The 56,752-nt window shown below is 64.0% G+C and carries 48 protein-coding genes and 3 pseudogenes (1 of these 51 cut by a window edge); 26 read left to right on the forward strand and 25 right to left on the reverse strand.

Annotation, left to right across the window (positions count from 1 at the left end; translation table 11 throughout):
* The coding region (locus NTD82_RS27315; protein ID WP_262130971.1) for a retention module-containing protein at nt 1-3,893 on the reverse strand (3,893 nt) is incomplete at its 3' end.
* 346 nt (nt 3,894-4,239) lie between these two features.
* Here NTD82_RS27315 and NTD82_RS27320 point away from each other — a divergent pair.
* Genes NTD82_RS27320 through NTD82_RS27330 form a run of 3 tightly spaced genes read left to right on the forward strand, consistent with a single transcriptional unit; the run spans nt 4,240 to nt 9,143 of the window.
* Nucleotides 4,240-5,592: a TolC family outer membrane protein gene (locus NTD82_RS27320; RefSeq protein WP_262130972.1), complete on the forward strand. Its 1,353-nt coding sequence runs from the start codon at nt 4,240-4,242 to the stop codon at nt 5,590-5,592.
* Nucleotides 5,593-5,626: 34 nt separating this feature from the next.
* Complete coding sequence (locus tag NTD82_RS27325) at nt 5,627-7,780, forward strand: type I secretion system permease/ATPase (RefSeq protein ID WP_095159859.1); 2,154 nt, start codon at nt 5,627-5,629, stop codon at nt 7,778-7,780.
* Nucleotides 7,770-9,143, forward strand: coding sequence for an HlyD family type I secretion periplasmic adaptor subunit (locus NTD82_RS27330; RefSeq protein WP_095159860.1), 1,374 nt, complete (start codon nt 7,770-7,772; stop codon nt 9,141-9,143). The genes NTD82_RS27325 and NTD82_RS27330 overlap by 11 nt, the downstream gene beginning before the upstream one ends.
* A gap of 86 nt (nt 9,144-9,229) precedes the next feature.
* Here the strand turns inward: NTD82_RS27330 and xpt are convergent, their stop codons facing one another.
* Both xpt and rep read right to left on the reverse strand, forming a co-directional pair.
* Nucleotides 9,230-9,799, reverse strand: a complete 570-nt coding sequence (gene xpt / locus NTD82_RS27335) for a xanthine phosphoribosyltransferase (protein WP_095159861.1) — start codon at nt 9,797-9,799, stop codon at nt 9,230-9,232.
* A 66-nt stretch (nt 9,800-9,865) separates the two neighbouring features.
* Nucleotides 9,866-11,875, reverse strand: a complete 2,010-nt coding sequence (rep, locus tag NTD82_RS27340; protein WP_095159862.1) for a DNA helicase Rep — start codon at nt 11,873-11,875, stop codon at nt 9,866-9,868.
* A 266-nt stretch (nt 11,876-12,141) separates the two neighbouring features.
* On the opposite strand from rep, the gene NTD82_RS27345 reads away from it, so the two are divergent.
* Nucleotides 12,142-13,806, forward strand: a complete 1,665-nt coding sequence (locus NTD82_RS27345) for a putative bifunctional diguanylate cyclase/phosphodiesterase (RefSeq protein WP_262130973.1) — start codon at nt 12,142-12,144, stop codon at nt 13,804-13,806.
* A gap of 387 nt (nt 13,807-14,193) precedes the next feature.
* Here NTD82_RS27345 and NTD82_RS27350 read toward each other — a convergent pair whose 3' ends face one another.
* Complete coding sequence (locus NTD82_RS27350) at nt 14,194-15,576, reverse strand: NorM family multidrug efflux MATE transporter (RefSeq protein ID WP_262130975.1); 1,383 nt, start codon at nt 15,574-15,576, stop codon at nt 14,194-14,196.
* A 131-nt stretch (nt 15,577-15,707) separates the two neighbouring features.
* On the opposite strand from NTD82_RS27350, the gene NTD82_RS27355 reads away from it, so the two are divergent.
* From NTD82_RS27355 to NTD82_RS29525, 3 genes and pseudogenes are all read left to right on the forward strand, one after another.
* Nucleotides 15,708-16,652 carry a LysR substrate-binding domain-containing protein gene (locus tag NTD82_RS27355; protein WP_262130976.1) on the forward strand — a complete coding sequence of 315 codons (945 nt, stop codon included), beginning with the start codon at nt 15,708-15,710 and terminating at the stop codon, nt 16,650-16,652.
* 149 nt (nt 16,653-16,801) lie between these two features.
* Nucleotides 16,802-17,914: pseudogene (locus tag NTD82_RS29520) on the forward strand (Cache 3/Cache 2 fusion domain-containing protein); the annotation flags it as partial.
* A 135-nt stretch (nt 17,915-18,049) separates the two neighbouring features.
* Entirely contained in the window at nt 18,050-18,781 is a 732-nt protein-coding gene (locus NTD82_RS29525) for a methyl-accepting chemotaxis protein (RefSeq protein WP_410017093.1), read from the forward strand.
* 108 nt (nt 18,782-18,889) lie between these two features.
* On the opposite strand, the gene NTD82_RS27365 is transcribed toward NTD82_RS29525, so the two are convergent.
* Both NTD82_RS27365 and NTD82_RS27370 read right to left on the reverse strand, forming a co-directional pair.
* Nucleotides 18,890-20,272 carry a VOC family protein gene (locus tag NTD82_RS27365; protein ID WP_262130978.1) on the reverse strand — a complete coding sequence of 461 codons (1,383 nt, stop codon included), beginning with the start codon at nt 20,270-20,272 and terminating at the stop codon, nt 18,890-18,892.
* 98 nt (nt 20,273-20,370) lie between these two features.
* A complete protein-coding gene (locus NTD82_RS27370) occupies nt 20,371-21,270 on the reverse strand; it encodes a LysR family transcriptional regulator (RefSeq protein WP_262130979.1) in 900 nt (299 codons plus the stop codon).
* Nucleotides 21,271-21,408: 138 nt separating this feature from the next.
* On the opposite strand from NTD82_RS27370, the gene NTD82_RS27375 reads away from it, so the two are divergent.
* Nucleotides 21,409-22,899 carry an aldehyde dehydrogenase family protein gene (locus NTD82_RS27375; protein WP_110970676.1) on the forward strand — a complete coding sequence of 497 codons (1,491 nt, stop codon included), beginning with the start codon at nt 21,409-21,411 and terminating at the stop codon, nt 22,897-22,899.
* Nucleotides 22,900-23,000: 101 nt separating this feature from the next.
* Entirely contained in the window at nt 23,001-24,287 is a 1,287-nt protein-coding gene (locus NTD82_RS27380) for an NAD(P)/FAD-dependent oxidoreductase (protein ID WP_262130980.1), read from the forward strand.
* Here the strand turns inward: NTD82_RS27380 and NTD82_RS27385 are convergent.
* The gene (locus NTD82_RS27385) at nt 24,284-25,714 is read right to left on the reverse strand and encodes a mechanosensitive ion channel family protein (protein ID WP_262130981.1); all 1,431 of its coding nucleotides are present in this window, start codon (nt 25,712-25,714) and stop codon (nt 24,284-24,286) included. The two genes, NTD82_RS27380 and NTD82_RS27385, sit on opposite strands and share 4 nt — an antisense overlap.
* A gap of 383 nt (nt 25,715-26,097) precedes the next feature.
* Here NTD82_RS27385 and NTD82_RS27390 point away from each other — a divergent pair, with 383 nt between their 5' ends.
* Complete coding sequence (locus NTD82_RS27390; RefSeq protein WP_262130982.1) at nt 26,098-26,415, forward strand: DUF3077 domain-containing protein; 318 nt, start codon at nt 26,098-26,100, stop codon at nt 26,413-26,415.
* Here the strand turns inward: NTD82_RS27390 and NTD82_RS27395 are convergent.
* The 7 genes from NTD82_RS27395 to NTD82_RS27425 form a co-directional block, all read right to left on the reverse strand.
* Nucleotides 26,384-26,692, reverse strand: coding sequence for a Txe/YoeB family addiction module toxin (locus NTD82_RS27395; protein ID WP_095159873.1), 309 nt, complete (start codon nt 26,690-26,692; stop codon nt 26,384-26,386). The genes NTD82_RS27390 and NTD82_RS27395 overlap by 32 nt on opposite strands.
* Complete coding sequence (locus NTD82_RS27400) at nt 26,673-26,942, reverse strand: type II toxin-antitoxin system Phd/YefM family antitoxin (protein WP_095159874.1); 270 nt, start codon at nt 26,940-26,942, stop codon at nt 26,673-26,675. Before NTD82_RS27400 ends, NTD82_RS27395 begins: the two co-directional genes overlap by 20 nt.
* A 108-nt stretch (nt 26,943-27,050) precedes the next feature.
* A complete protein-coding gene (locus tag NTD82_RS27405) occupies nt 27,051-28,547 on the reverse strand; it encodes a YifB family Mg chelatase-like AAA ATPase (protein WP_262130983.1) in 1,497 nt (498 codons plus the stop codon).
* 158 nt (nt 28,548-28,705) lie between these two features.
* Complete coding sequence (locus NTD82_RS27410) at nt 28,706-29,536, reverse strand: hypothetical protein (RefSeq protein ID WP_262130984.1); 831 nt, start codon at nt 29,534-29,536, stop codon at nt 28,706-28,708.
* Nucleotides 29,537-31,222: a PXPV repeat protein gene (locus NTD82_RS27415; protein ID WP_095156485.1), complete on the reverse strand. Its 1,686-nt coding sequence runs from the start codon at nt 31,220-31,222 to the stop codon at nt 29,537-29,539.
* A gap of 15 nt (nt 31,223-31,237) precedes the next feature.
* Nucleotides 31,238-32,911 (reverse strand): OmpA family protein, encoded by a 1,674-nt coding sequence (locus NTD82_RS27420; protein WP_262130985.1) that lies wholly within the window; start codon nt 32,909-32,911, stop codon nt 31,238-31,240.
* Between the two features lie 226 nt (nt 32,912-33,137).
* Nucleotides 33,138-33,401, reverse strand: coding sequence for an accessory factor UbiK family protein (locus NTD82_RS27425; RefSeq protein WP_095156484.1), 264 nt, complete (start codon nt 33,399-33,401; stop codon nt 33,138-33,140).
* Between the two features lie 409 nt (nt 33,402-33,810).
* On the opposite strand from NTD82_RS27425, the gene glnK reads away from it, so the two are divergent.
* The 3 genes from glnK (at nt 33,811) to sutA (ending at nt 36,328) form a co-directional block, all read left to right on the forward strand.
* Entirely contained in the window at nt 33,811-34,149 is a 339-nt protein-coding gene (gene glnK / locus NTD82_RS27430; protein WP_002555808.1) for a P-II family nitrogen regulator, read from the forward strand.
* 40 nt (nt 34,150-34,189) lie between these two features.
* Nucleotides 34,190-35,527 carry an ammonium transporter gene (locus tag NTD82_RS27435; protein WP_095156483.1) on the forward strand — a complete coding sequence of 446 codons (1,338 nt, stop codon included), beginning with the start codon at nt 34,190-34,192 and terminating at the stop codon, nt 35,525-35,527.
* A gap of 477 nt (nt 35,528-36,004) precedes the next feature.
* The gene (gene sutA, locus NTD82_RS27440; protein WP_095156482.1) at nt 36,005-36,328 is read left to right on the forward strand and encodes a transcriptional regulator SutA; all 324 of its coding nucleotides are present in this window, start codon (nt 36,005-36,007) and stop codon (nt 36,326-36,328) included.
* Nucleotides 36,329-36,382: 54 nt separating this feature from the next.
* Here the strand turns inward: sutA and NTD82_RS27445 are convergent, their stop codons facing one another.
* The 6 genes and pseudogenes from NTD82_RS27445 to lptM all read right to left on the reverse strand — a co-directional run.
* A complete protein-coding gene (locus NTD82_RS27445; protein ID WP_262130986.1) occupies nt 36,383-37,078 on the reverse strand; it encodes an HAD family hydrolase in 696 nt (231 codons plus the stop codon).
* Nucleotides 37,075-37,974, reverse strand: coding sequence for a tyrosine recombinase XerC (xerC, locus tag NTD82_RS27450; protein WP_095156480.1), 900 nt, complete (start codon nt 37,972-37,974; stop codon nt 37,075-37,077). The genes NTD82_RS27445 and xerC overlap by 4 nt, the downstream gene beginning before the upstream one ends.
* Nucleotides 37,974-38,708, reverse strand: coding sequence for a DUF484 family protein (locus NTD82_RS27455; RefSeq protein WP_262130988.1), 735 nt, complete (start codon nt 38,706-38,708; stop codon nt 37,974-37,976). The genes xerC and NTD82_RS27455 overlap by 1 nt, the downstream gene beginning before the upstream one ends.
* Nucleotides 38,709-38,721: 13 nt before the next feature.
* Nucleotides 38,722-39,552 (reverse strand): diaminopimelate epimerase, encoded by an 831-nt coding sequence (gene dapF / locus NTD82_RS27460; RefSeq protein ID WP_095156478.1) that lies wholly within the window; start codon nt 39,550-39,552, stop codon nt 38,722-38,724.
* Nucleotides 39,553-39,556: 4 nt separating this feature from the next.
* On the reverse strand, nt 39,557-40,804 hold the full coding sequence (gene lysA, locus NTD82_RS27465; protein WP_262130989.1) for a diaminopimelate decarboxylase: 1,248 nt from the start codon (nt 40,802-40,804) through the stop codon (nt 39,557-39,559).
* A gap of 12 nt (nt 40,805-40,816) precedes the next feature.
* Nucleotides 40,817-40,951, reverse strand: a pseudogene (lptM, locus tag NTD82_RS27470) (LPS translocon maturation chaperone LptM); the annotation flags it as partial.
* 184 nt (nt 40,952-41,135) lie between these two features.
* On the opposite strand from lptM, the gene cyaY reads away from it, so the two are divergent.
* The 3 genes from cyaY to rnk all read left to right on the forward strand — a co-directional run bounded on the left by cyaY (nt 41,136) and on the right by rnk (nt 42,316).
* Nucleotides 41,136-41,468 (forward strand): iron donor protein CyaY, encoded by a 333-nt coding sequence (gene cyaY, locus NTD82_RS27475; RefSeq protein ID WP_095156475.1) that lies wholly within the window; start codon nt 41,136-41,138, stop codon nt 41,466-41,468.
* Between the two features lies 1 nt (nt 41,469).
* Nucleotides 41,470-41,688: a DUF1289 domain-containing protein gene (locus NTD82_RS27480; protein WP_095156474.1), complete on the forward strand. Its 219-nt coding sequence runs from the start codon at nt 41,470-41,472 to the stop codon at nt 41,686-41,688.
* 217 nt (nt 41,689-41,905) lie between these two features.
* Nucleotides 41,906-42,316, forward strand: coding sequence for a nucleoside diphosphate kinase regulator (gene rnk, locus NTD82_RS27485; protein ID WP_095156473.1), 411 nt, complete (start codon nt 41,906-41,908; stop codon nt 42,314-42,316).
* Here rnk and NTD82_RS27490 read toward each other — a convergent pair whose 3' ends face one another.
* The 3 genes from NTD82_RS27490 to NTD82_RS27500 all read right to left on the reverse strand — a co-directional run bounded on the left by NTD82_RS27490 (nt 42,317) and on the right by NTD82_RS27500 (nt 45,962).
* Nucleotides 42,317-45,172, reverse strand: coding sequence for a class I adenylate cyclase (locus NTD82_RS27490; RefSeq protein WP_262130990.1), 2,856 nt, complete (start codon nt 45,170-45,172; stop codon nt 42,317-42,319).
* Between the two features lie 173 nt (nt 45,173-45,345).
* Nucleotides 45,346-45,591, reverse strand: coding sequence for a TIGR02647 family protein (locus tag NTD82_RS27495; protein WP_095156471.1), 246 nt, complete (start codon nt 45,589-45,591; stop codon nt 45,346-45,348).
* Between the two features lie 86 nt (nt 45,592-45,677).
* On the reverse strand, nt 45,678-45,962 hold the full coding sequence (locus tag NTD82_RS27500) for a hypothetical protein (protein WP_095156470.1): 285 nt from the start codon (nt 45,960-45,962) through the stop codon (nt 45,678-45,680).
* Between the two features lie 146 nt (nt 45,963-46,108).
* On the opposite strand from NTD82_RS27500, the gene NTD82_RS27505 reads away from it, so the two are divergent.
* Nucleotides 46,109-46,774 carry a glutathione S-transferase family protein gene (locus NTD82_RS27505; protein ID WP_095156469.1) on the forward strand — a complete coding sequence of 222 codons (666 nt, stop codon included), beginning with the start codon at nt 46,109-46,111 and terminating at the stop codon, nt 46,772-46,774.
* Nucleotides 46,775-46,821: 47 nt separating this feature from the next.
* On the opposite strand, the gene argH is transcribed toward NTD82_RS27505, so the two are convergent.
* Nucleotides 46,822-48,216, reverse strand: coding sequence for an argininosuccinate lyase (gene argH / locus NTD82_RS27510; RefSeq protein WP_175652589.1), 1,395 nt, complete (start codon nt 48,214-48,216; stop codon nt 46,822-46,824).
* 199 nt (nt 48,217-48,415) lie between these two features.
* Here argH and NTD82_RS27515 point away from each other — a divergent pair.
* From NTD82_RS27515 to rsd, 8 genes and pseudogenes are all read left to right on the forward strand, one after another.
* Nucleotides 48,416-48,523: pseudogene (locus tag NTD82_RS27515) on the forward strand (sensor histidine kinase); the annotation flags it as partial.
* Nucleotides 48,520-49,266 (forward strand): LytR/AlgR family response regulator transcription factor, encoded by a 747-nt coding sequence (locus NTD82_RS27520; protein WP_095156467.1) that lies wholly within the window; start codon nt 48,520-48,522, stop codon nt 49,264-49,266. The pseudogene NTD82_RS27515 and the gene NTD82_RS27520, both read left to right, overlap by 4 nt.
* A gap of 116 nt (nt 49,267-49,382) precedes the next feature.
* Entirely contained in the window at nt 49,383-50,324 is a 942-nt protein-coding gene (hemC, locus tag NTD82_RS27525) for a hydroxymethylbilane synthase (RefSeq protein ID WP_262130991.1), read from the forward strand.
* Complete coding sequence (locus NTD82_RS27530; protein ID WP_262130992.1) at nt 50,321-51,088, forward strand: uroporphyrinogen-III synthase; 768 nt, start codon at nt 50,321-50,323, stop codon at nt 51,086-51,088. Before hemC ends, NTD82_RS27530 begins: the two co-directional genes overlap by 4 nt.
* A 44-nt stretch (nt 51,089-51,132) precedes the next feature.
* Nucleotides 51,133-52,266, forward strand: a complete 1,134-nt coding sequence (locus NTD82_RS27535) for a uroporphyrinogen-III C-methyltransferase (RefSeq protein WP_095156464.1) — start codon at nt 51,133-51,135, stop codon at nt 52,264-52,266.
* Nucleotides 52,263-53,501, forward strand: a complete 1,239-nt coding sequence (locus NTD82_RS27540; RefSeq protein ID WP_095156463.1) for a heme biosynthesis protein HemY — start codon at nt 52,263-52,265, stop codon at nt 53,499-53,501. Before NTD82_RS27535 ends, NTD82_RS27540 begins: the two co-directional genes overlap by 4 nt.
* 198 nt (nt 53,502-53,699) lie before the next feature.
* A complete protein-coding gene (locus NTD82_RS27545) occupies nt 53,700-54,221 on the forward strand; it encodes a disulfide bond formation protein B (protein ID WP_262130993.1) in 522 nt (173 codons plus the stop codon).
* 229 nt (nt 54,222-54,450) lie between these two features.
* Entirely contained in the window at nt 54,451-54,921 is a 471-nt protein-coding gene (gene rsd, locus NTD82_RS27550; RefSeq protein WP_095156461.1) for a sigma D regulator, read from the forward strand.
* A gap of 27 nt (nt 54,922-54,948) precedes the next feature.
* Here the strand turns inward: rsd and NTD82_RS27555 are convergent, their stop codons facing one another.
* Complete coding sequence (locus NTD82_RS27555) at nt 54,949-55,614, reverse strand: FKBP-type peptidyl-prolyl cis-trans isomerase (RefSeq protein WP_262130994.1); 666 nt, start codon at nt 55,612-55,614, stop codon at nt 54,949-54,951.
* A 241-nt stretch (nt 55,615-55,855) separates the two neighbouring features.
* Between NTD82_RS27555 and NTD82_RS27560 the strand changes: the two genes are divergently transcribed.
* On the forward strand, nt 55,856-56,752 hold the 5' portion of the coding sequence (locus tag NTD82_RS27560; RefSeq protein ID WP_262130995.1) for an AlgP family protein. The gene runs 228 nt beyond the window's last position; 897 of the gene's 1,125 nt are visible here — the first part of the coding sequence; its start codon is at nt 55,856-55,858; its stop codon lies beyond the right edge, outside the window.

The raw sequence follows: 56,752 nt of genomic DNA on the forward strand, positions 1-56,752 counted from the left end.
TTGCCGCCTTCCTGAACGGTGCCGGTGGCGGACAAGGTCAAACCGGTGGTGTCCAGACGAGCCGGGTCATCGGTCACGACGGTGGTCGGCGTGCCTGCGGTTTCCAAGTGCTCGTAGTTGCCGCCGGTGACGCCAGTGATGCTGTTGGTCAGCGGGGTGTTGGTGTTCAGCACGTTGTTCGGTGCGATGAAATCGACCGAGCCGCTCGAGGCGTTAACCGGAATAGTGATCGACTGGCCGTTGGCCAGAGTGATCACCAACGGAGCGCCGGTCACTGGCGCAGTAACCGAAGCGGTGTAAGTGACCACACCACCTTCAACAGCACTGGCAGTCGCCGTCAGAGTGACGGTCGACGTATCAATCGAATCCGTAACAGCAGTAACCGCTGCGGTCGGGCTGACTTCCAGGTGCTCGAAGTCACCGCCAGTGGTGCCGGTCACGGTCACGCTGACGTTTCCGCCATCCACGTACACGGTGTCTTTCGGCGCTGCGAAGGTCACGCTGCCTTCAGTCGCATCCTTGGCAATGGTGATGGTCTCACCGTTGCTCAAGGTGATCTTCATCTCGGTGCCAGCCGGATTGGTCAGCTTGGCGGTGTAAACGATGCTGCCGCCTTCCTGGACGGAACCGGTCGCGGACAAGGTCAGGCCAGTGGTGTCGAGGCGAGCCGGATCATCGGTGACCGTGGTGGTGGTCGTGCCGGTGCCTGCAACGAGGTTTTCGTAGTTGCCACCGCTCACGCCGGTGATGCTGTTGGTCAGCGCCGGGTTGGTGACGGTGACGTTGTTCGGTGCAGTGAAGTCAACCGAGGCCGAGCTCTGTCCGACCGGAATAACGATGGTCTGGCCGTTGGCGAGGGTGACGGTGACCGGGGTGCCGGTAACCGGCGCAGTCACGGACGCGGTGTAGGTCACCACGCCGCCTTCGGTCACGCTCGGGGTGGCGGTGAGGGCGACGGTGCTGGTGTCGAATGTGTCGGTCACGCTGGTGACGGCAGGCGTACCACTGACCGCCAGGTTCTCGAAGTTGCCGCCATCGACTTTGTCGACGGTGACACTGATGGTCCCCGCGCTTTTGTAAACGTCGTCCGCCGGAGCGGCGAACGCCACGCTGTTGGTGGTCTGGCCGGCGGCGATGACGATGATCGCGCCGTTGGACAGGGTGACGGTGGTCGCGGTGCCGGCCGGGTTGGTCAGGGTGGCGGTGTAGATGATCTGGCCGCCTTCGGCGACGGTAACGGTGGCGCTGATGCTCAGGCCGGTGGTGTCGGTGCTTTCGGTGACGGTGGTCACCGCCGGGGCAGTATTCGGCACCAGACTTTCGAAGTCGCCGCCGCTCACACCGGTGATGGTGGTGCTGATCGGCGTCTCGCCCTTGTAGACGTCATTTGGCGCAGTGAACTGTGCGGTGCCGCTGCTGCTGCCGACCGGGATGGTGATCGACAGTCCGTTGGACAGGGTCACAACCACCGGTGCGCCGGTCACCGGCGAGGTGACGCTGGCGGTGTAAGTGATCACGCCGTTTTCCGCCACGCTCGGGCTGGCGCCGAGGCTGACGGTGGTGGTGTCGGTCGAGTCGGTAACGGTGGTCACGGCCGGCGCCGGGTTCGGCACCAGGCTTTCGAAGTTGCCACCGGTCACGCCGGTGATGGTGGTGCTGATCGGTGCGGCGCCATTGTAGACGTCGTTTGGTGCGGTGAACTGTACGGTGCCGCTGGTGCTGCCGACCGGGATGGTGATGGTCTGACCGGTGGACAGGGTGACGATCACGGGTGCGCCGGTCACCGGCGAGGTGACGCTGGCGGTGTAGGTGATCACGCCGTTTTCGGCAACGCTCGGGTTGGCGCCGAGGGTGACGGTGGTGGTGTCCACGCTGTCGGTGACGGTGGTTACGGCTGGTGCCGGGTTCGGTACCAGGCTTTCGAAGTTGCCGCCGGTTACGCCGGTGATGGTGGTGCTGATCGGCGTAGCGCCGTTGTAGACATCGTTCGGTGCGGTGAATTCAACGCTGCCGCTGCTGCTGCCAACCGGAATGGTGATGGTCTGGCCGTTGGACAAGGTGACGACCACCGGTGCGCCGGTTACCGGCGAGGTGACGCTGGCGGTGTAAGTGATCACGCCGTTTTCCGCCACGCTCGGGCTGGCGCCGAGGCTGACGGTGGTGGTGTCGGTCGAGTCGGTAACGGTGGTGACCGCCGGCGCCGGGTTCGGCACCAGGCTTTCGAAGTTGCCACCGGTCACGCCGGTGATGGTGGTGCTGATCGGCGCGGCGCCGTTGTAGACGTCGTTCGGTGCGGTGAACTGCACGGTGCCGCTGGTGCTGCCGACCGGGATGGTGATGGTCTGACCGGTGGACAGGGTGACGATCACCGGGGCGCCGGTCACCGGCGCGGTGACGCTGGCGGTGTAGGTGATCACGCCGTTTTCGGCAACGCTCGGGTTGGCGCCGAGGGTGACGGTGGTGGTGTCCACGCTGTCGGTGACGGTGGTGACGGCCGGGGTGGTGCTCGGCACCAGGCTTTCGTAGTTACCGCCGGTCACACCGGTGATGGTGGTGCTGATCGGCGTGGCGCCGTTGTAGACGTCGTTCGGTGCGGTGAATTCAACGCTGCCGCTGCTGCTGCCAACCGGAATGGTGATGGTCTGGCCGTTGGACAATGTGACGACCACCGGCGCGCCGGTCACCGGTGCGGTGACGCTGGCGGTGTAGGTGATCACGCCGTTTTCGGCAACGCTGGCGCTGGCGCCCAGGTTGACGGTAGTGGTGTCGATGGAGTCGGTGATGGTGGTGACGGCAGGCGTCGTGCTCGGCTCCAGGTTCTCGAAGTTGCCCCCCGACGCGCCGGTGATGGTCACGCTGACGGTGCTGCCGTTGGCGTACACGTCATTGGCCGGGGTCGGCACTTGCACGGTGCCGGTCACTTCGCCGGCCGCGATGGTGATCACTGCGCCGTTGGACAGGGTGACGGTCACCGGCGTTTGCGCCGGATTGGTCAGGCTGGCGGTGTAGGTGATCACGCCGCCTTCGGTGACGCTGCCGCCCGCGGTCAGATTGAGCGTGGTGGTGTCGAGGGTGTCGACGATCTGGGTGACCGCCGGGGTGGTATTCGGGGTGAGGGTCAGGCCGTCGCCACCGGTGGTGCCGGTGATGGTGGTGGAGATCTGGCGGTCATCCAGGTAGACGTTGTCGCTGGACGGAATCACCACGGTGACATTGCCGGTCAGCTGGCCAGCGGAAATGACGATGACCTGGCCGTTGGACAGGGTCACGCGCAGATCAGAGGTCGGCGCCTGGGTCAGGGTCGCGGTGTAGACGATCGCGCCGCCGGCCTCGGAAACGTTTGGCGTGGCGCTCAGCGTCAGGCTGCTTTCCAGGGGCGTGGCAGTGGCGGCGAGGGTCTGATTGGTCGTGTCAGGCGCGCCGGTGAAGTCTTCATTGAGCGTGGCGGCAAAGTTCAGGCCTTCGGTCTCGTAACCGATAACCGGCGCCACGGAACCGGCGGTGGCGTCGAGCATCACCACACTATGGCCACCACCGGCGGCACCGCCGCCCTGGGACATCGGGCCAGCCGCAGTCGCTTCGAGGTCTTGCGTCGGGTCAGCACCGGCGGCGATGGCCTGCTGCAGCTCCTCGACCGAAGGCGCGGCCTGAGCGGCGATCTCCTCGATGTTGGTGGTGCTGTCCGGAGAGTCAGCGCTCCACTGCGTATCACGACCCAGGTCGATGGTGCGCCCGTCGGTCAACTCCAGGGTGATGGCGCCGGAGAGGCCCGTCAAAACCTGGTCGCCGGCAAACAGGCGGTCGCCTTCTACCAGTACACGTTGAACACCTTCAGGGGATACAGCCATTACCTGGCCAATAACACGTTGGACGATGGCGACAACACTGCTCATGACACTCTCCGAACTAACCGTTCTAATGTGGCTTCCATACGCATTGGGCTGTTGTTGCCGCTATCTGCTTGGAATGTTTCGCAAGACGTTCTGACTTACCGTCAAACTTATGGCGCCGAGTTCTTTTTAATTCTTTTGAGTCAAACTATTGACCCGGTGGTCGCCATCCTAAACAATCGGCTTACTAATGTCACATTGATATTTCAACCGGTGAAGCCCTGTTGATCTGTGATGTGGTTCTCATTAGGAAATTTCCGACACGCGGTTTCTTTTTATAGCCATTTTCTGGCGAGATGCCATGTTTTGCGCTGATTTGGGACAAAAAGGTCCCTGGGGAAAATACGAAATGCGTTTGCCCGTCCTGACTGCCGCAGCACTGTTTTTTGGCGCCAATTTTTGTTCCGCACAGACCCTGCCCCAAGCCATGCAACAAGCCCTCGAAACGCACCCGGAAATCCAGGCTGGAGTGAACGGTAGACTCGCGGCCGACAAACAGGTTCGCGTTGCCCAGGGCGGCTACCTGCCCAAGGTCGATGTGCTGGCCGGCTACGGCCGCGAAAGTACCGACAGCACCACCACCCGTGCCGCTGGCGGTAGCGACCACTGGGAAACCCTGAATCGCGGCGAGTCCAGCGTCCGTCTGCGGCAGATGGTGTTCGACGGCTTCGCCACCTCCAACGAAGTGGGTCGCCAGCAGGCCACCGCCAACTCCCGCGCCTATGCGCTGCTGGATTCCTCCGAGCGCACCGGCCTGGCCGTGTCCCGGGTCTACCTCGATGTGCTGATGCGCCGCGACATGGTGCGTCTGTCCGAGGACAACCTGCGCAGCCACGAACGCATTTACGATCAGATCCGCCTGCGCACCTCTCGCGGTGTAGGACGCCAGGCTGACATGGACCAGGCCGAAGCGCGCCTGGCCTCGGCAAAAAACAACCTGCTGACGGAACAAACCAACCTGGCCGATGCACAAACCAATTACCTGAGTGTCGTTGGTCAACTGCCCGATGAACTGAGCCCGCCCCCGCCGTTCATCGACCTGCTGCCAGCGACCCTCGATGAAGCCCGCCATCAAATGGTCGAAAGCAACCCGGCCCTGCGCTCGGCGGAATCGGACATCGCCGCCGCCGACAAGCAATACGAAACTGCCAAATCACGGTTCTACCCGCGCTTCGACGCCGAACTGGGCCGCAGCGCGAACAACAACGTCGACGGCGTGAGCGGACACAACAACGAGTGGCAGGCCATGGTGCGGATGAGCTTCAACCTGTACGACGGCGGTAGCGACAAGGCGGACCTGGAATCCAAGTCCTACATGGCGAGCCAGGCGCTGGATATTCGCAACAATGCCTTGCGTCAGCTCAATGAGGAGTTAGGCTTGGCGTGGAATGCTAAGCAGAACGCCGATGCGCAGGTGCCGATCGCTGAGCAATATGTCCAGCACAGCAGCAACGTGCGGACCGCCTACCAGAGCCAGTTTGGCCTCGGTGAGCGCACACTGCTCGACCTGCTCGACAGCGAGAACGAATTGTTCAGTGCCCAGCGCCGTCTGGCGGAAGTCAAAACCGTTCAACTGTTTACTCAGTACCGGATCAAAGCGACCATTGGTCAGTTACTCAGGAGCCAGGGCGTCGTGGCACCGATGGCAACCGTCGTACAGAACGACATCAAGCCCAGAGTAAACTTGCCCGGGCTCAACTGATTAACGGCCCCCCCTAGCCAGCAAGGAAGTCCGCGTGGATTCATCTGTCAGCAGAAACCTCACCCATGACCCGCGAAGCCTGCACGACGATCCGCTGCTGGACAGCCTGCTGTCGCTCTGCGTGTTGCACCAGAAGCCCGCCAGCCGCGCCATGCTCACCACGGGCCTGCCGCTGCCGGCGCAGCGCCTGAGTCCCGAGCTGCTCTCGCGAGCGGCGGCCCGGGCCGGGCTGCAAGGGCGCCTGTTGCAGCGCAAGCTGGAGCACATCCCGAGCATCGCCATGCCGACCATGCTGCTGCTCAAAGATGGGCGCAGCACCGTCCTGCTCGGCTGGGAGAATGAAAACACCGCGCGACTGCTGCTCAGTGAGAGCGACGGCGGCGAGGTGCATGTCAGCCGCGAGGCACTGGAAGCGGACTACGCAGGCCGGGTGTTCTTCGCTCAGCCGCAGCACAAGTTCGATGTGAACCACGGCAACCTGATCCCCCGGGCCCGTTCCTGGTTCCGCGACACCCTCAAGCGCTCGCGCTGGCTCTACGCCGACGCCATCGCCGCCAGCCTGATCATCAACATCATCGCCATGGCCGCGCCGCTGTTCGTGATGAACGTCTACGATCGCGTGGTACCGAACCAGGCCACCTCGACCCTGTGGGTGCTGACGATCGGCATCGCCGGTGCGTATGTCTTCGACCTTATCCTCAAGGGCTTGCGCAGCCTCTGCCTCGATCTGGCCGGGAAAAAGACTGACCTGATCATTTCCGCCACGCTGTTCGAGCGCATCGTCGGCATGTCGATGAAATACCGCCCGGCGCGGGTCGGCAGCTTTGCGCAGAACATCCACGAGTTTCAGGGGCTGCGCGACTTCCTCGCCTCCTTGACCCTGGCCAGCCTGATCGACCTGCCGTTCACCCTGCTGATTCTGATGGTGATCGGCATTATCGGCGGCCATCTGGTGTGGGTTCCGATCGTCGCCTTCCCGTTGGCCCTCGGCATCGGCTATGCCTTGCAGAGGCCGCTGACGGCGACGCTGGAGCGGACCATGGCCCTGGCCTCCGAGCGCCAGTCGAGCCTGATCGAAACCCTCGCCGGTCTGGATGCGGTCAAGGTCAACAACGCCGAAAGCGAACGCCAGTACATGTGGGAACAGACCATCGGCACCCTCAGCCGCCTTGAACTGCGGGTGAAAGTGCTGTCGGGCCTGGCGATGAACATCACCTTGCTGATCCAGCAACTGGCCGGGGTCGCGATGATCTGCTTCGGTGTCTACCAGATCATGGCCGGCAACCTCAGCATGGGCGGCCTGATCGCCTGCTACATGCTCAGCGGCCGGGCCCTCGGCCCGCTGGGCCAACTGGCCGGCCTGCTGACCCGCTACCAGCAGGCCAAGGTGACCATGGTGTCCACCGACCAGATGATGGAGCTGCCGCAGGAGCGCAATTTCGAAGAGCGCCCGCTGAGCCGTCAGGTCCTGCAGGGTGCCCTGGAATTCCGTGGTGTCGACTTCACCTACCCGAACCAGCAGAACCCCGCGCTGAAGAACATCAGCATGGCCATCCGTCCGGGCGAGAAGGTCGGCATCATCGGCCGCAGCGGCTCGGGCAAAAGCTCGCTGGCCAAGCTGGTGGTGGGCCTCTACGAGGCCGACGCCGGCTCGCTGCTGGTGGACGGCGTGGACATTCGCCAGATCGACGTCAGCGAACTGCGCCACAACCTCGGCTATGTGCCGCAGGACATTCAACTGCTGGCCGGCACCCTGCGTGACAACCTGGTCAGCGGGGCGCGCTACGTCGAAGACGAGATGGTCTTGCAGGCCGCCGAGCTGGCCGGCGTGCACGAGTTCGCCCGGCTTCACCCGCAGGGCTATGAATTGCAGGTCGGCGAACGCGGCCAGAACCTTTCCGGTGGTCAGCGGCAGAACGTGGCCCTGGCCCGCGCGCTGCTGCTCAATCCGCAGATCCTGTTGCTCGACGAACCTACCGCGGCCATGGACAACACCGGTGAAGAGCGCCTCAAGCAGCGCCTGCAAGCGGTTATCGAACACAAAACGGTGGTGCTGGTGACACACCGCGCCTCGTTGCTGTCGCTGGTGGACCGGTTGATCGTCATCGACCGCGGGCAGATCGTCGCCGACGGCCCGAAAGCCGCCGTCATGGATGCGCTCAAGAAGGGGCAGATCAGTGTTGCTTAAGTCAGGAGTTGGGCGGTTCAAGGATGTCTTGCGCGGCTATTTCAAGGGTTCACAATCGTTCGGCGGCGAGCCGCTGCCGGAGGTCAACAAGGCGCTGGTGGAAGATGCGCCGCGCATCGTCCGGCTGACCATCTGGGGCATCATCGCCTTCTTCCTGTTCCTGGTGCTGTGGGCCAACTTCGCCGTGCTGGATGAAGTCACTCGTGGTGACGGCAAGGCCATCCCGTCCTCGAAACTGCAAAAAATCCAGAACCTGGAAGGCGGTATCGTCGCGCAGATTTACGTCCATGAAGGCCAGGTGGTTGAGTCCGGGGCGCCGTTGCTGCGCCTGGACGACACCCGCTTCGTCTCCAACGTCGGCGAGACCGAGGCGGACCGCGTGGGCCTGTCCTTGCGGGTCGAGCGCCTGAGCGCCGAGGCCGAGGACCGGCCGCTGAACATCGACGCCGAGCTGCGCAAAGCCGCGCCGAGCCAGGCGTCCAGCGAAGAATCCCTGTACCAGAGCCGGCGCCAGCAATTGCAGGACGAAGTCGGCGGCCTGCAGGAGCAATTGGTGCAGCGTCAGCAGGAACTGCGCGAGTTCTCCTCCAAGCAGGCGCAATACCGCAACAGCCTGCAACTGCTGCGCCAGGAGATCGGCATGTCCGAGCCGCTGGTGGCGCAGGGCGCGGTGTCTCCGGTGGAAGTGCTGCGGCTCAAGCGCGCCGAAGTGGAAAACCGTGGCCAGCTCGATGCGACGTCCCTGGCGATCCCGCGGGCCGAGTCGGCGATCAAGGAAGTCGAGCGCAAGATCGACGAAACCCGTGGCAAGTTCCGCAGTGACGCGCTCACCCAGCTCAACGAGGCGCGCACCGATCTGAACAAAACCCAGGCCACCGGCAAGGCGCTGGAAGACCGGGTCAGCCGCACGCTGGTCACCTCGCCGGTGCGGGGCATCGTCAAGCAGGTGCTGGTCAACACCATCGGCGGCGTGATCCAGCCGGGCAGCGACCTGGTGGAGATCGTGCCGCTGGACGACACCTTGCTGGTGGAAGCACGGATCCGTCCGCAGGACATCGCCTTCCTGCACCCGGGCCAGGAAGCCATGGTCAAGTTCACCGCCTATGACTTCACCATCTACGGCGGCCTCAAGGCCAAGCTGGAGCAGATCGGCGCTGACACCATCACCGACGAAGAGGGCAACACCTTCTACCTGATCAAGCTGCGCACCGACCGCAGCCACCTGGGGACGGACGAGAAGCCGCTGCTGATCATCCCAGGCATGGTGGCTTCGGTGGATATCATCACGGGCAAGAAGAGTGTGCTGAGCTACCTGCTCAAGCCGATTATCCGGGCGCGGGCGGAGGCTCTTCGGGAGCGGTGATCAAGGTTTAACGTCCCAGCCATGAAAAAGCCCGCCGCCACATCACTGTGGCGGCGGGCTTTTTACATCCGGGCCGAGGGGCTCGGTCAGAGGAAGGTGACCTGGCCGCCTTCCAATGATTTGACCCGGGCCAGCGATTCAACGCGGTAACCCTGGCTGTCCAGCTCGGCGCGGCCGCCCTGGAACGACTTCTCGATGACGATGCCCAGGCCGGCAACGGTCGCGCCCGCCTGCTTGATGATCGAGATCAGCGCTTGCGACGCCTTGCCGTTGGCCAGGAAGTCGTCGATGACCAGTACGCGGTCGCTGCTGTTGAGGTGACGCGGCGAGATGGCCACGGTGTTCTCGGTCTGCTTGGTGAAGGAATACACCGAGGCGGTCAGCAGGTTTTCAGTCAGGGTCAGGGACTGATGCTTGCGCGCGAACAGCACCGGCACGCCGAGCTTCAGGCCGGTCATCACCGCCGGGGCGATGCCGGAGGCTTCGATGGTGACGATCTTGGTCACGCCGGAGTCGGCGAACAGACGGGCGAACTCATCACCGATCAGTTGCATCAGCGCAGGGTCGATCTGATGGTTGAGAAACGCATCGACTTTCAGTACCTGGTCGGAAAGCACGATGCCTTCTTCGCGAATCTTCTGGTGCAGTGCTTCCACTGGTGTTTCCTCGGATGTAAGCAAAAGGCCCCGGCAATGAGCCAGGGCGATTAAAGGGGTGATTATCTACCGTTTGAGCATGGCACGGATATCGGCCAATGCCGTATTGCCTCGCGCTGCCTTGACCTCGGTGGGTGCGTCGTCCAGGCCTTCCCAGGCCAGATCGTCGGCCGGCAGCTCATCCAGGAAGCGGCTCGGCGAACAATCGATGATCTCGCCGTACTGCTTGCGCTTGGCGGCGAAGGTGAAGGCCAGGGTCTGGCGAGCCCGGGTAATGCCGACATACGCCAGGCGGCGTTCTTCCTCGATGGTGTCGGCTTCGATACTGGAGCGGTGCGGAAGAATCTCCTCCTCCATGCCCATGATGAACACGTAGGGAAATTCCAGGCCCTTGGATGCGTGCAACGTCATCATCTGCACGCCCTCGGCGCCGTCCTCTTCTTCCTGCTGGCGCTCCAGCATGTCGCGCAGCACCAGCTTGCCGATGGCGTCCTCGATGGTCATGTCGCCGTCTTCGTCCTTTTCCAGCGTGCTTTTCAGCGCGTCGATCAGGAACCAGACGTTGCCCATGCGGAAGTCCGCGGCCTTGTCGCTGGAACTGTTGGTGCGAATCCAGTTTTCGTAATCGATGTCCATCACCATGCTGCGCAGCGCGGCGATCGGATCTTCCAGCGCCACCTGCTCGCGGACCTTGTCCATCCAGGTCTTGAAGCGGTGCAGGCGATCGGTGAAACGGGTGTCGAGATGCTCGCGCAGGCCCAGTTCTTCGCTGGCGGCGTACATCGAAATCTTGCGCTCGGTGGCGTAGTTGCCGAGCTTTTCCAGGGTGGTCGAGCCGATTTCCCGGCGCGGCACGTTGATCACCCGCAGGTAGGCGTTGTCGTCGTCCGGGTTCACCAGCAGGCGGAAGTAGGCCATCAGGTCCTTCACTTCCTGGCGCCCGAAGAAGCTGTTGCCGCCCGACAGGCGGTACGGCACCTGATGGTGCTGCAGTTTCAGCTCGATCAGCTTGGCCTGGTAGTTGCCGCGATAGAGGATGGCGAAATCGCTGTACGGACGGTCGGTGCGCAGGTGCAGGCTGAGGATTTCCATGGCCACCCGCTCGGCCTCGGCTTCCTCGTTCTTGCAGCGGATCACGCGGATTTCGTCACCGTGGCCCATCTCGCTCCACAACTGCTTCTCGAACGCGTGCGGGTTGTTGGCGATCAGCACGTTGGCGCAGCGCAGGATGCGGCTGGTGGAGCGGTAGTTCTGCTCCAGCATGACCACTTTGAGCGACGGGTAGTCGTCCTTGAGCAGCATCAGGTTTTCCGGCCGCGCGCCGCGCCAGGCGTAGATCGACTGGTCGTCGTCGCCCACCACGGTGAACTGGTTGCGCGTGCCGATCAGCATCTTCACCAGCAGGTACTGGCTGGCGTTGGTGTCCTGGTATTCGTCCACCAGCAGATAACGCACCCGGTTCTGCCACTTTTCGAGGATGTCGGCGTGCTCTTCGAAGAGTTTCACCGGCAGCAGGATCAGGTCGTCGAAGTCCACCGCGTTGAACGCCTTCAGCGTGCGCTGGTAGTGGGCGTAGACGATGGCGGCGGTTTGTTCCTTGGGGTTGCGGGCTTTCTCCAGCGCTTCGGGCGGCAGGATCAGGTCGTTTTTCCAGGCGCCGATCATGTTCTTGATCTCGTCGACGCCGTCGTCCCCGGAGTATTCCTTCTGCATGATGTCGGTCATCAGGGCTTTCACGTCGGTTTCGTCGAAGATCGAGAAACCGGGCTTGTAGCCCAGCCGCTGGTGTTCCTTGCGGATGATGTTCAGGCCGAGGTTGTGGAAGGTCGACACCGTCAGGCCGCGGCCCTCGCCCTTGCGCAGCAGGGTGCCGACCCGCTCTTTCATCTCCCGCGCGGCCTTGTTGGTGAAGGTCATGGCCACGATGTACTGGGCGCGAATCCCGCACTGCTGGATCAGGTAGGCGATCTTGCGGGTGATCACGCTGGTCTTGCCGGAGCCCGCGCCGGCAAGTACCAGAAGCGGGCCGCCGACGTAGTTCACGGCTTCTTGCTGCCGGGGATTGAGTCGGGACATGACGTAAACCGGGGGTGGTTGAAAAATAGCCGCGCAGTTTAACAGGGGATCGTCGCCATGGCGCGACCGTCTGACAGTGTGACGCAGCACAATATCCAGATTTGCCGGCTTTGCTACTTTCCATCAGGATGCGTGCCCGGATTGAACGGTTTTCCAGAAACGGCAACGCCGTGCTCCAAGTGAAAATCATTTACATTAGTGCGTGGTGTCGTTTTCCTATCATTCAGCGTCAATGACTGCGTCCGCGTGCTAACTAAGGAGAGAGCTTGTCTACGCCTGCCGAACCGTTGCGTTTGCTGCTGCTGGCCGAAGAGCCCGAATGGGCCGTCGCCCTCGGTGAATCGCTGTTGCCGTTGGCGGGCGCCGCGGTATTGCTGACGGCGCCGAGCTGGGAGTCGGTGGACAGCCTGTTCGCCCGCGACCGCAACGCCGTCGTCCTGGCCACGCCGGGTCGCCAGCCGGCGCCGGGCCGCTGCGACCTGCCGATGGTGCTGCTGCTGGACGCCGAACCGGCCAGTGCGCCGCCCGGCGTCAGCGACTGGCTGGTGCGCGGACAATTGGGCAGCGACACCGTGCGCCGCTGCCTGCGCCATGTGCGTGAGCGCGGCGTGCTGGAAGCCACGCTGCAACGCCTCGCCGAGCAAGACCCACTGACCGGCATCGCCAACCGCCAGGGCTTCCAGACCCTGCTGGCGGCACGGCTGGCCGAGAACGAAGGCCGTGGCGTTGCCCTTGGCCACCTCGACCTCGACAACTTCCGCCATGCCAACGACGCCCTCGGCCACCAGGGCGGCGACCGCCTGATCCTGCAGGTGGTGGGCCGGCTCAAGAGCCAACTGGAAGCCGGTGACCGCCTTGCCCGCCTGGGCAGCGATGAATTCGCCCTGCTGATCGACACCCGCCGCGAGCCGCAACGCGCCGAGTGGATGGCTGAACGCATCGTCGAAGCCCTCGCCGAACCCTACTGGATCGACGGCGAAAGCCTGCTGGTCGGCTGCAGCCTGGGTGTCGCCCATGCCCGCGCGCTGGCCGGTGCCGACCCGCTGATGTGGCACGCACACATCGCCATGCAGCAGGCCAAGAGCACCCACGGCTGCACCTTCCACATCTTCGACGAGCGGATCAATCAAAACGCCCGCAGCATGGCCGACCTGGAAAGCGAGCTGCGCCGCGCCCTGCGCCGCGACGAACTGGAACTGCACTACCAGCCGCGCCTGGACCTGAGCGAAGGCCGCATTGTCGGCCTCGAAGCCCTGGTTCGCTGGCGCCATGCCGAGCGCGGACTGTTGCCGCCGAGCGAATTCGTCCCGCTGGCCGAGCAGAGCGGGCTGATCGTGCCGCTGGGCTATTGGGTGATTTCCCGCGCCTTGCGCGATGTCCAGGTGTTGCGCGAGCGGGGTCTGGCGCCGCTGCACATGGCGGTGAACCTGTCATTCCGCCAGTTCCAGGACAGCCAGTTGCTGGCGACCCTGAGCCGACTGATCGTGCAGCACGGCGTCGATGCGCGCTGGTTGGAATTCGAACTGACCGAAACCGCGGTCATGCGCCGCAACGATCTGGTCAAACAGACCATGGACGCCCTCGGGCGGCTGGGCGTGCGCTTCTCGCTGGACGACTTCGGCACCGGCTTCTCGTCGTTCGTGCACCTCAACAGCCTGCCGATTGCCCTGCTCAAGGTCGATCGCAGCTTTGTCGCCGGCATGGAACAACGTGAAGAAAACCGCAAGCTGGTCCACGCCATGATCAACCTGGCGCACAACCTGCACCTGGAAGTGGTGGCCGAAGGTGTGGAAACCACCGAGCAACTGGAGCTGTTGCGCAGTTTCGGCTGCGACCAGGTGCAGGGTTACCTGATCAGCAAGCCGCTGGCGATCGAGCCGCTGGTGGAGTTTTTGCTGGCGAATGCGGCGCAGCGGCCGGTGGCGTTGTAATCAACGCGGAGGCCAAAAGGCGCCAGTCAGCAGACCTGAGAATGGCGATCAGGCGCTAGCCGACAGTTCTTCAACGCTCTCAAGATCGAGCGCCGCCCGCGCGGCGCATCGCGAGCAAGCTCGCTCCTACATAGGTTGCAGCGTGCCTATGTCTGTCAGGCCATGGTTGACCGCCTTGTTTGTACGACGCGGTATCGAGTCGACCTCAACAGCTTCCCCGCGACTCATCGCCAAACGCCAAGGGCGGACAACACCTCTCTGGCAGGCCATGGCACGTTGCAACAAATGTAGGAGCGAGCTTGCTCGCGATTCGATCTTGATAGCGCCGAAGAACTATCGGCTAGCACCTAGTGAACCTGCGAGGATGTAGGTACCCCAGCAGCGATATCAAGGCCGAACAGGCATTCCCACACCCGCCCCGCCCATCATCCGCTTCATCCGCCACTCAAACGCCCACGTCAGGCAGATCGCCGCGCACGCCAGCCCCAGCGCCAGACCCCACCAGACCCCGACCGCGCCCATGCCCAACGGGAACGCCATGATCCACGCCGCTGGCGCACCAATCAGCCAGTAGCAGCCCAGGCCCACCAGGAAGGTGGTCTTGGCGTCCTTGAGGCCGCGGATCGAGCCCATGGCGATGGTCTGGATGCCGTCGAACAGCTCGAACCACGCCGCCACCATCAACAGGCTCACCGCAAGCTGAATCACGCCGGTGAAGGCCGGGTTGTCGCGGTCGAGGAACAGGTTCACCAGCGGCTCCGGTACCAGCCAGAACAACACCGAGAAGCCCAGCATCAGCGCCGCGCCAAAACCGATGCCGATCCGCCCGGCATGCCGCGCCGCCAGCAGGCGATCAGCGCCGTAATGCAGGCCGACGCGCATGGTCACCGCATACGACAACCCCGCCGGCACCATGAACGCGGTCGAGACGATCTGCAGGGCAATCTGGTGCGCCGCCAGTTCGGTGCTGCCCATGGTGCCCATGCACAGCGCCGCGAAGGCGAACAGCCCGACCTCCACGGTGTAGGTGCCGCCAATCGGCAGGCCCAGCCGCCACAACTCGCGCAGGGCCGGCAGCGACGGCCGCGAAAGCTGTTTGCGGATTGGGTAGGGCGCGTAGGCCGGGTGCTTGCGGATATACAGCGCCAGGGCCACCGCCATGCAGTTGGCGACGATCGCGGTGACCAGGCCGATGCCCATCAGGCCAAGTCTGGGCAAACCGAACATGCCTTCGATCAGCGCATAGTTGAGCAGGAAATTGAGCACCGTCCCCACCACGCTGATGACCATCACCGGCGACGAGCGCCCCAGCGCGCTGGTGAAACCGCGCAGGGCCATGAACGTCAGGTAGCCGGGCAAGGCGAACGGCAGCAACAGCAGGAACTGGCTGGCGTGCTCGACGTTACCGGGCGTCTGGCCGAGCAGCAGAAGCACCGGCGACAGGTTCCACAGCACCAGCGCCGCCACCACCGCCATCACCCAGCCCAGCCACAGCCCGGCCTGGGTCAGGCGGGTGGCGCCGTCGGTGTCGCCGGCGCCATGGCGGATCGCGACCAGGGTGCCCACCGCGGCAATCACGCCGAGGCAGAAAATCGACACGAACGAATAGCTCGCCGCGCCCAGCCCGCCACCGGCCAGGGCTTCGGGGCTGATCCTGGCCATCATGAAGGTGTCGGTGAGCAGCATCAGCATGTGCGCCAACTGCGAGGCAATCAGCGGCCCCGCGAGCCGCAGCAGTGCCTTGAGTTCATGAGTCGACGCGGCCTGCATGATCGGTGTCCTTGCCTGAAGAAGAGAGAAGCCAGCAATTTTCGGCCTTTGCAGCGCGGCGCACAAAAGGATAAAAACGATCACTGGCATGATTAAAACTCATGCGAAGATGCGCGCCAGGAGGTTCGCCCATGTCCCACCGTCTTCCCCCGCTGTACGCCCTGCGCGCCTTCGAGGCCGCCGCGCGGCACAGCTCGTTCACCCGCGCGGCGGATGAGTTGAACATCACCCAGAGCGCGGTGAGCCGGCATATCCGCACGCTTGAAGAGCACTTCGCCTGCCGCCTGTTCATCCGCAACGGTCGCAGCCTGCAACTCAGCGAGGCGGCGCGGCTGTTGCTGCCCGGCGTGCGCGAAGGCTTCGCCGCGCTGGAGCGCGCCTGCAGCACCCTGCGCAGCGAAGACGGCGTATTGCGCATGAAGGCACCGTCGACCCTGACCATGCGCTGGCTGCTGGCGCGGCTGAGTCGCTTCCGCCATTTGCAGCCCGGTAACGAGGTGCAACTGACCAGCGCCTGGATGGATGTCGACCATGTGGACTTCAACCAGGAGCCGTTCGACTGCGCGGTGCTGCTGGGCGACGGGCACTTTCCGCCGGACTGGGAAGTCAGCCGGCTGTTCTCCGAACTGCTGGTGCCGGTGGGCGCGCCCGAATTGCTCAAGGAAGGCCCGTGGACCGTGGAGCGCCTGGCCGCCTGCGAGTTGTTGCACCCGACCCCGGACAAGCGCGACTGGCGCACCTGGCTGGCGCGCATGGGCCTGACCGAGCAGATTTCGCTCAAGGGCGGCCAGGTGTTCGACACCCTGGAGCTGGGCATGATCGCCGCGGCACGGGGCTACGGCGTGTCCATGGGCGATCTGCTGATGGTCGCCGAGGACGTCGCCCAGGGCCGGCTCAGCCTGCCGTGGCCGTCGGCGGTGGCCAGCGGCCTGGATTACTTTCTGGTCTGGCCGCGCACCCGCCCCGGCGGCGAGCGCCTGCGCCGCCTGAGTGATTTCCTGCAGGGCGAAGCCCGGGCCATGCAGTTGCCAGAAGTGGAAATGCTGCAGGCAAATGAGCTCAACGGCAGCGAATGATCGTTTGCGCTGAATATCCGGGTGGGGCGCTCAAGTAATCCGCTAAAAAGCCGAATCTAAAGGGCGAGGGCCTCAGGAGAAAGGCCCGGTCTTTTTATGCCGACGGTGCAGCGATCACGATGATCCCTGCCGGATTGCCAGGAGTTTTCATGTCTCGACCTCGCGCCCGAATTGCCTCGCAGCTCGGTATCGCCCTTGCCGCCGTGCTGGCCGTGGTGATTACCGGCAGCACCCTGTTCGCCCTGCGCTCCCTCGACCACGCCAACCTGATCACCCGTCAGGAACACTTGGCCAGCGAAGCGCGGTTGTTGGCCGACCAGCTCAACACCTTCCACAGCACCCTGCGTGAAAGCACCCAGCGCCTCGCCGGCCTGTTCGAACAGCGCTTCAAGAGCGGCCTCAGCGTGCAGGCCGGTACGTCGATTCCGGTGGCCGGGGTCGCGACGCCGGGCCTGTTCCTCGACGGTCAGGCGCTGAACAACGACTTCAGCGAAGTGGACGAATTCCGCAACCTGACCGCCGGCGCCGCCACCGTGTTCGTGCGCAGCGGCGACGACTTCGTGCGCATCAGCACCTCGCTGACCAAGCAGGACGGCAGCCGCGCCATCGGCACCCTGCTGGACCGCCAGCACCCGGCCTACGCCCGCCTCATGGCCGGGCAAGCCTACGTCGGCCGCGCGCTGCTGTTCGAGCGCTCGTACATGACCCAGTACACCCCGGTGCGCGACAGCGCCGGGCAAGTGATCGCCGTGCTGTTTGTCGGCTTCGACTACACCGACGCGCAGAACGCCCAGTTCGCCAACCTCAAGCGCTTCCGCATTGGCCAGACCGGTTCGCTGGCGCTGCTCGACGAACAAAAACGCTGGCTGGTGACGCCGGCCGGCTCCACCTCCGCCGAGCCCAAGGCGCTGGATGATGTACTCGCGCACCCCGGCGAGGGGCATTTCTGGAATGACGGCAGCGAGGCGTTGTACAGCGTTGCCGCGCCGTTCGCCGATGGCCCGTGGACCGTGCTGGCGAGCATGCCCGAGGCGGAAATCCGCGCGGTGACCTGGAGCGTCGGCATACGCCTGGCCATCGGCAGCCTGCTGTCGATGCTGCTGGCGGTGGGCGCCACGCTCTGGCTGCTGCGGCGCAAGCTGCGCCCGCTGAGCGATCTTGTGCAACAGGCCGAAGCCCTCGGCGCCGGCGATCTGGATGTGCGCCTGAAAGTCGCCAGCGACGATGAAATCGGCCAGCTCGCGCAGAGCTTCAACCATATGGGCGAAGCGCTGGCGAGCATGGTTCTGCGGATTCGCGAGGCCGCGCAGCAGGTCGGCAACCGTGCCCACGCCCTGGCCGATTTGTCGTCCGGCGCCTGCGACGGCATGGAACAGCAATCCGGCGAGATCAACAGCATGGCCGGCGCGGTGGAAGAGTTCAGCGCCACCTCGATGAACATCGCCGACAGCATGGGCAGCACTGAGCGCATGGCTCAGGACAACGCCCAGCAGACCCGCATCGGTCGTTCATCGATGGAGGAAGCTTCGTCGTCCCTGCAACAGATTGCCGGCGCGCTCGGCGACACCGCCAAGGTGATCGACGTGCTTGGTGCCCGCTCCCAGGAAATCGGCGGCATTGTCGGGGTGATCACCTCGATTGCCGAACAGACCAACCTGTTGGCGCTCAATGCCGCCATCGAAGCGGCGCGGGCCGGCGAGCAGGGGCGCGGTTTTGCCGTGGTCGCCGACGAGGTGCGCAACCTCGCGGCGCGCACCCGCAAGGCCACCGATGAAATCTCGGTGATGATCGACAGCGTGCAACAGCAGACCGGCAACGCCATCAGCACCATGGAGCAGGGCAATCGCCTGATGCAGGAAGGTCTGGAACGGAATGTCCGGGTGGCCGAGGCGCTGATGCGGATCGACGAGCAGAGCCGCAGTGCCGGCGAGCAATTCGCCGCCATCACCACCGCAACCCAGGAACAGAGCGCCACGGCCACGTTGCTCAGCAGCAACCTGCAGAGCATTGCGCTGGCCAACAGTGAACAGCGGGAAGTGGCGAGCAACCTTGCGGCGACGGCGCGCGAGCTGGAGGGTTTGGCGGGGCAGTTGCGGGAGGAAGTGGGGCGGTTTCGGGTCGGGCGTTGACTAGAGATTGGGGCCACTTCGTGCCCCTTCGCGAGCAAGCTCGCTCCTACAGGGTTTTAACCGGTGTGCGCCGGTGACCTGTAGGAGCGAGCTTGCTCGCGAAGCACTTCAGACATGCAACATCAACGCCTCAGCACAAGCCGCAAGCGACCGCTGTTCACTCGCCGCATACAACGCCAGTTCATCCTGCACCCGCTGCCCCAGCGCGTCCTCGAACGCGTCGCGGTTGGCATTGCTGCCATATTCCGCCTGACCGTCATCCCCAAGGTTGGACTGGAAGATCCCCGCCGCGCTGACCGGCAGAAAGTCCTCGTACACCAGCGCCTCATAGTGGATATGCCCGGCCTCGATCAGCGCCTCCAGGCCGGTCGGCCGCTGCGCTGAATCCCGCGCGGCGAGGCCCTTTTCCGTCGGGAAATAACGGAAATACGCCAGGCCCTGCTCGCGCATCTGCCGCAGGTCGTCGGGGAAGGCGCGGAAATGCTCGGCGAGCAGGCTCATGTAGCGGTTGGCGTTGCTCTCGGCCGGCGCGCCGCCCAAGGCGTCGCGGGTGGCGTCGAGCAGTTGGTCGTAGAGCTGGCGGCCTTTGGGGGTCAGCGCCGCGCCGCGTTGTTCGATTTCACCGAAGCGCGCGGTGTGGCTGCCCTCGGCGTCACTGAAGGCGATGGTCTCCTGCAACGCCTTGAAGCTGGTCTGCCGCAGCAGGATCGGGTGGCGCCGGGTGGGCGGGCCTTCGATCACCGCCTTGGGCGGAATTCCCGCGGCCGGCATGCCGAGCTGGATCGCGTCGATATCCAGGGTGCGCGGGGTCAGGTGATTGATATGCGGGCCTTTGAACGCCACCACATCGGCGATCAAACGGTGCTGGTCGTGCAGTTGTTTGTACTGTTCGGCAGTCACTGTGGCTTCGTGATGCCAGCGGAAGGTGTGCAGGGCTTCGTTGACGAACGCGCTGGCATCTTCGTCATTCAGGCCGCAATCACGTTCGCTTTGCTCTATCAGTTGCAGCGCGCGGGGGGTGAAGATCTGCCGCTGTTCGAGGATCGAGCGGGCCAGCTCGCGCAGGGCCGGATCGTCGATCAGTTCCAGGCGTAGCAGCGAGGTGAAGACCCGGAACGGGCTGATATGCAGCGACTGTTCATGCACCGGGCGAAACGCCGTGGAATGCACCGGCACGCCCGCCGGGCTGAGGTCGTAATAACCCACGGGCTGCATGCCCATGACCGCGAACAGGCGGCCGATGGTGGCCAACTCTTCCGCCGTGCCGACGCGGATGGCGCCGTGGCGTTCCTGGTCGAGGCGTTCGATTTCGCCGGTCCAGCGCAGGGCCTCGGCGACTTCCGGCCGGCTGGCGATCACCTGTCGATTGACCTCGCTCACCAGCGTCAGCAGCGTGCCGTAGAGCGGGACTTCCTGCTTGTACATAAGCGACATGGCGGTGGAGAACCGTGCGCGGATGTGGTCCGGGCTGACGAAATCTTGAGCGGGCATCGCAAGCTTCCTGGTGAGTGATCGGGGCGCTGATACATGAAAGCGAGGAATGCTGTTGGACTTCAAGCGAAAAAAAGTCGAGCAGTCATTCCGTCAATTCAGGACCTATCGTTCGCGACTTGCTGATTGATCCAATCCACCAGGCAGCGCACCTTCGGCACCTCGGCGGCGTGCTCGGAAAACGCCAGGAAGTGCGCGCCGTGGCTGCGCATGCGATGCGGCCACGCCACCACCAGTTTGCCCTCGGCCAACTCGGTCTGCGCCAGGTAACTCGGCACCAGCGCTACGCCGCAGCCGGCCTGGGCGGCGCTCAGGCACATATGAAAGGTGTCGAAGCGCGGGCCGTGATAGCTGTTGGCCGAGTGCAGGCCCTGTTCGAGAAACCATTCGTGCCAGGCTTCCGGGCGGGTGGTGCTTTGCAGCAGCACCAGGTCGCCCAGCTCGCTGGCGTCATTTAGCGTGCGGCCCTGCAACAGCTCCGGCGCGCACACCGGCAGCACATCCTCGCCGAACAGCTCGATGCAGGTCGCCCCCGGCCACGTGCCCTGGCCATAAAAGAACACTACGTCGGCCTTGGCCTGGAGCAGGGCGAAGGGCTCCATTTCATTGCGGATATCCAGGTGGATATTCGGGTGGCGCTTGCCGAAGCCCTTCAAGTGCGGGATCAGCCAGCGCACGCCGAAGCTGGGCTGGGTGGCGACCTTGAGCACCTCGGTCTGCTCGCCGTACGACAGGATGTAGCGGCTGGACATGTCCACCTGGGTGAGGATCTTGTTCACCTCCGCCAGGTACAACGCGCCGGCCGGCGTCAGTTGCAGGCGTCGGCGGATGCGCAGGAACAGATGATGGCGGAGCATTTCTTCCAGTTGCGCCACCTGCTTGCTCACCGCGCTCTGGGTCAGGTGCAACTCCTCGGCGGCGCGGGTGAAGCTCAGGTGCCGGGCGGCGGCTTCGAAGCACTGCAAGGCGGCCATCGATGGCACCAGACGTTTGGACATGGCAGCGGCTCCTGGCCGAAAGGTCATTACCTGGCGGAATGATGTACGGAATAAAGGTCGTTTGTTGCGCCAGAGTGATCGGATTAATACTGATCCCCACAACGATTACAACCTCTCACCGCCTTGCAGGAGAACAACATGGTTGATGGATTGCTTGACCGCCTGGGTGTCCCGGCCAGCGCCTACACCCACGGCAACCATCCGGTTCATACCCCCATCGACGGCAGCGTGATTGCCTCGGTGCACCTGGAGCCGGCCGCCGCGGTCAGCGCAAAGATCGACCAGGCCCAGCAGGCCTTCCTGGCCTGGCGCAATGTGCCGGCGCCGCGCCGCGGTGAGCTGGTCCGCCTGTTTGGTGAAATCCTGCGCGAGTACAAGGCGCAACTGGGCGAACTGGTGTCGGTGGAAGCCGGCAAGATCACCCAGGAAGGCCTGGGCGAAGTGCAGGAAATGATCGACATCTGCGACTTCGCCGTCGGCCTGTCGCGCCAGCTCTACGGCCTGACCATCGCGTCCGAGCGTCCGGGCCACCACATGCGTGAAAGCTGGCATCCGCTGGGCGTGGTGGGCGTGATCAGCGCCTTCAACTTCCCGGTCGCGGTCTGGGCCTGGAACACCACCCTGGCGCTGGTCTGCGGCAACGCCGTGGTCTGGAAGCCTTCCGAGAAAACCCCGCTGACCGCGCTGGCCTGCCAGGCGCTGTTCGAAAAAGCCCTGGCCGCCTTCGGCGATGCGCCGCAAGGCCTGAGCCAGGTGATCATCGGTGACCGCGACGCTGGCCAGGCGCTGGTGGACGACCCGCGCGTGCCGCTGGTCAGCGCCACCGGCAGCACCCGCATGGGCCGCGAAGTCGGGCCGCGAGTGGCGGCGCGTTTCGGTCGCAGCATCCTCGAACTGGGCGGCAACAACGCGATGATCCTCGCCCCCAGCGCCGACCTCGACCTCGCCGTGCGCGCCGTGCTGTTCAGCGCCGTCGGCACCGCTGGCCAGCGCTGCACCACCCTGCGCCGGGTGATCGTGCACCGTTCGGTCAAGGATGAAGTGGTGGCGCGGGTCAAATCCGCCTACGGCAAAGTGCGTATCGGTGATCCGCGCGAAGGCAACCTGATTGGCCCGCTGATCGACAAGGCGTCGTTCCAGTCCATGCAGGACGCCCTGGCCCGCGCCCGTGATGAAGGCGGCCAGGTATTCGGCGGCGAGCGGCAACTGGCCGAGCAGTATCCGAATGCCTATTACGTCGCGCCGGCGATTGTCGAAATGCCGGGGCAGACCGAGGTGGTGCGCCATGAAACCTTCGCGCCGATTCTCTATGTGCTGACCTACGATGACTTCGACGAAGCGCTGCGCCTGAACAACGAAGTGCCACAGGGGCTTTCGTCCTGCATCTTCACCACTGATTTGCGCGAGGCCGAGCGTTTCCAGAGTGCCGCGGGCAGCGACTGCGGGATTGCCAACGTCAACATCGGCACCAGCGGTGCGGAGATTGGCGGGGCGTTTGGTGGTGAGAAGGAAACTGGCGGTGGTCGTGAGTCGGGGTCGGATAGCTGGAAGGCTTACATGCGCCGACAGACCAACACCGTGAACTATTCCCGGGAGCTGCCGTTGGCGCAGGGGATCGTGTTCGACTGACTGACGTCATCGCGAGCAAGCTCGCTCCTACAACAACTGTAGGCGCGAGCTCACTCGCGAGAAGGCCCTAAAAATGACATGACCACCGCCGGAGCCAGGCCATGCCCGAACTGCGTCAACAATGCTTGTGGGAATACGTCACCCCGCCCGCGGCGCCCGCCGTGGCATTGGCGGCCGAGGTCAAGGCCGATGTCTGTGTGATCGGTGGCGGTATCACCGGTCTCTCGGCCGCGCTGCACTTGCTCGAACAGGGCAAGTCGGTGGTGCTGCTGGAAGCCAGCGTCATCGGCCACGGCGGTTCCGGGCGCAACGTCGGGCTGGTCAACGCCGGCACCTGGATTCGCCCCGATGACGTCGAGGCCACCCTCGGCCAGCAACAGGGCAGCCGCCTGAACACGCTGCTGGGCGAAGCCCCGGCGGAAGTGTTCGCCTTGATCGAGCGCCTCGGCATCGATTGCCAGGCGCGTAACGAAGGCACGCTGCACATGGCCCACAACGCCACCGGCGTGGCCGACCTGCAAGCCCGTCACGAACAATGGACCCGCCGCGGCGCCGACGTCGAACTGCTCACCGGCGCCCGCTGCGAGGACTACTGCGGCACCGACAAGATTTCCGCCGCGCTGCTCGACCGCCGCGCCGGCACCATCAACCCCATGGCCTACACCCGTGGCCTGGCCGAAGCGGTCACGCGCCTCGGTGGCAAGATTTATCCACAGTCCCCGGTGCAAGGGCTGGTGCGCAACGGCAGCGGCTGGCAGGTGAAAACCGCCAAAGGCGCCGTCAGCGCCGAGAAAGTGGTGATCTCCACCGGCGCCTACACCGAAGGCGACTGGACCGACCTGCAACGCCACTTTTTCCGCGGCTATTACTACCAGGTCGCCTCGGCGCCGCTGCACGGCGCCGCCGCCGACAACGTGCTCAAACACGGCCAAGGCTCCTGGGATACCCGCACCGTGCTCAGCAGCATCCGCCGCGACGACCAGGGCCGCCTGCTGCTGGGCAGCCTCGGCCGGGTCGACAACAAACCGGCGTGGTTCGTGCGCAGTTGGGCCGACCGCATCCAGAGCCACTACTTCCCGCAACTGGGCAAGGTCGAGTGGGAAATGCACTGGACCGGCTGCATCGACTTTACCCCCGACCACCTGATGCGCCTGTTCGAACCGGCGCCGGGCATCGTCGCCGTGACCGGCTACAACGGTCGCGGCAACACCACCGGCACGGTGATCGGCAAGGCGTTCGCGCAGTTCCTGCTGCAGGATGATCCGGACGCGCTACCGATTGCGTTCTCACCCATGAAACCGGTGGCGGTGCCCGCGCTGCGGACCGGCTTCTACGAAACCGGGTTCTCGCTGTATCACGCGGGGCAGTGCCTTCGCGTTGTGCTTTAGGCCTTTTTGAGCCAGTTGAGGAAACCGCCTTTTTTGATTTCGGCGGGTTTCTGCAAGACCAACGACTGGCTGTTCTGCTCGCGCACGCGCTGCAGCTTGCTCAGTGCAGCCTTCACCTCGTCGCGTTTCTCCAGGCAGTCGCGGACCTCGGCCTTGTCGATGCGATAGAGCAGGCAACTGGTCAGCGTGCGGAATTCGGCATTGGAGGCGTCGCCGTCCAGCAGCCCTTCGACGCCCAGCACTTCGCCGGGGCCCATGCGCCCGGCTTCCAGCAACCGCTCGCCATCGTGGACCGCCGCCGACACCACGCCAGTGCCGATCACCAGCACATGCTCGGAGGCCTGGTCGAGGCCGAGGATCACCTGATCGGCCGGGTACTCGATGGCGATCATGCGCTGGCTCAGGCTGTCCTTTTCCTCGCCGCTCAGGGCGCGGAAGATCCGCACATCCTCCAGCAGGCTGCGCTGGCGGCTCCACGGGCGGGCCTGGCTGTCGCCATTCCAGATGACGCCGGCCGCTTCGAGGTGACGGTGGGCGAGGTCGAACATCTGGTTGCGCACCGGGTTCTTCTGGTCCATTGAACTGACGAAGCCGCTGGCCTCGTACTCCACCGATTCCAGGGTCGAAGCCCTGATCGTCGCCTTCGGCTTGGGCGTGGTCAGCAGCGCGCTGCTGCCTTGCAGGGTCTTTTCCAGCGCATCCAGCACCTTGCGCGGCCGCACGCTTGCCGGCACCACCACCGTGATGGACACGCCGTGGACATCGTTGGGCCGGCTGAAATTGAGCAACTTGGCCTTGGCCGCCACCGAGTTGGGGATCACCGCCATGCTGCCGTTGCCGGTGAGCAGGCGGGTGGCGCGCCAGTCGATATCGATCACCCGGCCTTCGGTGCCGTCGATGCTGATCCAGTCATCGATCTGATAGGGCCGGGTGGTGTTGAGCACGATGCCGGAGAACACATCGCTCAGCGTGCTTTGCAGCGCCAGGCCGATGACGATCGCCATCACCCCGGACGTCGCCAGCAGGCCCTTGACCGGCAACTGCATCACATAGGCCGCGGCGGCGACGATCGCCACCAGAAAAATCAGCGCGCCCACCACATCCTGCAACAGGCGCCCGGTGTGGCCGCTGCGGGCAATCAACAACAGGCCGATCACCACCGTCAGCGTCCGCGCCGCGAACAGCCACCAGACAATTTCCAGCACCGTCGCCAGCAGATTGCGCGCGACATCCTCGGGCCAGGGCGGCGGCTGCAGCGGGCTGATCCCGGCGCTCAGCAGCACCCCGGTAAACAGCAGGAACGCCACCACCCGCGCGGCGATGCGCCAGTTGCGCTTCTCGATGGGGATCGCCCGCCACAGCAGCAGATCGAGCCCGAGCAGGAAAATGCCGAGCAGAAGAGGGTAGTCCTGGAGGAGTGCGGGCATGGGGTTCTCTGGGGTGGTGGGGCGCTGACGGTTTCAACTGTTATTCGAAACAATAGATTTCACAATGCCTTGTAGCCGTTTTCTGTAGGGCTCTTCTGAATCATACTCCGCGGCCTGTTGCTCTGTTGCGCCCGCCCGGGTGGCTGCTTAGGCTCCGAGCGTCGCTGATTTTCAGTGATCGGGTGTCGCAGCCCAGAGCATAGCCAGAACCTCATTTCAGATCGCGGGTCGCCTTTGGTCCGTGTGTCCCTGTTATGGCGGTTGTGCGCGGGGCACCTTCGGGTGCGCCGGTTCCTATGCCCGGTCTGCGAACCCGCGTACAGCTGCCACCCCATCCGTTTCGCAGCGCCATGGCGGCAGCTCCATTGCATAGGAGTTGCAAGATGAAAAAGCCCGTCCCCGATCCCCCGACCCTCGAACTCACCCGCGTGTTGACCTGCCCGGTCCCGTTCGGCCCGACCGATTTCCATGGCAATCCGATGTTCATCGCCCGCGAAGGCATCTGTGCCGAAGACGCGCTGGTCCATGTCAGCCAGATACTCAACAGTGTCCAGGCCTTCGCCCACGACAGCGCCGAATACCTGTGCTTGAACGACCAGGCGATGGCACTGGGGATCGCCCAGCAGGCGGAGATGGCGAAAGCGCTGGTGGATGCGGTGCTGGCGGGCGTCACGCGTAGTGGTAGCGGCAGGCCAGAATAGTCAGCGTTCCCGCTTCATAGAGATAGATCAGGCGATGCTCTATGGTGATTCGGCGGGAGTGATAGCCGCTCAGGTCGCCCTTGAGTGCTTCAGGCTTGCCCGAGCCGGAAAAAGGCGTTCGCAAGCACTCCAGAATCAGTCGATCTATCACTGCGGATATTGCCTCGTCACTGGCCTTCCAATGCTGGTAGTCCTTCCAGCCATTGGGGGTGAAAGAGACTGAAACATTGTGGCGGGCTTCTTGTTTGTTGCGCTGTTTAGTCTTCTGTTGGGACATTCAATGACATCTCCTGCGTGAAGACCTTTCCAGCTTTATGTTGCGCAATGGACTCGCGCAGCCAGGCCGCATTCTTCTCGTTACCAAGCAGGTAGACGGTTTCCGCCATCGAGTTGTAATCCTCAAGGGACATGACCACTACAGGTTCACCGCGTTGGCGGGTAATCACCGCCGGCTCGTGGTCCCGGCAAACGTCATCCATGGTCTGTTTCAAATTGGCACGTGCCTCGCTGAAAGTAAGAATCTGCATGATGTGGTTTCCGTATGAGCGCAGGCGGGGATGAACTGAGAGCGAATCATGGTACAGAGCATTGTACGCATCAAGGTCGATTCGTCTGAAGTTACCCATGCTCAGTTCTTACTGCTGCCCCGCCGGCCGATACTGCAACGCCTCCGCCAGATGCTCCCGGCGAATATCCCTGGCTTCTTCCAGATCCGCCAACGTCCTCGCCACCTTGAGCAAGCGATGCGCGGCGCGCAGTGAAAGGGTCAGCCGCTCGCACGCATTCTCCAGCCAGCGCTCGTCCTCTGTGGATAACCCGCAGTGCCGGCGCAGGCCGGGCAGATCGAGGAAGGCGTTGGCACAGCCCTGTCGTCGCTGCTGGCGTTCGCGGGTGATGGCGACCTGATGGGCGAGGGTGGCGCTGTCGGGGCCGTTGTCGGTGGTGGGTGAAAGGGCGGTGGCTTCGCGGGCGACGGTGAGGTGCAGGTCGATGCGGTCGAGCAGCGGGCCGGAGAGTTTGTTGCGATAGCGCTGGACCATTTCAGTGCTGCAGCGGCAGCGGCCAGTGGGGTCGCCGAGATATCCACAGGGGCAAGGGTTCATCGCCGCGACCAGTTGAAAGCGTGCCGGAAAGCGTACCCGGTCCCGCGCCCGCGCCACCACGATCTCGCCTGATTCCAGAGGCTCGCGAAGCACCTCCAGCACGCGGCGCTCGAACTCGGGGAGTTCATCGAGGAACAGGACGCCGTGATGGGCCAGTGTGATTTCCCCCGGCGTCGGGCGCGAACCACCACCGACCAGTGCCGGCCCGGAAGCCGAGTGGTGCGGGTGGCGAAAGGGTCGTTGCGGCCAGCAGTCCAGCGGCTTGGAGCTTGCCACGGACTGAATCGCCGCGACTTCCAATGCCTCGCGTTCATCCAGTGGCGGCAACAGGCCGGGCAGGCGGCTAGCGAGCAGCGTCTTGCCGGTGCCGGGCGGGCCGGTAAAAAGCAGATTGTGAGCCCCGGCTGCCGCCACCAGCAGCGCACGTTTGGCGGCGAGTTGGCCCTGCACTTCGCTCAGGTCCGGGTAGGGTCGGGACTGCATCAGCAAGCCGTTGGCCTTGTAGGGTTCCATCGGTTGCTGCCCGCTGAAATTTCCGACCAGCTCCAGCAGGTGCTCCGCCGCATACACCACCAGGCCCGAGGCCATGCACGCTTCTTCGGCATTTTCCTTCGGCACCACCAGCGCGCGGCCGGCTTCGCGTGCGGCAAGAGCGGCTGGCAGCACGCCCTGCACCGGGCGCACCGCGCCGGACAACGCCAACTCACCCAGGCATTCCACCTTGTCCAGCGCCGCCAGTGGAAATTGCCCATTGGCGGCGAGCAGCCCCAGGGCAATCGCCAGATCGAAGCGGCCGCCATCCTTGGGCAAATCTGCCGGCGCCAGGTTGAGGGTGATCCGCCGCGCCGGAAATTCCAGCTTCGAATTGAGGATCGCGCTGCGCACCCGGTCCTTGCTTTCCTTGACCGTGGCTTCAGGCAGGCCGACCAGCGTCAGGGTCGGCAAACCGTTGGCGAGGTGGGCTTCGATGATGACAGGCGGGGCCAGTACGCCCACCTGGGCGCGGCTGTGGACAAGGGCGAGGGACATGAACGCTCCATGATCATTGCGGGGCCGCGTCGTGCGGCTTTGCAAGGATAGTGGCGGGTTCACGGGGTGCAGGCGGGAGAGTGAATCCGGGTGTTGCCGAGGGCGATCAGGTCGTTCCCGAAAAAACACCCGCCGCCTGTAGGCGGCGGGTGAGGGGGTTACTTCAGGTCGACGTTCAGGCTGGGGGCGCCGAACGCTACGAGGCTGGCGTTGGAGCCGCTGAAGTAGCCTTTCCAGAAGCCTTCCAGCAGTTCCATGGTTTTGCCGGAACGGTAGGCCTGCTTCACGTCTTTGGTCACCAGCCCGGCACCGGCCACATAGACGCGGGCGCCTTGCAGGTCGGCGTAGAGCTGTTTCTCTTCGACGCGCTTGAGCTCGGCCTGGGCTTGCAGGTCGCGGATCCGGTTGTTCACGTAGAAGCTGCCGAAGTCGCTGTTTTCCAGCATGTCGGAAATCAGCAGGATGACCCGCTCTTGCGCTGGCTGGGTGGCCAGGTCGTTGCCGATGTCACGCAGCGAATGGAAGATCTCGCTGCGCGGAATGTCTTCGGACGCTTCGCGCAGGGCGCTGACAAAGGCGCCGCCGAACTTCTTGCGGAAGAAGTCCTGCTGCTGCGCGACGCATTTGTCGAACGTGCGCAGCGACGACATGCCAACGCTGTCGCGGACCTTGCCTTCCAGCGGGGTATTCAGCTCGCCGGCGAAACGCAGTTGCATGAACTGGTTCGGCAGGAATGCCGAGAAGCTGTACAGGCGCACGCGGTCGCCGGGGGCCACGAAGCGATTGATCTGACCCCAGGTCGCTTTCTGGATGCTTTCGGGCATCGGAATGGTCTGGTCGACGATCACCGTCAGCTCACGACCCGACGCCGGCTGGCGGAAGTCGCTGACCTTGGCGTAGCTGTAGCAGTCGGGAATTTCATTGCGCTCGGCCGCCTGCGCGAACGCAGGCAGGCACAGCAGCAGGGCGAAAAAGGGCTTGAGCTTCATTCAGATCCCTTCGAATTCTTTGAGCAGGATTTGATCGGCGCGGATCTTCAGTACCGCTTCCGCGTCCAGGCCCTTCTTCTCGCTGACTTTGCGCAGGTCGTCTTCGCTGAAGCGGGTCAGGTCCATGGCGCGCATCGCGTCCAGGCCACCGGCTTGCGCGGCGGGTGCTGCCTGCTCGACCGCTGCTGGCTGCACGGCGGCGACCGGCGCTGGCGCTGCAACAGGCTGTGGAGCAACGACCGGAGCGGGTGCTGCGACCGGCTGCGGTGCAACCACAGGCTCGGCAACCACCGCTGGCTGCGGCGCCACGGCAACCGGTGCCGGCTGAGCTACAGGTTGCGCAACAGGCACGGCCACGGCGGGTTGGCCGGCGGCGGCTGCGGCGAGCGTGGCGTCACGGATAAGCGCTTCTTCATGCATGCGCGAGGCGTAGACGTTGAAGTCGCGACCGTGGGCGCCGCTGATGGCTTCCTGCACTTTGCGGTCGGTGGTCGGGCGCTGCGACAACTTCAACTGCAGCATGCGCAGCTTGTGGTCGGCGTGGGCGGCGATGCGGGTGCGCTGGTTGTCCATCCAACGCTCCAGCTCGGCGGCGTTGTTGAACTTGTGGGTGTACTCCCAGGCCTTTTTCGACTCGGCCCCGGCGAAGCCGAAGATCGACGCCAGCCAGACGCTGACCGCCTGGATCGAGATGTAGATCACCGAGAGCACCACGAAGGTGATCAACGAGGCGCTACGGATGGCGTCCATCCGGTCGTCCAGGGTCTTGTCGCTGGCTTCCTGGTTGACCGAAGCCGATTCGGACGGCAGCTCGAACGGGCTGGCGCTGCCCTCGTAGCTTTGCTCGGCGAACACGTTCGGGTTGCCGACCATTTCGGTCTCGATGCTCTTGAGCTGGTAGGCGCGGATGCCGAACGCGGCGCAGGCCATGATCAGCACGACCACGGCGCAGCCGATGATCATGCCGTTGCGCGGGGTGACGGTCTGGTTGGTGGTCAGACGGGCCAGGATACGGTTGTAGTCCTTGGCGCCCTTGTCGTCGTGGGTGTCCTTGATGCGGTGGCCCGGCTGGATCTGCTTGAGCGGGGTGTTGCCTTTGTCCGGGTCGATTTCCCACCAGTGGCGGGCTTTCTTCACCAGCGAGTTGTGGTGGATGGCGCGACCGGCGGCTTCAGCCAGGCCCGCCGAGAGCACCGAGAGCAGGAAGGCGGCGATCCAGGCCAGGTAGGTCTGGTCATTCGAGGAGGCGTTCTGGTTGATGAACGGCACCAGCACGTAGGCGAAACCCACGGCCTCGAACATGATCAGCAGGAAGATCAGCACCAGCACCCAGGTCGGACGCTCGCGACGACCACCTTCGCCGATGGCGTCGAGATAGGCTTCGGACTTGTTGTAGTAGTCGGCGTTCTTCTCGCCGATTTCCTTGTAGTAGTCGTAGTAGTTGTTACACAGCGCTGTCTCGTTCTGGAGCCAGTTCTTGTTGTCGATGATCATGCCGTCACGGGACAGCCGTGCGACGGTGCCGATCAGCGGGAAGCCGTGCCACACGCGCATGGCGAAGTAGCTGACCTGTTCCCAGTAGACCTTGATCAGGATGACCGAGAGCAAGGTTGTAACCACCGCCCCGGTGATCAGCTTGTTAGCCCCCGCGAGGGCCATGAGCGCTTTGAAGCTCAAGTCTTCCATTGTTCGTTCCTTGTATCAGGTGCGGGTGGGCACGTAGCGGGCGGAGTAGGTTTCACCGGAGCTTTTCGGGTAGAACAGCACCCCGTCAGTGGCCTGTGAGTTGCCTTTGCTGAACACCACGTCCATGCAGGACAGCGGTGCCTTGGGGTTCTGGATGAAGACGCGGTAGAGCACGCGGTCCTGGCCTTCGTACGTGTTGGCCACGGCGTTGACCTTGCTCAGCGCCTTGCGGTTGCCCTTGTCGTAGTTCTCCACGACCTGGATGAACGGCTGGCGGTCCACCGCAGCGGATTCGCGCAGGATGGACACCGGCGAAATGGTCACCAGGTGGCCGTTGACCGTTTCAGCCCAGACCCGGTTGTTGTAGCCGGGCAGGTAATCGGTGGTGGCACGGTTTTCCACGGCTTTGCCGCTGGCCAGGTTGAACACCTTGCCGCTTTCGCGCGGCTGGTCGGCTTCGCAACTGCTCATGGGGATCTGCGACGCCTGGGCGCTGGAGATCAGGGCGAAACCACCGCTCTTGGGCGTGATGGCCTGGCCCAGGGTCCATTGGTTGGTGCTGGCCGGCTTGCCACCGAAGTCCACCGCTGTGCCTTTGAACGGGCTGGCGGAGTTGGTCGGCGCTTTGGCCGAGGCGACTTCGCTGGACTTGCCTTGCGTGCTGGTCACGACCGGCGACTGCGCCGTGGACTCGCTGCTGGTGTCTTTGCTGGTGTCGGTTTTCGCGACGGTGGTGCTGGTCTTGTCCGTCCCGGTCTTGGCGACCGTGGTGGCGGACTTGTCGCTGCCGGACTTGGCCACGCTGGTGTTCTTGCCCGACGCGGTTTTGCCGCTGCTGGCGGTCGCCTTGCCTTGAGCCGGGGCGGCCGGCGCGGTAGTGGACGTACCGTGGGCCAAGTATTTCGGGTTGTTCTGCTCGGCGTTGATGCGCTTGACCAGGGTCTGCACGTCATTCACTTCGACGATTTCCACGCGGCGGTTTTTCGCCCGCTCGGTGACGTCGGTGTTGTCGGCCACCGGACGCGAAGCGCCCGCGCCCTGGAAGTACATGCGGTCGGCGCTGATGCCCTGCTCGGCCAGAATGCTGGCGACGGCGCGGGCGCGTTGTTCCGAAAGCTTCTGGTTGGTGGCGGCGCTGCCGGTGGCGTCGGTGTGGCCGACCACCAGGATGGCCGTGGTGTCTTTCTCACCCGGCTTGCTGGCGAAGGCGCTGGCGAGCTTGCGCACCTGGCGCTGGCCGTCGGCGGTCAGGGCCGCGCTGCCCAGCGGGAACATGCCCTGGTCTTCGACCTGGGCGACGAAACCGGCGTCTTCCGGTGCGGCACCGGGTTCTGCGGTCTTCAGGGTTTCGGTCTGCAGGCGCAGGTTCTCTTCCTTGGCGACCTTCTCGAGCTTGTCGATGCGGTTCTTGTACACCAGTGCGATGCCGCAACCGGCGGTGGCGCCGATGAGTGCGCCGCCGATGATCGAGCCGTTGCCCTTTTCCTTCTTGTTCTTCTTGACCATGGCGCCGGCCGCAGCACCCGCGACGGCACCGATGGCGCCGCCGGTAATGCAGTTGACGCTTTCACTGTGGCTGGCGGCGAAGTCGTGCACGGTGGCGCAGCCACTGGTGACGAGGGTGATGGAAAGGGCCAGGGCCGTTGCACGGAAAGTCCGTGAGCCGATCGGATTTTGAGAGGGGATCAATGGTGCGCTCCTGGTGCTCACGACAGAACCTCAGGGCGCTCGCGAAGGGGCGTAGTGAAGATGGTCATCCCTGAAGCAGGCAAGGCGAAGCCTTGTTGGCTTCGCGCGAACGCGCATTTCATCACAGCGGGTGATGGCGCTTCAATGGCGTCAAGAAAAAATCATTACTTGATGTGGCCAGCGTTCGGCACTGGCCAACATTCGCGGGGGTGCGAGAGCGTGTCGCTCACTCGCTGGTGATGGGGTTGAGGCGGGCTTCGAGTTCTTCGACCTTGGATTCCAGCGCTTCAAGGCGAGCGCGGGTGCGGGCGAGCACGACCATCTGGCTGTCGAATTCTTCCCGGCTGACCAGGTCGAGTTTGCTGAAGCCGCTTTGCAGCAGGGCCTTGAACTGGCTTTCGAGTTCGTTGCGTGGCTGCGAGGCGTCGCCACTGAACAGGCGCGAGGCCTGGTCGCTCAGGGCATCGAGAAAGGCTTTGGGCGCGAGCATGATCGGCTGTCCTGTCAGGCAAAGAGGGGCGGCAGTGTAGCACGGGGCAATAGCGGCCTTTTGCTGCACGCTTTTTGAGCATGCCCGGGAATGGTCACGCACCTTTATTGTGCGTCCCTCGCCTGCTAGCGACTGGCCAATATCGTGAATCGCTCCCAAGTCGTTGTAATCCGGGCTTTTGTCAGACATGGCAAGGTTTCTGCTAAGACCATCGTGACCCATGCACTGATGCAGTCCCCGTGACGAGGCAGTGCTCAGGCAGCGCGAATACATGTGTTTTGTCAGGAGCGGTACTGGTGTCGGACCGGGCATATAAAGCCGACGAAGCGTTACAAAGCCAGGCACTGCGCTTAGACTTGAGTCGGGTTTGTTTTCCTGGGGCAAGTCCACCAATTCGGGAGAAAGTTTCATGAAGCTAGTCACTGCCATCATCAAGCCGTTCAAATTGGACGATGTGCGCGAGTCGCTGTCCGAGATCGGCGTGCAGGGCATCACCGTCACTGAAGTCAAAGGTTTCGGTCGTCAAAAGGGTCACACCGAGCTGTATCGCGGCGCGGAATACGTGGTCGACTTCCTGCCCAAGGTCAAGATCGATGTCGCCATCGACGACAAGGATCTGGACCGGGTCATTGAAGCCATCACCAAGGCCGCCAACACCGGCAAGATCGGTGACGGCAAGATTTTCGTGGTGAATCTGGAACAGGCTATCCGCATCCGTACCGGCGAAACCGATACCGACGCGATCTAAAACAAGCCGCCCCAAACCCAACGCCCCAGGAGATAACAACATGACTCTGCGTAAGTTCGCAGGGCTAGGAGCCCTTTTGTCCCTCACAATGCCTGGCCTGGCATTTGCCGAGGAAACCGCGGCGGCGGCAGCAGCCCCGGCGCTCAATTCCGGCGACACCGCCTGGATGCTTACCGCAACTGCCCTCGTCCTGTTCATGACCATTCCTGGCCTGGCGCTGTTCTACGGCGGCATGGTGCGTTCGAAGAACGTCCTCTCGGTGATGATGCAGTGTTTCGCCATTACCGGCCTGATCAGCGTGCTCTGGGTCGTCTACGGCTACAGCATGGCGTTCGATACCACCGGTATGGAGCAGGGCGTCACCAACTTCAATTCCTTCGTCGGCGGCCTGTCCAAGGCATTCCTCGCCGGCGTGACGCCGGCAAGCCTGACAGCGGCCTTCCCGGAAGCGGTGTTCGTCGTCTTCCAGATGACCTTCGCCATCATTACCCCGGCCCTGATCGTCGGTGCCTTCGCCGAGCGCATGAAGTTCTCCGCGATGCTGCTGTTCATGGGTATCTGGTTCACCCTGGTCTATGCACCGATCGCGCACATGGTCTGGTCCGGCAACGGCGGCCTGATGTGGGACTGGGGCGTACTGGACTTTGCGGGCGGCACCGTGGTGCACATCAACGCCGGTGTTGCCGGCCTGGTGGCCTGCCTGGTGCTGGGCAAGCGTAAAGGCTTCCCGACCACCCCGATGGCCCCGCACAACCTCGGTTACACCCTGATCGGCGCCGCCATGCTGTGGGTTGGCTGGTTCGGCTTCAACGCCGGCTCCGCCGCCGCCGCCAACGGCACCGCCGGCATGGCGATGCTGGTGACCCAGGTCGCCACCGCTGCCGCCGCGCTGGGCTGGATGTTCGCCGAGTGGATCACCCACGGCAAACCAAGCGCACTGGGCATCGCCTCGGGTGTGGTTGCTGGCCTCGTCGCCATCACCCCGGCTGCCGGCACCGTCGGCCCGATGGGCGCCCTGGTGATCGGCCTGGTCGCTGGCGTGATCTGCTTCTTCTGCGCCACCAGCCTGAAACGCAAACTGGGCTATGACGACTCGCTCGATGCCTTCGGCGTCCACGGTATCGGCGGTATCGTCGGTGCGATCCTCACCGGTGTGTTCGCAGCACCGGCCCTGGGCGGCTTCGGCACCGTTACCGATATCGGCGCTCAAGTCTGGATTCAGGCCAAGGGTGTCGGCTTTACCGTGATCTACACCGCGATCGTCACCTACGTGATCCTCAAGGTGCTGGACCTGGTCATGGGCTTGCGTGTGAACGAAGAAGAAGAGTCGGTCGGTCTCGACCTGGCACAACACAACGAGCGCGGCTACAACCTGTAACTGCCCTCGAAAAAACTTGCCCGGTTCGCCGGGCATTTTTTCGTCTGGATTTTGGCCTTGTTGGCGACGCAAACGGTTTTTCGCCTCAGGTTCATCGCTGCGGGAATGCATTGCGCGACGGCGCCTGGTTTGTCAGCGGAAAACTTACAGGCGTCCGGGAGATTTAGGCACTTTGCTTTTTCAACGGGCACGCTAGAATGCGCGCCGTGGAGTGATGATGGCCTGTTCACACACTTCATGGCCCTTTGCTAGGCTTGTCGATGAGCAGGCCCTGTCGGCGGGGTAAAGTCCGGTGTGGTTGAACCGGCAGCTCTTTATTTGGTCAGGCTCAAAGTAGCCTGCACGGCGCTCGTCAGGCGACACGGCGGGTGCTGTCGATCACGGGTTACCCGAGGTCTGTTTTTTCTCCAGCGGTCGTAAACCTCCACGGCTGCTGGTCTATAACTAATCTGCTTTTCGCAAGTCATGAGGTAGAACATGAGCGACGACGATCTGGAAAACGATGACCTCGAAGTAGGCGACGAAGACGAAGGTGATGAAGGCCTCGAAGCGGCAGCCGACGATGTGGCGGACGACGCGGGCGATGACAGCCCGGCGCCGGCTGCCAAGGGCAAGTCCAAGGCTGCGGCAGCGGTCGACGAAATGCCGAGCATGGAAGCCAAGCAGAAGGAACGCGACGCTATCGCCCGTGCGATGGAAGAGTTCCTGTCTCGCGGTGGCAAAGTGCAGGAAGTCGAAGCCAACGTGGTTGCCGACCCGCCCAAGAAGCCTGACAACAAATACGGTAGCCGTCCCATCTGAGGCCGCTGTAACAAAAAAGCCCGCCATTGCAGCGGGCTTTTTTGCGTTTGGGGTTCAGCGCCAGCGGGCGAGCACTTCCGGCAATTGCGACAGGCGCTGGATTTCCGCGTCCGGGCGGCCGTCGGCTTGCCAGGCTTTGTCCTGGGGGTTGAACCACACCGCGCGCAGGCCGGCCTGTTGCGCCCCGGCGATGTCATCGCCGGGGTGATCACCGATATGCACCGCAGCACCGGCCTCGACGCCGCCTTGGCGCAAGGCTTCGAGGAAGGGCGCCGGGTCCGGCTTGCCGATCCCCAGGTCTTCGGCGCAGAGCGCGAATTTGAAATAGTCGGCCAGGCCCAGGCGGCGCACATCGGCGTTGCCGTTGGTGACCACCCCGAGGGTGTAATGGTGGCGCAGGATTTCCAGCACCGGCTGCACCTCGGGGAAGATATCGATCTGGTGACGGGCGTGGAGGAACACCTCGAACCCTTCGTTGGCCAGCTCGCGGGCGTGCGCTTCGCTGTAGCCGACATCCTCCAACGCATGAAACAGCACACGCCGGCGCAGGGCGCTGATGCGGTGCTTGAGGCCGGGCTCGGCCTGCACCAGGCGTTCGCGAATGGCGTACAGGTGCTCGACCGGCACGCCGCCCAGGCTCGGCGCATTGGCCGCCAGCCAGTCGCGCAGGACGGCCTCGGCGCTGACGATCACGGGCGCGGTGTCCCACAGGGTGTCGTCAAGGTCGAAGGTGATCAGCTCGATACTCATGAGTCGCTGCCTTTGCTGCGTTTGGCACGAGGGTGGGCGCTGTCGTAGACCGCCGCCAGGTGCTGGAAATCAAGGTGAGTGTAGATCTGCGTGGTGGCGATATCGGCGTGGCCGAGCATCTCCTGGACCGCGCGCAGGTCCTGCGACGACTCCAGCAAATGGCTGGCGAAGGAGTGGCGAAGCATGTGCGGGTGCAGGTTCTGTCCCAACTCGCGCTCGCCAGCGGCACGCACCCGCAACTGAATGGCGCGCGGGCCGAGGCGGCGGCCTTGCTGGCTGACGAAGACGGCACCGTCCGCCGGGTTACTCATCGTGCGCAGCGCCAGCCAGTGTTCGAGCGCCTCGCGCGCCTTGCGCCCGACCGGCAGGACGCGGGTCTTGCTGCCTTTGCCGTGCACTTGCACCAGCCCTGCGGGCAGGTCCAGTTGCTCCAGGTTCAGGCTGGTCAGCTCGGAAAGGCGCAGGCCGGAAGAATAGAACAGTTCGAGAATCGCCTGATCGCGGCGGGCGAGAAAATCGTCCTCGACGCCGCCTTCGAGCAGTTGCAGCGCGCGGTCGGTGTCCAGGGTGCGCGGCAGACGCCGCTCGCCCTTGGGCGCCGCCAGGCCGTTGGCCGGGTCGTGGTCGCACAGGCCTTCGCGGTTCAAATAACGGTAGAAGCCGCGTACTGCCGAGAGCAGGCGGGCGAGGCTGCGGGACGACTGGCCTTGGTGATGGCGGCGGGCGATGAACTGGCGCAGTTGCTGGATCTGCAGGGCTTTCCAGTCGCTGATGCCGGCGGTGGCGCACCACGCCAGGACGCTGTCCAGGTCGCGGCGGTAGGCCAGTTGGGTGTGCTCGGACATCTGGCGTTCATTGCGCAAGTGCGCATGGAACGCCTCCAACTGGCGTTCCATTAGCGCACCGGGCGCAGGGTCTGGGTAACTTGGGGGATGACCCGACCGAGCACTTCGGCGATATAGCCGAGGAACAGCGTGCCGACGGTGCTCTTGTAGTGGTGCGGGTCGCGGCTGCCGATCGCCAGCACGCCGTGCAGGCCCTGGTTTTCCACCGCGGCCACGGCGCTGGAGCCGACGTCCTTGCGCGATTCGCCGAACAGGAAGTCCAGCTCGTGGTCACGCAGGTTGCCGCTGACCGTCTTGCCGCCGCAGAGCAGCCCGCCAATGGCTTGCTGCGCTTCGCTGGTGCTGACCCAGCGGCCCACGGGCGTGGCGTTTTCACCGAACAGAATGAGGCTGACGAAGGGCACCTGGAAGTCCTGGCGCAGACGGTCTTCGACCGCCATGACCACGGCTTCCAGGCTATCGGCATCGAGCAGGTCGAGGATCAGCCGGCGGGTCTTTTCGAACAGCCGGTCGTTGTCGCGGGCGACATCCATCAGGTGGGAAAGGCGGTGGCGCATTTCGATGTTGCGATCGCGCAGCAGCTTGAGCTGGCGCTCCACCAGCGACACGCTGTCGCCGCGCTGGTGGGGGATCTGCATGTCGAGCAGCAAGTCATCGTGCTCGACAAAGAAGGTCGGATTGGCGCGCAAGAAGGCTGCCACGTCCTCGGCCCCGACGGTGGGCGTTGAGCCCTCCGCGAGGTTGTCGCTGGGCTCTTCGGCTGGCGCCTGGGGCTGATCGGTCATGGCTGGCACTCACTCATAGACGAACCTGTCCTTCATACACCCGAACTGCCGGGCCGGTCATCATGACCGACTGGCCGGGACCGTTCCACTCGATGGACAAGCGTCCGCCGGGCAGGTCGATCAGCAGCGGCGAATCCATCCAGCCCTGGCTGATGGCCGCCACTGCCGCGGCGCAGGCGCCGGTGCCGCAGGCCTGGGTTTCCCCGGCGCCACGTTCCCAGACGCGCAGTTGCGCGCGATGGCGGTCGATGACCTGGAGGAAGCCGACGTTCACCCGTTGCGGGAAGCGTGGGTGGTTCTCGATCTGCGGGCCCAGGTCGTGGACCGGCGCCGCGTTGATGTCATCGACCCGCAGTACGGCGTGGGGGTTGCCCATCGATACGGCGGCCAGTTCGACCGTCTGCCCGCCAACTTCCAGCGGGTAGCTCAGCGCCTGGCTTGGTGCCTGGAACGGGATGTCCGCCGGGACCAGCCGAGGCGGGCCCATGTCGACGCAGATCTGGCCGTCGTTACGCACGTCCAGCTCGATGATGCCGCTCTTGGTTTCGACGCGGATGGTCTTCTTCGCGGTCAGGCGCTTGTCCAGCACGAAGCGCGCGAAGCAGCGCGCACCGTTGCCGCACTGCTCGACCTCGGAACCGTCGGCGTTGAAGATCCGGTAACGGAAGTCCACCTCCGGGTTGCTCGGCGCCTCGACGATCAGCAACTGGTCGAAGCCGATCCCGGTATGGCGGTCGCCCCACTGTTTGGCGTGCTTGGGCAGGATGTGCGCGTGCTGGCTGACCAGGTCGAGGACCATGAAATCATTGCCCAGGCCGTGCATCTTGGTAAAACGCAAAAGCATCGGGTCACTCCGGCAGCAGGCTTTCGCCGGCGAACAGCTCGGCTACGGTCTCGCGGCGGCGCACTTCGAATGCCTGGTCGCCATCGACCAGCACTTCGGCGCTGCGGCCACGGGTGTTGTAGTTGGAGCTCATGACGAAACCATAGGCGCCCGCCGAACGAACGGCCAGCAGATCGCCTTCGGCCAGGTTCAGGGAGCGGTCCTTGGCGAGGAAGTCGCCGGTCTCGCAGATCGGCCCGACCACATCGTAGATACGCGGTTCGCCCTGGCGCGGCTGTACGGCGCTGACGTCCATCCAGGCCTGGTACAGCGCCGGGCGGATCAGGTCGTTCATCGCCGCATCGACGATGGCGAAGTCTTTGTGTTCGGTGTGCTTGAGGTACTCAACCTTGGTCAGCAGCACGCCGGCGTTGGCGACGATATGCCGGCCCGGCTCGAAGACCAGTGCCAGGTCGCGGTCGCCGAGGCGTTCGCGCACGGCCTTGATGTAGTCGCCGGCCAGTGGCGGCGCCTCATCGCGGTAACGCACGCCAAGACCGCCGCCCAGATCCAGGTGGCGCAGCAGAATGCCGCACTCGCCGAGGCGGTCGACCAGCGCCAGCAGGCGGTCGAGGGCATCGAGGAAAGGATCGAGGGAGGTGAGTTGCGAACCGATATGGCAATCGACACCGACCACTTCCAGGTTGGGCAACTGCGCGGCGCGAATGTAGACATCTTCGGCATCGGCGATGGCGATGCCGAACTTGTTTTCTTTCAGGCCGGTGGAGATGTACGGGTGGGTGCCGGCATCGACGTCCGGGTTGACGCGCAGCGAGACCGGGGCGCGCAGGCCCATCTCGGCGGCCACCACCTGCAGGCGCTCCAGCTCCTCGGTCGACTCGACGTTGAAGCAGTGCACGCCGACTTCGAGGGCGCGGCGCATGTCTTCACGGGTCTTGCCGACGCCGGAGAAGACCACGCGATCGGCCCGTCCGCCCGCAGCCAGAACCCGCTCCAGCTCACCGCCGGAAACGATGTCGAAGCCTGCGCCGAGGCGCGCCAGGACGTTCAGCACGCCGAGGTTGGAGTTGGCTTTTACAGCGAAGCAGACCAGGTGCGACATGCCCTGCAGGGCATCGGCGTAGCTCAGGTACTGGGCTTCGATATGGGCCCGGGAGTAGACGTAGGTCGGGGTGCCGAAGCGCTCGGCAATCGCCGACAGCGCTACGCCTTCCGCGAACAGCGCGCCGTCGCGGTAGTTGAAAGCGTCCATCGGGGCCCCTTACTGGTGCTGGTGCGATTGCGACTTCTTGCCGTCCTTGCCGTCTTCCGGCAGGTACAGGGGGCCTTTTTGACCACAGGCGGAGACGAGACAGGCAACCGCGACGAGCGCCGCGAGGGAGGAAATCAGGCGCTTCATGGCGAAATCCTTTAATTTAAGCAGTATTGCGCCGGAGTATACCGAGCGCCCGACGCCTTGCCTATGTGGCCGGTCCGCCGTCGGGCGGCGCGGCGGGCGCGGCGCGTTTGTCTTTGCATTCGAAGCGCTGCGCTCGTATCTTGCCCGGCTTGCGTGTTGAGCAGACATTTTCGAGGTTCTTGCAATGAGTTTGAGCGAAGCGCGTTTTCACGATCTGGTAGACGCCACCCAACAGGCACTGGAAGACCTGTTCGATGAAAGCGGCATGGACCTGGACATGGAAAATTCGGCCGGCGTGCTGACCGTCAAGTTCGACAACGGCAGCCAGTTGATCTTCAGCCGCCAGGAGCCCCTGCGCCAACTGTGGCTGGCGGACCGTTCCGGCGGTTTCCACTTCGACTTCGACGAAGAAAGCGGCAAGTGGACGTGTGAGAAAACCGAGGAACTGCTGGGCGAGATGCTGGAGCGCATCGTCTGGGAGCGCGCCGGCGAAAAACTCGATTTCGAAGAGATCTGAGATGACCACCGCCGTCAGACCGGCCAAGCCGTTGTACAGCAATGTCAGCCCGGCCGTCCCGTCACCCTGCATCAGCACCTGCCGTCTCGACGAGGCGCGGGTGTGCATTGGCTGTTTCCGGCATGTCGAGGACATTCGCGAGTGGCGCTCGGCAGATGACCAGCGGCGGCGCGAGATTTGTGCGCAGGCGGGTGAGCGGCGGTTGATGGCGAGCGCCTGAACCGGGGTGTTTTGGGTGGCCTCATCGCTGGCGAGCCAGCTCCCAGAGGTGTGCCCGTCCCCCGGTAGGAGCGAGCTTGCTCGCGAAGGGCCGCCTCTTGTGAATTTGTCCCGCTGTGGTAGTGTCAGTCCTCATCGGCCGAAGCCGAACCGTCAAAACCCCGCCCTTGGGCGGGGTTTTGCTTTATTCGATCTGCAAAAAGGAGTCTTACCGGATCATGAGCACCAAGCCCTCCCTCACCCTCACCCGATTGGACGTGCAGCGTCTCGAGCGTCTGATCGACAGCCTCGATGAAGATGTCCCGGGTGTGCTGGCCCTGCAGGGCGAGCTGGACCGTGCCGAGCAGGTGGTCGGTCACGAGGAAATCCCGGCCGGCGTGGTGACCATGAATTCCCGCGTGCACTGCCGCGAGGAAGCGACCGGCAAGGACTACCACCTGACGCTGGTCTACCCGAAGGACGCCGGCAAGGAAGGCAACGTGTCGATCCTCGCGCCGATCGGCTGCGCGCTGCTGGGCCTGTCGGTGGGCGAGCAGATCGACTGGCCGGCGCCGGGCGGCAAGACCCTCAAGCTCAAGCTGCTGGAAGTCGAATACCAGCCTGAAGCCGCGGGCGATTTCGACCTCTGATCAGGCCGCCGCCAGTGCCTGGTTCAGTAACCGCTCAAGCTCCTGCTTGTAGCGCAGGTAGAGAATGCTCGAACCCTGGCCATCGGCGAGCAGGTCCGACAGGTCCAGGTCGGTGATGTAGCAACGATAGCGCTGGGCATCCCGGCGCTGCTCGATGATTTCCCGGGCGACCACGGTGTAGAGCTGGTCGCCGTGATCCAGTTCGGAAAACTCTTTCTGATTGCAGTACAGCGTGACGTGCAGCGCATCGTCGGCGGCTGCCTGGATGATCGCCTGAACCTCGTAGTAAGGCTGATCCAGCGTCAGTTCCGGGGCCTGCCACGGTTCGACCTGGCGGGCGCGGCCCGTGCCTGAAGGCAGTAACCGGTAATAGAGGATGTCCAGTGGATGGGCCTGTTGCTCGTCCATCGGCAACCGCGCATTGCGCCGGAACACCACCGACTGCAAGAAGCGCTGCAGCGGCAGCAGCAGGCTGCTGTCGTCGTGAAACGGCAGGCGTTGCTGCCACAGCACGTTGTACTCATCCAGCACGTAGACATCTGCCACAGCGTCCTGCACCCGGTAGAAAACCTGAATGCACTGCGGCTGCCCCAGCGGCAGGACCAGCGCCAGGTCGTGGTCTTCCAGCACGTTGCCGTCCAGCGCCAGCGGGCTATAGCTGTTTTGCTCCTGCCCGAGGTAGGTGAACAGACTCGCCTGACTGTTCAGCGACACCAGGTTCACGCCGCTGGCGAACAGCTCCAGCACATGGGTGTGCTGCTGGACCTGAATCAGGTAGCGATAGTCGAGGTGCTGGTCGTGGAGCGACTGAGCGGTGGTGAACACTTCCTCCACCCGTTGGGCAATCGCCAGCGCGCGGTTGTGGCAGAAGCTGCGCACCCGCAGGCCCGGCCGGTGCCGTGCTTGCGCGGGGGTATCGTCGAGGCTGTTGAGGTAGTCGCGCAGGCAGCGCAGCAATGCATGCTCGCCGTCGTAGCGCAGTACCTGCACTTCGTTCCAGCTATTGAGGGTGATCTGGTCGAGGGTCAGCACCAGGTTTTCCCGCACGCCTGCGTAGCTCAGCGAGTCGGTGCGCTCGGTGGTCATCAGGATGTTCAGGTCGCGGTGATGACGCAGCGGATCGACGCCGACATTCACCAGCAACAGCACGTTGTCCGCCACGCTCGGTTGCAGCAGGCGCGCATCGCTGACGGTGCTCAGCGGCAGCACCACGCTCTGCTGCAGGCTGCCGATCAGGTTGAACAGCTCGTACTCGCTCAAATCACTGCTGCCCGGGTGCAGGGCCAGCCGCGTGGAGCTATCGATGACGCCGTTGCGGTGGGCCCAGGCCAGCAGGTCGAGCAGGTCGCGGCTGCGCTTGATCGGCGTGAAATGCTCCCACTCATGGGCGGTCAGGTTGCCGTTGTACAGCCCCCAATGGGTTTGCCCGGGCTCCTTGCGGTCGGGCGACTGGACCACGGTCAGGGTGTCTTCGGCCAGGTCCGGGGCGACGCCCGGGTTGACGAACTCGACCTTGCCGGCACGTCGCTCGAAGGCGGCATACAGGCGCCGACCGAGGATGTTCAGGTCGCGCTGGTTGATGCTGGCGGTGGCGCCCAGGTTGCGGGCGAACTGATCGAGGAAGCGGTAGCTGTGGTTCAGCTCGGCCACCAGCACCCGCCGCTCGGCCGCGACCTGACGCACCTTCCACTGGCTGCGGCTGTCCAGCAGCGCCAGTTGTCGTTCGTCCCAGCCCCATTCGTGGGTCAGGCGCTCCAGCAGCGCGGACTGCCAGTTGGAACGCTGCCGCGCCAATTGGCTGATCTTGCGGTTCACCTTCAGGTACAGGCTGCGCCGCACCAGTTCCAGGCGCTGGTGTTCGCCGCGGCGTTGCAGGTATTGCTCGATGCGCCGGTACACCATCATGTACGGGTCCAGTTCGTCCAGGTCCAGCACGTTGGCGAACACCGCCTGCTTGAAGTGCAGGCTCAGGCAGCGCACGTCCGGGTGCTCGCTGGCGTAGACCTCGGTCAGCAGCAGCTTGAGCACGGATTTGTACGGCGATTCGATGCCCTTGAACAACTGCCACAAGCCGGCGCCGACGAATTCGCCGGGCGGTATGTGCGACAGGTTGCCGAGGTCGAGCACTTCGTCGCTGGGCACGAAGCGCTTGGACAGCAGGGTTTCGGTGTAGCGGGCGTAGTTGGCTTCTTCGTAGACCGGCACCAGCCACCACAGCGGCGTGCGGCCGGCCAGCCAGATGGCGGTGCGGTAGAACTCGTCCAGCAACAGGTAATGCTGGGTGGTGCCACAGTCGTCGGAACTGAGGCGGCTTTCGCGCTCGCCGGTGATGAACTGCCGCGGTTCGATCATGAACAGGTGCGCTTCGGCGCCCTGGCTGGCGGCCCAGATTTCCAGCAACTGGCATTTCTTGCGCAGCTCGGCCACCGCGGCCTCGCCCAGGTCCGGGGCGTGGCAGACCCAGATGTCCATATCGCTTTGTTCGGCCTGGGCCAGCGTGCCCAGGCTACCCATCAGGAACAGGCCGTGGATCGGCAGCCATTGTTCGCCGCGTTTGGCTTTGTAGGAAAACGAGCGCGTCAGGCGCTGGGCATCGGCCAGGGCCAGCGGCGTCGGCTCATAGGCGGACACGCCGGCAGGCGTCGTGCCGGACACATAGCCGGGCAGCAGCGGATGGTTGACGTGGAAGAACAGCGGCAGCAGGGTCAGGACCTGTTGCTGGCGGCTGGAAAGTCCTTCCATGGCCCGGGCCAGACGCCCTTGGTTGAGATCCAGGAAGCGCTTGCGCAGCTGGCTGAGGACTTTTCGATCGATGCCCTGATCGAGGTTCGGGCGAATTTCCTGGGGGTGATTCATCGCGAGCTTTAAACCGGCCGTCATGAAGGCATGGGCGAGTTTAGCCGTTGTCGCGTTGTAGGAATAAGCGCTATTTGATTTTTGACGTCAGATTTCCAGCGCCGTTTGTCGGCGCCGCCGAATCTGTCGTGGCAAGCCCGCGGTAGCGCGGGCTTGTCGGGGGAGGGCGGCGGTCAGGCCGGTTCGGCAACGTTCAGAATGGTCAGCAATTGCTGGGCTGCTTCCGCGGCATCGTGGCCCAGTTGAGTGAGGTAGCCGCCATCGGGCTGGTCGATCAGCCTCTTCTCGTAGAGGCGCTTGGCCGCCGCGATGATATGAGGGGCGGCGGTGTTGTGGACTTTAAGTCCTTCCTGGGTGCTGTCGAGATTGAACAGCGCGAGGATTTCCAGTTCGGCAACCAAATCGGGGGTAAACGACATAGATACTCCGGACTTCAAGAAAAAGGAGGGCGGCACCTCTGCGGATGCCTGGTTTTGCAGTGTAGTCAGCCTCGCCTGGCTTTGCGTCAGTCTTTCTCTGGCGGCAGTTCGGGCAGGGCGCGCAGCGCGGTTTCATACCATTCGGTGTTGAAGGCGCGGTCATCTTCAAGCATGGCATCGATCTCGATGGCCAGGACATGGGCCATCAGGTTGAGGATGTCTTCACGCTCGTAGCCCACCAGGGTCAGCTTGTTGAACGCCGCCTTGGCTGCCGGCGGCTCGCCGCTTTCAATCTGGTTTTCGATAGCTTGGGTCAGGGTCGATTCGGCGAAGGCTTCTTCATCGTCGTTGTCGATATCGTGGTCGCTCATGGGCGCGCTCCTCGGGATGAGGCAGCCAGTTTGCCACGGCCTTGGCGGCAATGCCGGGGTATCTGCTACTTGGATGATGCTGGTCAGTACCGGGCATTGGGTCTATAACACCCCGGCCAACCCCTTACGGCCTGGAGGCTGTTTTCATGCTCAAGCTTCATGGATTCGCAGTCAGCAACTACTACAACATGGTCAAGCTGGCACTGCTGGAAAAAGGCCTGCCGTTCGAGGAGGTACTGTTTTTCGGTGGACAGGTGCCGAGCTCGCTGAAAATCAGCCCGAGGGGCAAGGTGCCGGTGCTGGAGACCGAGCACGGTTTCCTCAGCGAAACCGACCTGATCCTCGATTACATCGAGCAGACCCAGCCGGGCAAGGCGTTGCTGCCGAGCGAACCGTTCGCCCGCGCCAAGGTGTGGGAACTGGTCAAGGAGATGGAGCTGTATATAGAGCTGCCGGCGCGCGCCTTCTACCCGCAGACCTTCTTCGGCGCCGAAGTGCCCGAGGCGATCAGGGAAAAGGCCTGGACCGAATTGCAGAGCGGCATCGCAACCCTCAAGCGCAACGGGGTGTTCACCCCTTACGTCGCGGGTGAGAGCCTGACGGTGGCGGATATCTTCTTCTGCTTCAGCGTCGATCTGGCGCGTGCGGTGGGCAAGAAAGCCCATGGCGTGGACTTGCTGGAAGACTTCCCGCAGGCCAGCGCACTGCTGGAGCAGTTCGCGCAGAACCCGCATGTGGTGGCGATCAATGAAGCCAAGGCGGCGCAGTTCCCGACCTTCCTGGAGCAGGTGGTCAAGGCGCGTAGCCAGTAGTAAAGGCGGGGCAGTGTGGGAGCGAGCAAGCTCGCTCCCACTTTGACTCAGCGGCTGGCCAGCAAGGCCTGGCCGCGGGCCACGGCAGCACGAACCTGCGCCGGCGCGGTACCACCAATGTGGTTACGAGCGTTGACCGAACCTTCCAGGGTCAGCACTGCGAACACGTCCTGCTCGATCTGGTCGCTGAACTGACGCAGTTCGTCCAGGCTCATCTCGGCCAGGTCCTTGCCGGTCTCCACACCGTATTTAACTGCATGGCCGACGATTTCGTGGCAATCACGGAACGGCAGGCCGCGGCGTACCAGATAGTCCGCCAGGTCGGTCGCGGTGGAGAAGCCGCGCAGGGCTGCTTCGCGCATTACCGCGTGACGCGGCTTGATCGCCGGGATCATGTCGGCGAAGGCACGCAGCGAGTCACGCAGGGTGTCGGCGGCGTCGAACAGCGGTTCCTTGTCTTCCTGGTTGTCCTTGTTGTAGGCCAGCGGCTGGCCTTTCATCAGGGTCAGCAGGCCGGTCAGGGCGCCGAATACGCGGCCGGTCTTGCCGCGAACCAGCTCTGGAACGTCCGGGTTTTTCTTTTGCGGCATGATCGAACTGCCGGTGCAGAAACGATCCGGCAGATCGATGAACTGGAACTGGGCGCTGGTCCACAGCACCAGCTCTTCCGAGAAACGCGACAGGTGCATCATCGCCACGCTGGCGGCGGCGCAGAATTCGATGGCGAAGTCGCGGTCGGACACGCCGTCCAGCGAGTTGCCGGCGACGGCTTCGAAGCCCAGCAACTGGCAGGTCAGCTCGCGGTCGATCGGGTAGGTGGTGCCGGCCAGCGCGGCGCTGCCCAGCGGCATGCGGTTGGTGCGCTTGCGGCAGTCGACCAGGCGCTCGTAGTCGCGGCTGAGCATTTCGAACCAGGCCAGCAGGTGGTGGCCGAAGGTCACGGGCTGCGCGGTTTGCAGGTGGGTGAAGCCGGGCATCACGGTTTCCGCTTCGCGCTCGGCCTGCTCCAGCAGACCCTGCTGCAGGCGGGTGATTTCGGCGAGGATCAGGTCGATTTCGTCACGCAGCCACAGGCGGATGTCGGTGGCCACCTGGTCGTTGCGGCTGCGCCCGGTGTGCAGCTTCTTGCCGGTGATGCCGATGCGGTCGGTCAGACGCGCTTCGATGTTCATGTGCACGTCTTCAAGGTCGATGCGCCAGTCGAAGTTACCGGCCTCGATCTCGCCCTGGATGGTCTGCAGGCCGTCGATGATGGTGTCGCGTTCGGCGTCGGTGAGCACGCCGACCTTCGCCAGCATCGTGGCGTGGGCGATCGAACCCATGATGTCGTGGCGGTACAGGCGCTGGTCGAAGGTGACGGAGGCGGTGAAGCGGGCGACGAAGGCGTCGACGGGCTCACTGAAGCGGCCGCCCCAGGACTGGTTGGTCTTGTCAGTGCTCATGGATTCGCTCGTTGAAGGCGTGAACGGGAAAAAGTGCCGCAGATGATAACAGGGTTGCCGGCTGCTACGAGGCCCGGAAGTCGGCACGAATGCGGGTTGGTGTCGCACCCGCGCGGGATATTTATCGATTGAACGGCAGTGTTCCGGCAACCGTCTACAGTTGGACAAAGGATCGGCATGTTTGCTGTCGAGCCAGTGAATCTTTAGCCATCGTGCGAGTCTGAGCGTGGATCGCCGTGACGGTCGTCACCTCACCTGTCTACGTTACCCTTGTGCGAGACTCACGCAGGAATCCAGCGCTATATGAATGTCCTGATCGTTGATGACGAACCCCAAGCCCGCGAACGCCTGAGCCGGCTGCTCGGCGACCTGGAGGGCTATACCGTGCTGGAGCCCAGCGCCACCAATGGTGACGAGGCTCTGGCGTTGATCGACAGTCTGAAGCCCGACGTGGTCCTGCTCGACGTGCGCATGCCGGGTGTTGACGGCCTGCAGGTCGCTGCCCGTCTTTGCGAGCGCGAATCCCCGCCGGCCGTGGTGTTTTGCACCACGGACGACGAATTCGCCGTGCAGGCGCTCAAGGACAGCGCCGTGGGCTACGTGCTCAAGCCGGTGCAGGGCGAAGACCTGCACAACGCCTTGCGCAAGGCCGACCGGCCCAACCGCGCGCAACTGGCGGCCCTCACCCGCCCTGCCGCCGAAAGCGGCAGCGGCCCGCGCAGCCATATCAGCGCGCGGACCCGCAAGGGCATCGAACTGGTCCCCCTCGACCAGGTGATCTATTTCATCGCCGACCACAAATACGTGACCTTGCGCCACGAAGGCGGTGAGGTCTTGCTCGACGAGCCACTCAAGGCGCTGGAAGACGAGTTCGGCGATCGTTTCGTGCGCATCCACCGCAACGCGCTGGTGGCTCGCGACCGCATCGAACGCCTGCAGCGAACGCCGCTCGGGCACTTCCAGTTGTTCCTCAAGGGGCTCAACGGTGATGCGCTGATTGTCAGTCGGCGTCATGTGGCGGGTGTGCGCAAAATGATGCAGCAGCTTTAGGGCGGGGCAGGAAGGCTCGGCGGCCAGGGATGGTCACTTTTCAGATGACATAGATCTGCAAGAGGCTTTGGCGGAGCTGTTATTATCCGGCGAATCTTTCTGCTACGGATCGTTCCATGTCCACTCGCGAAATCCGCATTGCCACTCGCAAAAGTGCCCTTGCCCTGTGGCAGGCCGAATATGTCAAAGCCCGTCTGGAACAGGCCCATCCGGGACTGATCGTGACCCTGGTGCCGATGGTCAGCCGTGGCGACAAGCTGCTCGATTCGCCGCTGTCGAAAATTGGCGGCAAGGGCCTGTTCGTCAAGGAGCTGGAAACCGCGCTGCTCGAGCAGGAAGCCGACATCGCCGTGCATTCGATGAAAGATGTGCCGATGGACTTCCCCGAGGGCCTGGGCCTGTTCTGCATCTGCGAGCGCGAAGACCCACGCGACGCGTTCGTTTCCAACACCTTCTCCAGCCTCGAAGCGCTGCCGGCCGGCAGCATCGTCGGCACCTCCAGCCTGCGCCGTCAGGCCCAGTTGCTGGCGCGCCGGCCTGATCTGGAAATCCGCTTCCTGCGCGGCAACGTCAACACCCGCCTGGCCAAGCTGGATGCTGGCGAGTACGACGCGATCATCCTCGCCGCCGCTGGCCTGATCCGCCTCGGTTTCGAAGACCGTATCACCGCCTCCATCAGCATCGACGACAGCCTCCCGGCGGGCGGCCAGGGCGCGGTGGGCATCGAGTGCCGCAGTGCCGATCACGAAATCCACGCCCTGCTGGCGCCGCTGCATCACGCTGACACCGCCGACCGCGTCAGCGCCGAACGTGCGCTGAACAAACACCTCAACGGTGGCTGCCAGGTGCCAATCGCCTGCTACGCCGTGCTTGAAGGCGAGCAACTGTGGCTGCGCGGCCTGGTGGGCGAGCCCAGTGGCGGCGCGCTGCTCAGTGCCGATGCCCGCGCCCCGCGTGCACAGGCCGAGGCGCTGGGTGTGCAGGTCGCCGAGGCGCTGCTGGCGCAAGGCGCTGGCGACATCCTCAAGGCGGTGTACGGCGAGGCCGGTCACCCGTGACCCGCTGGCGGCTGCTGCTGACCCGGCCCGCCGAGGACTGCGCGGCGCTGGCCGCCACCCTCGCCGAGGCGGGTGCATACGGCAGTTGCATGCCCCTGCTGGAAATCGAGCCGCTGACGGTCCCGGACCCGTATCAGGCGCTGATACACAACCTCGATCGCTACTGCGCGGTTATCGTGGTCAGCAAACCGGCAGCCCGGCTTGGCCTCGAGTTGCTTGCCAGGCAGTGGCCGCAGTTACCTGAGCTGGCCTGGTTCAGTGTCGGTGCCGGCACTGCCGGCGTGCTCGAAAGCCACGGCCTGACGGCGCACTTCCCCGACAACGGTGATGACAGCGAAGCCCTGTTGCGCTTGCCGCAATTGCAGGCGGCGCTGGCCGGTCCGGCGCCGCGCGTGTTGATCCTGCGCGGCGAAGACGGTCGCGAACTGTTGGCCTCGCAGTTGACCGCGCTCGGTGCGCATGTCGACTATCTGCCGCTGTACCGCCGTGGCTTGCCGAACTACCCTGCCAATACGCTGGCGCAGCGGGTCTCGGCGGAACGCCTGAATGGCCTGGTGGTCAGCAGTGGACAGGGTTTTGAACACCTGTGGGCGCTGGCTGCGCAGGATTGGCCGCGTCTGGCGCGGTTGCCCTTGTTCGTACCGAGCCCGCGGGTGGCTGAAATTGCCCGCCAGGCCGGTGCGCAGAACGTGGTGGATTGTCGCGGCGCCAGTGCCGCGGCTTTGCTGGCGGCGCTGCGGGAAACCCCTGCACCCGCTTTCTAAGGCGCTAAGCTGATGCGACGCGCCCCAATGCAAAGGATGGATACGTGAGCGAAACAGCCTTGCCCAACGATGATCTGCAAACGACGTCCGAGGCTTCGACGAAACCCGCGCCCGAGTCATCCGGGCGCTCTGGCAATGGTCTGGCGATCCTCGCCCTGCTGCTCGGCGCCGCCGGTGTGGCTGCCGGAGGCTGGGGGCTGTGGCAGGTTCGTCACTTGCAGCAGTCGAGCCAGGTCCAGGTTGACCAGGTCCGCCAACTGAACGAGCAGACCGAGGCCCTTCAGGCCCGCGAGCAGCAACTCACGGCGCAATTGAGCAGCCTGCCGCCGGCCAGCGAGCTGGAAGACCGCCGCCGTCTGGTGGCGCAACTGCAGGGTGACCAGCAACGCCTGAGCCAGCGCCTTGAAACCGTGCTCGGCGCCAGCCGCAAGGACTGGCGCCTGGCCGAGGCGGAGCACCTGCTGCGTCTGGCCAGCTTGCGCCTGTCCGCCTTGCAGGACATCGCCAGCGCCCGCGCGCTGGTCGAGGGCGCGGACCAGATTCTGCGCGAACAGAGCGATCCCGCTTCGTTCGCCGCCCGCGAGCAACTGGCCCGCAGCCTGGCCGCGCTGAACAGTGTGGAGCAGCCGGACCGCACCGGCTTGTTCCTGAAGCTGGCCGCACTGCGTGAGCAGGTGGTGCAGCTCAATGTGCAGGCGCCGGAGTTCAAGGCTGACGGTGAATCCTCGTCCGGCCTGACCGCCGATGGCGATGGTGCCAGTCGCTGGTCGCAATGGTGGGAGCAGATCTCCCGCTACTTCCGCATCGACTTCAATGCCGATCAGAACATCAAGCCACTGCTCGCCGGGCAGGCGCTGAGCCAGGTGCGCCTGGCCCTCAGCCTGGCGCTGGAGCAGGCGCAGTGGGCCGCGCTCAATGGCGAGGCGAAGGTCTACACCCAGGCGCTGGATGAGGCCCGTGGTGTGCTGCTGGCCAACTTCAATCGGGACAACGAGCAGGGCCGCTTGATGCTCGACCAGCTCAATGCTCTGGTGAAGGCGCCGGTGACGGTGGTGACGCCGGACCTGGCCGAAAGCCTCAGCGCCGTGCAGGCGTACCTCGAGCGGCGTCATATGCCGGCCGAGGAAGCGGCACTGCGCCAGCCCGCCGAAGATAAAACCCAGGAGGCCAAGCCATGAAGCGCGCCTACCTGCTGGTGGTGGTGGCGATCGTCGTCGCCACCCTGTTGGGTATCGCCGTGGCCCGGCACAGCGGCTATGTCCTGATCGCGTACGACACCTTCCGCTACGAATCGAGCCTGTGGGCGACCCTCGCGTTGGTGGCGGCTGTGATCCTGGCGTTGTGGTTGCTGCGCGTGGTGATCGGTCTGGTGTTCACCTCTACCGGGCTGGTCAATCCATGGTCGCGGCATAACCGCAGCCGCCGTACCCGGATCGCTATCGAGCAAGGCCAGATGGACCTCGCCGAAGGTCGCTGGGCCAGTGCGCAGAAACACCTGCACCGCGCCGCCGAAGCCGAGCGCCAGCCACTGCTGTACTACCTCGGCGCGGCCCGCGCGGCCAACGAGCTGGGCCGTACCGAAGACAGTGACAACCTGCTGGAGCGGGCGCTGGAGCGTCAGCCACAGGCGGAACTGGCCATCGCCCTGACACACGCACAGCTACAGGTCGATCGCGGCGATACCGAGGCTGCGTTGGTCACCCTGCAGGCCATGCATGAGCGTCATCCGCACAACGCCCAGGTACTGCGTCAGTTACAGCGTCTGTATCAACAGCGTGGCGACTGGTCGGCGCTGATTCGGCTGATGCCGGAGTTGCGCAAGGACAAGGTGTTGTCGGCGAAGGAACTGGCGGACCTCGAGCGTCGTGCCTGGGGCGAGAACCTGAGCCTGGCGGTGCAGCGCGAGGACGATGGTCAGGCGGCCCGGCAATCGTTGGAGCGTGCCTGGCAACAACTGAGCAACGCCCAGCGCCAGGAGCCGCAACTGGTGCTGGCCTACGCCGAGCAACTGCGCCAACTGGGCGCCGAGGGCACGGCGGAGGAAGTGTTGCGCACCGCGCTCAAGCGTGAGTACGAAAGCCATCTGGCGCGCCTCTACGGCCTGGTGCGTGGCAGTGATCCGGCGCGGCAACTGCAAACCGCCGAAGGCTGGCTCAAGACGCACGCCGACGACCCGAGCCTGTTGCTGACCCTGGGCCGTCTGAGCTTGCAGAACCGTCTGTGGGGCAAGGCCCGCGACTATCTGGAAGACAGCCTGCGCCTGCAACGCAACCCGGAAACCTGCGCCGAGTTGGCGCGCCTGTTGGCCGGCCTGGGCGACAACGAGCGCAGCAACGCGTTGTTCCAGGAAGGCCTGGGCCTGCTCGACGAGCGCCTCCTGGCGTTGCCGCTGCCGGATCCGGTGCGGGCGTGATAGACGCCGCGGACTGAACGGCAGGTTTAGTCCGCGGTGGTGACGGTGTGAGTTTTCCTGCGCAGGTTTGAGGATTTTTCCTATCCTGTTCGGCGAAAATTCTAACAAAATCAGAGATTTGTCTACTTCGTTGCTTCTTGAAACAACGGGGGCGTTTCCTCTACCGTTGCGCAATCTCTTTCCTGCCTTGGTTCTGCCATGCCGCTGGCCTGTCTGCGTTCAATCTTCCTCCCGGCTTTCCTGGCTTCCTTTCTGGTGCTTTGCGGCGCGTTCTACCTCGAGTTCGGCCTGGGGCAGATTGCCTGTCCGCTGTGTCAGGGGCAGCGGCTGTTGCTGGCGGCGTTTTCGCTGGTCTGCCTGTGTGGGCTGATTCATCGCCCGTCCCGCCGGGTCGCTCGCAGGTATCTCTGGCTGTGCCTGGCGCTGGCCATTGCGGGTGTTCTGCTCGCAACCCGGCATGTTTGGCTGCAAGGGCTTTTTCCTACCGACGACACGCCTTGCCTGCAGTCCATGGACTATCTGGTCGAGCAGGGAAGCCTCATCGAGTGGTTGCAAGGCATGCTGGTGGGGGCGGCCGAATGCGTGCCGATCACCTGGAGTTTCATGGACCTGAGTGTGCCGGAGTTGAGCCTGCTGGCGTTTCTCGGGCTCGGCGTGATGGTGGTGTCGAGATTGTTACCTTGGCGTGAGGTGAACCCGCCCAACCCGGCGCGGTCATGAAAGGGGGCCGCCGGTCGTTTGAATCACCGGTGGCGATGCGTCGCAGGCTTAAACACTTGTATGAAACTAGTCACCTGCGTACCTTGAAGCCAAGGGCGTGCGGGAATAATCTCCCCTGCACGCATACCGAAAACACTGCTGCTCAATGCCGTTCTGCCGTTATTCCTTTTTGTATCTCAGCCTTGAGATACGGGGCGCAGGGGCACGACCCACTAGGGATGAGACCGCCATGTTAGATAGTTGTCAGAATGCTCAGGAACGCTGGGGTGGGGTTCACAAGCTCATTGACCGCTGGCTGAACGAGCGCGGAGAGTTGGTAACTGCGTTCCGCGAGTTGCGCGATGCCAAGCAGGCATTTGCCGACAAGAAAGCCAATGGTCGCTTCTGCGAGATTCTCGTGGATTATGTTTCCGCCTGGCACTTCGAAATCTGCGAACAGCTGGTCAGCGAAGCCAAGGCGTTTGGCGATGACGGTGGGCTGAAACTGGCCGAACAGATCAACCCGCGCATCAACGACAGCACTCAGCTCGCGTTGACCTTCAACGACAATTGCCACAAGGGTGAATGCAAGGACGCCGAGCGTTTCGCCGAAGAGCTGAGCAAGCTCGGTGGTCAGTTGCGCGAGCGCTTCGAACTGGAAGACTGCCTGATCGAGGTGCTGCACACCGCGCACAAGGAAGAGGTCGCCACTCAGGCCTGATCCTTCTGCGATGACGTTGCCGGCCTGTCAGTCGGCAACGTTGAGCAATTCAATCTCGAATACCAGCGGCGTGTACGGCGCGATCAAATCGCCCGCACCATCCGCTCCGTAGGCTTGCGCCGAAGGGATCACCAAGCGGTATTTCGAACCCGCCGCCATCTCCGGCAACGCCGTTTGCCAGCCTTCGATCACACTGCCCAGTTTGAACCACTGCGGTTGGTTGTTCTGATCGAACACTGTGCCATCCGGCAATTTCCCTACATAACGAACCTGCACCCTGCCACCCGCTTTCGGCTTGGCGCCGTTGCCTGCCTGCAGTTCGGTCATCAGCACGCCGTCACTGAGTTCACGCACACCGGCGCGGCCGCGCTCGGTGGCCATGAAACGCTTTTCCGCTGCCAGCGCCTGCTCGACCTGCGATTGCGCGGCGGCGGCAGTGGCCTGCTCGTCGTGCCTGGCGAGGACGGCATCGATACGCGCCTGGCTCAGCGCCAGCGGCTTGTTCTGATAAGCCTGTTGCAGGCCCTCGATCAGCGCCTGGAGTTGCAGCCCCGGAACCTCCTGGCGCAGGCGTTCACCCAGGCTGGCGCCAAGGCTGTAGGCGAGGTCGTGATCCGATGTGGCGGGGGTGGTCTGTTCCGCGAAAGCCGGCGGCAGCATGAGGACTAATGACAGCAACAAATAGCGCGGCACGGGCAGGCTCCGAAAAGACCGAAGAAGAGTTTCGAGCGGTGTTGATTATGCCGTCGGCATGGAGCAATTAGTTAATTATCGGCAGTCGGAAATACAGCATCTACACTTGTTTTCGAGCTGCAGCGATAACAACTTTGCCCAGGCATGCAACGCGGCGTCTCCCTTGCGGTCAACATGCCCTAGCGGCGATAGCAGCACAGGTCTAGTATGAGCCGCAATTTCGTCAGCCAGGAGGTAAGCCATGTCGGCCAACAAGAAGCCAGTCAATACGCCTTTGCACCTGCTACAACAACTCTCGGGCAGCCTGCTCGAGCATTTGGAGAACGCCTGCTCGCAAGCGCTGGCTGATGCGGAAAAACTCCTGTCCAAGTTGGAAAAACAACGTGGCAAGGCTCAGGAAAAACTGCACAAGTCTCGTCTCAAACTTCAGGATGCCGCTAACGCCGGTAAAGCCAAGGCACAGGACAAGGCAAAAACTGTAGTAAGTGAGTTGGAAGGACTGCTCGATTCGTTGCAAGAGCGTCAAGCGCAAACCCGCACTTATATTTCTGGCCTCAAGCGTGATGTCCAGGAAAGCTTGAAGCTGGCCCAGGGTGTTGGCAAAGTTCGTGATGCCGTGTCCAAGACACTGTCCACTCGCGCACCGGCCAAGCCTGCCGCGAAACCAGCCGCCAAGACCGCTGCCAAGCCAGCCGCAAAAGCCGCTGCTGCCAAGGCGCCGGCCAAACCCGCCGCCAAGCCTGCTGCTGCCAAGCCTGCCGCCAAACCCGCCGCTAAAGCTGCTGCTGCCAAGGCCCCGGCCAAAGCTGCCGCCAAGCCGGTAGCTGCCAAAGCCGCTGCCAAGCCAGCCGCAAAAGCTGCTGCCGCCAAGGCGCCGGCCAAGCCAGCCGCCAAGCCGGTAGCGACCAAAGCCCCAGCCAAGCCAGCCGCGAAAGCCGCTGCTGCCAAGGCGCCGGCCAAACCTGCTGCCAAGCCGGTAGCCGCCAAAGCCCCAGCCAAACCGGCGGCCAAACCCGCCGCAGCCAAAGCACCTGCCAAGCCTGCCGCCGCCAAACCGGCCGCCGCCAAAGCCCCGGCCAAGCCAGCAGCCAAACCCGTCGCCGCCAAGGCACCGGCCAAACCGGTAGCCGCGAAGGCT

Origin of the sequence: Pseudomonas sp. 5P_5.1_Bac1 (assembly GCF_025466015.1) — a bacterium.
In the GTDB taxonomy this organism is placed as follows: Bacteria; Pseudomonadota; Gammaproteobacteria; order Pseudomonadales; family Pseudomonadaceae; genus Aquipseudomonas.

What these genes read in the sequence shown, in the direction of transcription:
- NTD82_RS27320 (WP_262130972.1), top strand. Translation starts at nt 4,240, where the DNA reads ATGCGTTTGCCCGTCCTGACTGCCGCAGCACTGTTTTTTGGCGCCAAT.
- rep (WP_095159862.1), bottom strand. Translation starts at nt 11,875, where the DNA reads ATGTCCCGACTCAATCCCCGGCAGCAAGAAGCCGTGAACTACGTCGGC.
- NTD82_RS27350 (WP_262130975.1), bottom strand. Translation starts at nt 15,576, where the DNA reads ATGCAGGCCGCGTCGACTCATGAACTCAAGGCACTGCTGCGGCTCGCG.
- NTD82_RS27355 (WP_262130976.1), top strand. Translation starts at nt 15,708, where the DNA reads ATGTCCCACCGTCTTCCCCCGCTGTACGCCCTGCGCGCCTTCGAGGCC.
- NTD82_RS29525 (WP_410017093.1), top strand. Translation starts at nt 18,050, where the DNA reads ATGGCCGGCGCGGTGGAAGAGTTCAGCGCCACCTCGATGAACATCGCC.
- NTD82_RS27365 (WP_262130978.1), bottom strand. Translation starts at nt 20,272, where the DNA reads ATGCCCGCTCAAGATTTCGTCAGCCCGGACCACATCCGCGCACGGTTC.
- NTD82_RS27370 (WP_262130979.1), bottom strand. Translation starts at nt 21,270, where the DNA reads ATGTCCAAACGTCTGGTGCCATCGATGGCCGCCTTGCAGTGCTTCGAA.
- NTD82_RS27375 (WP_110970676.1), top strand. Translation starts at nt 21,409, where the DNA reads ATGGTTGATGGATTGCTTGACCGCCTGGGTGTCCCGGCCAGCGCCTAC.
- NTD82_RS27380 (WP_262130980.1), top strand. Translation starts at nt 23,001, where the DNA reads ATGCCCGAACTGCGTCAACAATGCTTGTGGGAATACGTCACCCCGCCC.
- NTD82_RS27385 (WP_262130981.1), bottom strand. Translation starts at nt 25,714, where the DNA reads ATGCCCGCACTCCTCCAGGACTACCCTCTTCTGCTCGGCATTTTCCTG.
- NTD82_RS27390 (WP_262130982.1), top strand. Translation starts at nt 26,098, where the DNA reads ATGAAAAAGCCCGTCCCCGATCCCCCGACCCTCGAACTCACCCGCGTG.
- NTD82_RS27395 (WP_095159873.1), bottom strand. Translation starts at nt 26,692, where the DNA reads ATGTCCCAACAGAAGACTAAACAGCGCAACAAACAAGAAGCCCGCCAC.
- NTD82_RS27400 (WP_095159874.1), bottom strand. Translation starts at nt 26,942, where the DNA reads ATGCAGATTCTTACTTTCAGCGAGGCACGTGCCAATTTGAAACAGACC.
- NTD82_RS27405 (WP_262130983.1), bottom strand. Translation starts at nt 28,547, where the DNA reads ATGTCCCTCGCCCTTGTCCACAGCCGCGCCCAGGTGGGCGTACTGGCC.
- NTD82_RS27410 (WP_262130984.1), bottom strand. Translation starts at nt 29,536, where the DNA reads ATGAAGCTCAAGCCCTTTTTCGCCCTGCTGCTGTGCCTGCCTGCGTTC.
- NTD82_RS27415 (WP_095156485.1), bottom strand. Translation starts at nt 31,222, where the DNA reads ATGGAAGACTTGAGCTTCAAAGCGCTCATGGCCCTCGCGGGGGCTAAC.
- NTD82_RS27425 (WP_095156484.1), bottom strand. Translation starts at nt 33,401, where the DNA reads ATGCTCGCGCCCAAAGCCTTTCTCGATGCCCTGAGCGACCAGGCCTCG.
- glnK (WP_002555808.1), top strand. Translation starts at nt 33,811, where the DNA reads ATGAAGCTAGTCACTGCCATCATCAAGCCGTTCAAATTGGACGATGTG.
- NTD82_RS27435 (WP_095156483.1), top strand. Translation starts at nt 34,190, where the DNA reads ATGACTCTGCGTAAGTTCGCAGGGCTAGGAGCCCTTTTGTCCCTCACA.
- sutA (WP_095156482.1), top strand. Translation starts at nt 36,005, where the DNA reads ATGAGCGACGACGATCTGGAAAACGATGACCTCGAAGTAGGCGACGAA.
- NTD82_RS27445 (WP_262130986.1), bottom strand. Translation starts at nt 37,078, where the DNA reads ATGAGTATCGAGCTGATCACCTTCGACCTTGACGACACCCTGTGGGAC.
- xerC (WP_095156480.1), bottom strand. Translation starts at nt 37,974, where the DNA reads ATGGAACGCCAGTTGGAGGCGTTCCATGCGCACTTGCGCAATGAACGC.
- NTD82_RS27455 (WP_262130988.1), bottom strand. Translation starts at nt 38,708, where the DNA reads ATGACCGATCAGCCCCAGGCGCCAGCCGAAGAGCCCAGCGACAACCTC.
- dapF (WP_095156478.1), bottom strand. Translation starts at nt 39,552, where the DNA reads ATGCTTTTGCGTTTTACCAAGATGCACGGCCTGGGCAATGATTTCATG.
- lysA (WP_262130989.1), bottom strand. Translation starts at nt 40,804, where the DNA reads ATGGACGCTTTCAACTACCGCGACGGCGCGCTGTTCGCGGAAGGCGTA.
- cyaY (WP_095156475.1), top strand. Translation starts at nt 41,136, where the DNA reads ATGAGTTTGAGCGAAGCGCGTTTTCACGATCTGGTAGACGCCACCCAA.
- NTD82_RS27480 (WP_095156474.1), top strand. Translation starts at nt 41,470, where the DNA reads ATGACCACCGCCGTCAGACCGGCCAAGCCGTTGTACAGCAATGTCAGC.
- rnk (WP_095156473.1), top strand. Translation starts at nt 41,906, where the DNA reads ATGAGCACCAAGCCCTCCCTCACCCTCACCCGATTGGACGTGCAGCGT.
- NTD82_RS27490 (WP_262130990.1), bottom strand. Translation starts at nt 45,172, where the DNA reads ATGAATCACCCCCAGGAAATTCGCCCGAACCTCGATCAGGGCATCGAT.
- NTD82_RS27495 (WP_095156471.1), bottom strand. Translation starts at nt 45,591, where the DNA reads ATGTCGTTTACCCCCGATTTGGTTGCCGAACTGGAAATCCTCGCGCTG.
- NTD82_RS27500 (WP_095156470.1), bottom strand. Translation starts at nt 45,962, where the DNA reads ATGAGCGACCACGATATCGACAACGACGATGAAGAAGCCTTCGCCGAA.
- NTD82_RS27505 (WP_095156469.1), top strand. Translation starts at nt 46,109, where the DNA reads ATGCTCAAGCTTCATGGATTCGCAGTCAGCAACTACTACAACATGGTC.
- argH (WP_175652589.1), bottom strand. Translation starts at nt 48,216, where the DNA reads ATGAGCACTGACAAGACCAACCAGTCCTGGGGCGGCCGCTTCAGTGAG.
- NTD82_RS27520 (WP_095156467.1), top strand. Translation starts at nt 48,520, where the DNA reads ATGAATGTCCTGATCGTTGATGACGAACCCCAAGCCCGCGAACGCCTG.
- hemC (WP_262130991.1), top strand. Translation starts at nt 49,383, where the DNA reads ATGTCCACTCGCGAAATCCGCATTGCCACTCGCAAAAGTGCCCTTGCC.
- NTD82_RS27540 (WP_095156463.1), top strand. Translation starts at nt 52,263, where the DNA reads ATGAAGCGCGCCTACCTGCTGGTGGTGGTGGCGATCGTCGTCGCCACC.
- NTD82_RS27545 (WP_262130993.1), top strand. Translation starts at nt 53,700, where the DNA reads ATGCCGCTGGCCTGTCTGCGTTCAATCTTCCTCCCGGCTTTCCTGGCT.
- rsd (WP_095156461.1), top strand. Translation starts at nt 54,451, where the DNA reads ATGTTAGATAGTTGTCAGAATGCTCAGGAACGCTGGGGTGGGGTTCAC.